Origin of the sequence: Ligilactobacillus aviarius subsp. aviarius DSM 20655 (genome assembly GCF_001436315.1) — a bacterium.
Taxonomy (GTDB): domain Bacteria; phylum Bacillota; class Bacilli; order Lactobacillales; family Lactobacillaceae; genus Ligilactobacillus; species Ligilactobacillus aviarius.
On record NZ_AYZA01000009.1, the window covers coordinates 64,330 to 108,157 of the forward strand.

General features: G+C 40.1%; 46 protein-coding genes and 1 other RNA gene. 41 read left to right on the top strand and 6 right to left on the bottom strand.

Features of this window, described 5'->3' with window-relative positions; genetic code table 11:
- The first annotated feature begins 11 nt into the window (after positions 1-11).
- The gene (locus FC33_RS08565; RefSeq protein ID WP_081037014.1) at positions 12-131 is read left to right on the top strand and encodes an LPXTG cell wall anchor domain-containing protein; all 120 of its coding nucleotides are present in this window, start codon (positions 12-14) and stop codon (positions 129-131) included.
- 89 nt (positions 132-220) lie between these two features.
- Here FC33_RS08565 and FC33_RS01565 read toward each other — a convergent pair whose 3' ends face one another.
- Positions 221-706: a DUF1836 domain-containing protein gene (locus tag FC33_RS01565; protein WP_057826870.1), complete on the bottom strand. Its 486-nt coding sequence runs from the start codon at positions 704-706 to the stop codon at positions 221-223.
- A gap of 168 nt (positions 707-874) precedes the next feature.
- Here FC33_RS01565 and trhA point away from each other — a divergent pair, with 168 nt between their 5' ends.
- The 19 genes from trhA to whiA all read left to right on the top strand — a co-directional run bounded on the left by trhA (position 875) and on the right by whiA (position 21,668).
- Positions 875-1,504 carry a PAQR family membrane homeostasis protein TrhA gene (trhA, locus tag FC33_RS01570; RefSeq protein ID WP_057826871.1) on the top strand — a complete coding sequence of 210 codons (630 nt, stop codon included), beginning with the start codon at positions 875-877 and terminating at the stop codon, positions 1,502-1,504.
- A 95-nt stretch (positions 1,505-1,599) separates the two neighbouring features.
- Positions 1,600-1,935, top strand: a complete 336-nt coding sequence (locus tag FC33_RS01575; RefSeq protein ID WP_057826872.1) for an ArsR/SmtB family transcription factor — start codon at positions 1,600-1,602, stop codon at positions 1,933-1,935.
- An 80-nt stretch (positions 1,936-2,015) separates the two neighbouring features.
- Positions 2,016-2,699 carry a ribonuclease H family protein gene (locus tag FC33_RS01580; protein WP_057826873.1) on the top strand — a complete coding sequence of 228 codons (684 nt, stop codon included), beginning with the start codon at positions 2,016-2,018 and terminating at the stop codon, positions 2,697-2,699.
- A 212-nt stretch (positions 2,700-2,911) separates the two neighbouring features.
- Complete coding sequence (locus FC33_RS01585; RefSeq protein WP_235803876.1) at positions 2,912-4,309, top strand: L,D-transpeptidase family protein; 1,398 nt, start codon at positions 2,912-2,914, stop codon at positions 4,307-4,309.
- A gap of 79 nt (positions 4,310-4,388) precedes the next feature.
- Positions 4,389-4,757, top strand: a transfer-messenger RNA (tmRNA) gene (gene ssrA, locus FC33_RS08140).
- Positions 4,758-4,836: 79 nt separating this feature from the next.
- Positions 4,837-5,553, top strand: a complete 717-nt coding sequence (locus FC33_RS01590; protein WP_057826874.1) for a response regulator transcription factor — start codon at positions 4,837-4,839, stop codon at positions 5,551-5,553.
- Between the two features lies 1 nt (position 5,554).
- Entirely contained in the window at positions 5,555-7,066 is a 1,512-nt protein-coding gene (locus tag FC33_RS01595) for a sensor histidine kinase (protein WP_057826875.1), read from the top strand.
- 115 nt (positions 7,067-7,181) lie between these two features.
- Positions 7,182-8,301 (top strand): peptide chain release factor 2 gene (gene prfB / locus FC33_RS01600; protein WP_235803877.1). Its coding sequence is split into 2 segments (ribosomal slippage): positions 7,182-7,253 and positions 7,255-8,301, totalling 1,119 coding nucleotides; the frame shifts between segments, so codons are not numbered across the junction.
- Between the two features lie 12 nt (positions 8,302-8,313).
- Positions 8,314-9,414 (top strand): PDZ domain-containing protein, encoded by a 1,101-nt coding sequence (locus tag FC33_RS01605; protein WP_057826877.1) that lies wholly within the window; start codon positions 8,314-8,316, stop codon positions 9,412-9,414.
- Positions 9,415-9,429: 15 nt separating this feature from the next.
- Positions 9,430-9,756 (top strand): PspC domain-containing protein, encoded by a 327-nt coding sequence (locus tag FC33_RS01610; protein WP_057826878.1) that lies wholly within the window; start codon positions 9,430-9,432, stop codon positions 9,754-9,756.
- Positions 9,757-9,770: 14 nt separating this feature from the next.
- Positions 9,771-10,115 (top strand): phage holin family protein, encoded by a 345-nt coding sequence (locus FC33_RS01615; RefSeq protein ID WP_057826879.1) that lies wholly within the window; start codon positions 9,771-9,773, stop codon positions 10,113-10,115.
- Positions 10,116-10,186: 71 nt separating this feature from the next.
- Positions 10,187-11,125, top strand: a complete 939-nt coding sequence (gene hprK, locus FC33_RS01620) for an HPr(Ser) kinase/phosphatase (protein WP_057826880.1) — start codon at positions 10,187-10,189, stop codon at positions 11,123-11,125.
- 21 nt (positions 11,126-11,146) lie between these two features.
- Positions 11,147-11,974, top strand: coding sequence for a prolipoprotein diacylglyceryl transferase (gene lgt, locus FC33_RS01625; protein ID WP_373863522.1), 828 nt, complete (start codon positions 11,147-11,149; stop codon positions 11,972-11,974).
- A 74-nt stretch (positions 11,975-12,048) separates the two neighbouring features.
- Complete coding sequence (locus FC33_RS01630; RefSeq protein ID WP_057826881.1) at positions 12,049-13,776, top strand: phospho-sugar mutase; 1,728 nt, start codon at positions 12,049-12,051, stop codon at positions 13,774-13,776.
- A 142-nt stretch (positions 13,777-13,918) separates the two neighbouring features.
- Entirely contained in the window at positions 13,919-15,922 is a 2,004-nt protein-coding gene (uvrB, locus tag FC33_RS01635; protein WP_057826914.1) for an excinuclease ABC subunit UvrB, read from the top strand.
- Between the two features lie 15 nt (positions 15,923-15,937).
- The gene (gene uvrA, locus FC33_RS01640) at positions 15,938-18,766 is read left to right on the top strand and encodes an excinuclease ABC subunit UvrA (RefSeq protein WP_057826882.1); all 2,829 of its coding nucleotides are present in this window, start codon (positions 15,938-15,940) and stop codon (positions 18,764-18,766) included.
- 68 nt (positions 18,767-18,834) lie between these two features.
- Entirely contained in the window at positions 18,835-19,722 is an 888-nt protein-coding gene (gene rapZ / locus FC33_RS01645) for an RNase adapter RapZ (RefSeq protein WP_057826883.1), read from the top strand.
- Positions 19,719-20,711 carry a gluconeogenesis factor YvcK family protein gene (locus tag FC33_RS01650; RefSeq protein WP_057826884.1) on the top strand — a complete coding sequence of 331 codons (993 nt, stop codon included), beginning with the start codon at positions 19,719-19,721 and terminating at the stop codon, positions 20,709-20,711. The genes rapZ and FC33_RS01650 overlap by 4 nt, the downstream gene beginning before the upstream one ends.
- Before the next feature lie 15 nt (positions 20,712-20,726).
- Complete coding sequence (gene whiA, locus FC33_RS01655; protein WP_057826885.1) at positions 20,727-21,668, top strand: DNA-binding protein WhiA; 942 nt, start codon at positions 20,727-20,729, stop codon at positions 21,666-21,668.
- Between the two features lie 81 nt (positions 21,669-21,749).
- Here whiA and FC33_RS01660 read toward each other — a convergent pair whose 3' ends face one another.
- On the bottom strand, positions 21,750-23,978 hold the full coding sequence (locus tag FC33_RS01660) for an LTA synthase family protein (RefSeq protein ID WP_057826886.1): 2,229 nt from the start codon (positions 23,976-23,978) through the stop codon (positions 21,750-21,752).
- A 264-nt stretch (positions 23,979-24,242) separates the two neighbouring features.
- Between FC33_RS01660 and FC33_RS01665 the strand changes: the two genes are divergently transcribed.
- The 3 genes from FC33_RS01665 (at position 24,243) to cbpB (ending at position 27,411) form a co-directional block, all read left to right on the top strand.
- Positions 24,243-25,112 carry a GRP family sugar transporter gene (locus FC33_RS01665; RefSeq protein WP_057826887.1) on the top strand — a complete coding sequence of 290 codons (870 nt, stop codon included), beginning with the start codon at positions 24,243-24,245 and terminating at the stop codon, positions 25,110-25,112.
- A 195-nt stretch (positions 25,113-25,307) separates the two neighbouring features.
- Complete coding sequence (locus FC33_RS01670) at positions 25,308-26,660, top strand: glucose-6-phosphate isomerase (RefSeq protein ID WP_057826888.1); 1,353 nt, start codon at positions 25,308-25,310, stop codon at positions 26,658-26,660.
- 283 nt (positions 26,661-26,943) lie between these two features.
- A complete protein-coding gene (gene cbpB / locus FC33_RS01675) occupies positions 26,944-27,411 on the top strand; it encodes a cyclic-di-AMP-binding protein CbpB (RefSeq protein ID WP_057826889.1) in 468 nt (155 codons plus the stop codon).
- 41 nt (positions 27,412-27,452) lie between these two features.
- On the opposite strand, the gene FC33_RS01680 is transcribed toward cbpB, so the two are convergent.
- Positions 27,453-28,382: a mechanosensitive ion channel family protein gene (locus FC33_RS01680; RefSeq protein ID WP_057826890.1), complete on the bottom strand. Its 930-nt coding sequence runs from the start codon at positions 28,380-28,382 to the stop codon at positions 27,453-27,455.
- Positions 28,383-28,557: 175 nt separating this feature from the next.
- On the opposite strand from FC33_RS01680, the gene FC33_RS01685 reads away from it, so the two are divergent.
- Entirely contained in the window at positions 28,558-28,980 is a 423-nt protein-coding gene (locus FC33_RS01685; protein ID WP_225354655.1) for a DUF948 domain-containing protein, read from the top strand.
- Positions 28,981-29,017: 37 nt separating this feature from the next.
- Complete coding sequence (locus FC33_RS01690; RefSeq protein WP_057826892.1) at positions 29,018-29,506, top strand: hypothetical protein; 489 nt, start codon at positions 29,018-29,020, stop codon at positions 29,504-29,506.
- A gap of 52 nt (positions 29,507-29,558) precedes the next feature.
- Here FC33_RS01690 and FC33_RS01695 read toward each other — a convergent pair whose 3' ends face one another.
- A complete protein-coding gene (locus FC33_RS01695; RefSeq protein WP_057826893.1) occupies positions 29,559-30,662 on the bottom strand; it encodes a M24 family metallopeptidase in 1,104 nt (367 codons plus the stop codon).
- A gap of 282 nt (positions 30,663-30,944) precedes the next feature.
- Between FC33_RS01695 and ccpA the strand changes: the two genes are divergently transcribed.
- The 14 genes from ccpA to FC33_RS01765 all read left to right on the top strand — a co-directional run bounded on the left by ccpA (position 30,945) and on the right by FC33_RS01765 (position 40,764).
- Positions 30,945-31,949: a catabolite control protein A gene (gene ccpA / locus FC33_RS01700; protein ID WP_057826894.1), complete on the top strand. Its 1,005-nt coding sequence runs from the start codon at positions 30,945-30,947 to the stop codon at positions 31,947-31,949.
- An 85-nt stretch (positions 31,950-32,034) separates the two neighbouring features.
- Positions 32,035-32,766 carry a YebC/PmpR family DNA-binding transcriptional regulator gene (locus tag FC33_RS01705; protein ID WP_057826895.1) on the top strand — a complete coding sequence of 244 codons (732 nt, stop codon included), beginning with the start codon at positions 32,035-32,037 and terminating at the stop codon, positions 32,764-32,766.
- Positions 32,767-32,868: 102 nt separating this feature from the next.
- Positions 32,869-33,792, top strand: coding sequence for a ribokinase (rbsK, locus tag FC33_RS01710; RefSeq protein ID WP_057826896.1), 924 nt, complete (start codon positions 32,869-32,871; stop codon positions 33,790-33,792).
- 106 nt (positions 33,793-33,898) lie between these two features.
- Positions 33,899-34,882 carry a competence type IV pilus ATPase ComGA gene (gene comGA / locus FC33_RS01715; RefSeq protein ID WP_057826897.1) on the top strand — a complete coding sequence of 328 codons (984 nt, stop codon included), beginning with the start codon at positions 33,899-33,901 and terminating at the stop codon, positions 34,880-34,882.
- A complete protein-coding gene (gene comGB / locus FC33_RS01720; RefSeq protein ID WP_057826898.1) occupies positions 34,875-35,906 on the top strand; it encodes a competence type IV pilus assembly protein ComGB in 1,032 nt (343 codons plus the stop codon). The genes comGA and comGB overlap by 8 nt, the downstream gene beginning before the upstream one ends.
- Entirely contained in the window at positions 35,906-36,226 is a 321-nt protein-coding gene (locus FC33_RS01725; RefSeq protein ID WP_057826899.1) for a prepilin-type N-terminal cleavage/methylation domain-containing protein, read from the top strand. The genes comGB and FC33_RS01725 overlap by 1 nt, the downstream gene beginning before the upstream one ends.
- Positions 36,216-36,638 carry a hypothetical protein gene (locus tag FC33_RS01730; protein WP_057826900.1) on the top strand — a complete coding sequence of 141 codons (423 nt, stop codon included), beginning with the start codon at positions 36,216-36,218 and terminating at the stop codon, positions 36,636-36,638. The genes FC33_RS01725 and FC33_RS01730 overlap by 11 nt, the downstream gene beginning before the upstream one ends.
- Entirely contained in the window at positions 36,616-36,879 is a 264-nt protein-coding gene (locus FC33_RS01735) for a hypothetical protein (protein ID WP_057826901.1), read from the top strand. Before FC33_RS01730 ends, FC33_RS01735 begins: the two co-directional genes overlap by 23 nt.
- Positions 36,866-37,315 carry a competence type IV pilus minor pilin ComGF gene (locus FC33_RS01740; RefSeq protein ID WP_057826902.1) on the top strand — a complete coding sequence of 150 codons (450 nt, stop codon included), beginning with the start codon at positions 36,866-36,868 and terminating at the stop codon, positions 37,313-37,315. The genes FC33_RS01735 and FC33_RS01740 overlap by 14 nt, the downstream gene beginning before the upstream one ends.
- Positions 37,305-37,592, top strand: a complete 288-nt coding sequence (locus tag FC33_RS01745) for a hypothetical protein (RefSeq protein ID WP_057826903.1) — start codon at positions 37,305-37,307, stop codon at positions 37,590-37,592. Before FC33_RS01740 ends, FC33_RS01745 begins: the two co-directional genes overlap by 11 nt.
- A gap of 69 nt (positions 37,593-37,661) precedes the next feature.
- Positions 37,662-38,666 (top strand): class I SAM-dependent methyltransferase, encoded by a 1,005-nt coding sequence (locus FC33_RS01750; RefSeq protein ID WP_057826904.1) that lies wholly within the window; start codon positions 37,662-37,664, stop codon positions 38,664-38,666.
- A gap of 95 nt (positions 38,667-38,761) precedes the next feature.
- Positions 38,762-39,361 (top strand): YutD family protein, encoded by a 600-nt coding sequence (locus tag FC33_RS01755; protein ID WP_057826905.1) that lies wholly within the window; start codon positions 38,762-38,764, stop codon positions 39,359-39,361.
- Positions 39,351-40,142 (top strand): TIGR01457 family HAD-type hydrolase, encoded by a 792-nt coding sequence (locus tag FC33_RS01760; protein ID WP_057826906.1) that lies wholly within the window; start codon positions 39,351-39,353, stop codon positions 40,140-40,142. The genes FC33_RS01755 and FC33_RS01760 overlap by 11 nt, the downstream gene beginning before the upstream one ends.
- Positions 40,129-40,764 (top strand): TIGR01906 family membrane protein, encoded by a 636-nt coding sequence (locus FC33_RS01765; protein ID WP_186806304.1) that lies wholly within the window; start codon positions 40,129-40,131, stop codon positions 40,762-40,764. The genes FC33_RS01760 and FC33_RS01765 overlap by 14 nt, the downstream gene beginning before the upstream one ends.
- A gap of 22 nt (positions 40,765-40,786) precedes the next feature.
- On the opposite strand, the gene FC33_RS01770 is transcribed toward FC33_RS01765, so the two are convergent.
- Positions 40,787-41,434, bottom strand: a complete 648-nt coding sequence (locus FC33_RS01770; protein WP_057826915.1) for a VTT domain-containing protein — start codon at positions 41,432-41,434, stop codon at positions 40,787-40,789.
- A 76-nt stretch (positions 41,435-41,510) separates the two neighbouring features.
- Positions 41,511-42,518, bottom strand: coding sequence for an NAD(P)/FAD-dependent oxidoreductase (locus FC33_RS01775; RefSeq protein WP_057826916.1), 1,008 nt, complete (start codon positions 42,516-42,518; stop codon positions 41,511-41,513).
- Positions 42,519-42,593: 75 nt separating this feature from the next.
- On the opposite strand from FC33_RS01775, the gene FC33_RS01780 reads away from it, so the two are divergent.
- Complete coding sequence (locus FC33_RS01780; protein WP_057826908.1) at positions 42,594-43,178, top strand: peptidylprolyl isomerase; 585 nt, start codon at positions 42,594-42,596, stop codon at positions 43,176-43,178.
- 2 nt (positions 43,179-43,180) lie between these two features.
- Positions 43,181-43,570: a CvfD/Ygs/GSP13 family RNA-binding post-transcriptional regulator gene (locus FC33_RS01785; RefSeq protein WP_057826909.1), complete on the top strand. Its 390-nt coding sequence runs from the start codon at positions 43,181-43,183 to the stop codon at positions 43,568-43,570.
- The last annotated feature ends 258 nt before the right edge of the window (positions 43,571-43,828 follow it).

Genomic DNA, 43,828 nt, shown 5'->3' on the forward strand with positions numbered 1-43,828 from the left:
ATAAGAATACTTTGCCGCAAACCGGTGAAGATTCAGCAAATCATTCGTTGTTCGGCGGATTGTTGATCGCTCTTTCAGGACTGCTTGGACTCTTCGGAATCGGAAAACGGAAAAAAGATAAAGAAGAATAATGGCAAATGAAAAACGCTCTCCAGCGATGGAGGGCGTTTTTTGTAAAGAATAAAAATTCCGCTAAGCAATCAATGCTTAACGGAATTTTTTAATGCTCATTAATTAAATGCTCACTAATGATTTTACAAATCACGGTTTGAATAATAAGGTTCAAGGCCAACTCAGCCCGGCTTGATTCATCAAAATGCAAGTCAAGGTTAAAGTGGTGCAAATCAAGATCAGCAAACGCAGTGTTGAAAGCTTTGCAAAATGAATTGTAATTTTCCTGGTAATTATCTTGGACGTTGGTAAGCAACCATTCATGAATATCATCAAGTGAGTAGACCTGTTTCATGATGGTGATCAGAATCAGCGAAGCAACGTGTTCTTGTGAATATTTCTTTTTGATCGGCTTCGGCATTAATCCTTTTTTGACGTAGCTGTTCACCATCGACGCGGTAATTGGGCCCGAAATAATCGATTCAAGGTACCGGTTTCCAAGGCTGACGACCTGATCCATATAAAGGGCCAGATCAGGCAGCTCTTTCCATTGCGGCAGTTGCGGCGCGTTTGCAAGTAATTCATCGATCTTCATTGTGTTAAATCCTTCTTTAATTAATCTGATTTAATTATAGCATGCTTTGGAATTTGAATTGAAAATAAAATTAGATTTCCAATTGATTTTAATATTTAAATTCATTATAACTAGAATTTAAATCTAGATGTAGTATAATTAAGATACCAAGGATGAAGGAGCGAGAACATGACACATAAAGAACAGATTATCAATGAAATCTTAAGTGCAGTCACCCACGCAATTGGAATCGGCTTAAGTATTTGGGGATTAGTGTTATTGATTTTAAAAGGCATCAAAACAAATTCGATCCTGGTTGCGGTTACGGTGATTATTTATGGAATAACGTTAATTGGGTTATATTTGTTTTCAACCCTTTTTCATTCGTTGTACTTTACAAAGCTTAGTCGAATTTTCCAATGCTTTGATCATTGCGGGATCAACTTATTGATTGCCGGGACTTACACCCCGTATTGTTTACTGGCGATTCGCGGCTGGCTAGGAATTGGGATGCTGGTTGTGATTTGGGCACTTGCCCTTGGCGGAATGGCTTATCACTTATTTGCCAAGAACCGGCAACAAAAGGTTGAAACTCTTCTGTATGTTTTAATGGGATGGATGTGCTTACTGGGAGCTAAACCGTTGTTAACAAGTTTAGGAATCACCTCATCGTGGTTATTGATTGCTGGCGGGGTGGTTTTTACCCTTGGAGCATTGATCTACAGCATTCGCAATTTACGGTTTGCCCATGTGATCTGGCATTTGCTGGTCATGGGCGGGACGGCGTGCATGTTTTTATCAATTTATCTGTTCATTTAATTTAAATTTATAAAATTGTGGTGTAAACGCTTGCTGTTATCAAATCATAATGGTACTCTATAATTGAAATTGGTTTATGAAAGAAGTGGGGAAGGATGGCAGTTAGCAAGTTAAATCAACAGCAAGAAGCTGCGATTAAATCATTTGAAAAAGACTTTAATGTAATGCATGCATTGGCAGATCGAAATCGGCAAAAAATTATCGTACTCCTTGCTCACCACTTAGATGATGGGTTGACGGTAACTTCAATTACGGAGAGAATGGCAATTACTCAACCCGCTGTTTCGCATCATCTTAAGATTTTGCGGGATGCAGGGATTGTTTCGTTTCATAAAAAAGGACTTCAAAGTGTCTACTATTTGACGCTGAAAGAACCGTTAAAAGGATTAGAACAATCTTTAAACGGGTTACGGACGAAATTCGAAAAGTAATTAAAAGGTAAAAAGTTAAAGACGGATGCGAGACTGAGCGATGAGCGCAGCCTCATTTTTTATTTTAGAAGGGAATTACAATGAAATTTTACGCTGTGCGCAAGGGACGCAAACCAGGAATCTATTCAATTTGGAGTGAATGTGAAGCCCAAGTTAAGGGATTTCCCAAAGCAGAATATAAAAGTTTTCGCCAACGAACTGATGCCGAAAGTTATCTTCAAGGGAATGAAGTTTCAAATTCCAAAAAGAAGTCTTCGTCTTCGGCAGTCCAAAGCGGCTGGAAGGATCCGGATATTCTTTTATTTACCGACGGCGGATCCCGCAACCATGGCAACCATGCGGGCGATCATGTCCATGCTGATGATAAGGCGGCCTGGGCGTTCTTGATTCGGCGGGATGGTCATAATGTGCGCGGAACAGGCGGTGAATACGGCGCAACCAATAACCGGATGGAATTGATGGCTTTAAAAAATGCGTTGAAAGTTCTGGGACAGCGCGGATGGAATCACGAAAAAATTAATGCCACCTTAGATTCACAGTACGTTTTGCAGGCGATTCAAAAGAAGTGGCTGCAGTCGTGGAAACGAAACGGGTGGCGCAAATCATCCGGTGAACCGGTTGCTAATCAAGAATTGTGGCAGGAAATTGACCGTCTTTTACCATATTTCCCGCAAATTAAGTTTATTTGGACTAAAGGCCATGCGGACAATAAGGGAAATGTAATTGTTGACCAAATGTTGAATGCCAAAATGGATCAAATGTAGTTTTAATAGGATAAGAAATTTTCAATAGGTAATAAAAAATATTTTGACCAGTGAAAATTTATTAGCAGGGTAAATCGCGGTTTATTAGGATTTATAAATTTATCAGAAAACGGTCATAAATTTCCCATTTTTAATTCAATGAATTTAGTTAAATTAAGGATTGAAAACTTAATTTTAAAAGCTATAATTAGGTAAGTAAACTAATGGAGGGATTGATAGGTATCAAAGCGAAAAAGAAAGGAGCAATTATTACGATCGTTGTGGTCGCAGTAATTGCCATTGCATTCGGTGGAATGGCAGCTTATCAAGCAAACCATTTTAATAAAGGAGTTGCCATTAATGGAGTTAATGTTGGGGGATTGACTGCAAGTCAAGCAATGTCAAAACTCGAGAACGGGAAACTGGATAATATGGTTAAAGTTGGTAATCGAGTAATTTACCAAGGAAAGCAAACCGTTTCCGGAGTTACCGCTCAAGACGAACCAGAAGTCAAAGCAATTTTGAAGAAACAATTTACTTTGATTCCAACAAGTAAGGCAAAAAACTATAACGTTTCATCAAATCAAAATAATCAATACCGGACAATTGATCTGCGCAATGCGGTGCAACAAAAGTTAACCGCAATGAACGCTAACCGGACACCAGCACGGGATGCCTGCGCCGTTTTGAAGAACGGAACGGTTTCAGTTGAAAAGGCAAAAGACGGAAATCAATACAACGTCAAAGCAATGATGAAGGAATATGATAATCAAGTCAACGATGATCATATTGATTTGAAAGCCATCATCGCTAAGCCAGTAACCGAATCAAGCCAACAAGTTGAAAATGAAAAGACGAAGTTGCAAGATTTGGCGAATGCAACGGTTGATTATAAGGTTGAAAATCAAGATTATAATTTACCAGCTAAACAAATGATCACGTCAGCTAAATATATCAATGGCAAGTATCAAATTAATTCAAAGGCCCTTGCGGATAAGATTGATCAAATCAACAAGAGTCAATCGACCCTTGGCAAGAAGTTCAACTTTAAGACTTCAAATGGCAATACCATTCAAGTTCAAGGCAAGACGTATGGCTGGGCAATTGATACGAAGAGTGCGGTTGCAAGCATCTTAAAGGCTTACGAAAATGGAACGAAGACCGTTGATGCCAAGAATAATATTTATGGGATTGGCTACAATGAAAACGGAACGGGCTATGGCGTAACATCAAACGATGGCATCGGTGATACTTACGCTGAACTTTCAATCGCTGATCAACATGCATGGTTCTACCGTGATGGAAAGTTAGTTGATCAAGTTGACGTTGTAACCGGGAACGTCCAATCACATAATGATACTCCTAAAGGGGTTTACTACATTATGTACAAACAATCACCTTCAACCTTGAAGGGGGTTGGCTATAACGGTCAAGCTTACAGCTGCAAGGTTCAATACTGGGCTCAATTTACAAACGATGGTTGCGGCTTCCACGATGCATGGTGGCGGACAAACTGGGCCAAGGATGCATACTTGACTCAAGGATCAGACGGGTGTGCCAATATTCGTCCAGACCAAGCCGGCCAAGTTTACAATTCACTTTCAGTTAATGAACCGGTAATTGTGTACTAGTAAGGAAAAATAAAGGGATGGCAAGCACAAAATTTGTTTTTTGGTATGATTATGATAGAATACTAATGTAACAGATTTTGGGGATGTTTAGGATTCGACAGGTATAGGTCGAGCTTAAACTGCGCTTAGTAGGTTGCGACTACTATAAAACGCTCAGTTAAATATAACTGCAAAAAATAACAATAATTCATACGCCTTAGCTGCCTAATCGCGGTATAGCGTAAATCTTGATTAGGATCGTCCACGTTCTAATTAAGGTTTTATAAGCAGTGGACTACGTTGTCAGTTCCCGTCTGAAATTGGCAAAAGAGATCGATCAGGCTAGTTGATAACGGTGGCCATGTTACACGGCGGAGTTATTAATGAAATTTAAATAGTGTGACTATGAACGTAGATGTTTAGGTGGCGATATGCTTGGACGCGGGTTCGACTCCCGCCATCTCCATAAGAGGGCTGAAGCTAGGGAATGATCCTTCTTCAGTCTTTTTTGTTAAATTCAGCTCGATAATTAGGTAGGAGAGATATTAATGAAGATTTTAATGATTGAAGATAACAAATCAGTATGTGAAATGATGTCGATGTTTTTTGAAAAGGAAAATTGGGATGCCACGTATGCCTACGATGGTGAAGAAGCCATTGAAAAGTTCAAGGCCGCTCCTAATAGTTGGGATATGATCACGTTGGACTTGAACCTTCCAAAGATGGATGGGATGCAGGTGAACGCTGAAATTCGGAAGATTTCAAAAACCGTTCCGATCATCATTTTGACAGCGCGGGATTCAGAAAGCGACCAGGTTTTAGGGCTTGAAATGGGAGCTGATGATTACGTTGTTAAGCCGTTTTCACCAATCACATTGATTGCCCGGATCAAAGCTCTTCACCGGCGGGCAACGATTGGCGGCGGAACTCCAAACCAAGATAATACCGCTGAAAAATTTGATGTGGTTACTGATCATTTGAAATTGAGTACAACCACGCGGGAAGTCTTTTTGGATGATAAGCCGTTAAATAATTTGACCCCGAAGGAATTTGATCTTTTAAAGACCCTTGCTCAAAAACCGCGGCAAGTCTTTTCACGGGAACAATTATTGCAACTGGTTTGGGACTATGAATACTACGGTGATGAACGGACCGTTGATGCCCACATCAAGAAGATTCGGCAAAAGATCGAAAAGGTTGGCCCCCAAGTGATTCAAACGGTTTGGGGTGTTGGTTACAAGTTTGATGATTCTGAGGTAAAGTAAAATGAAGTTTAAGTTCAAACTTCTTTATCAGCAAATGTTGCTGTTTTTTACAATGATCGTGTGTTTCCTTGCAATTGTTGGGGTTTCCTTGTTTCACCTGACAAAGGAAAATGTTTACCAGGATGCATGGACACGGATGGAGGGCTATGCTCAAAGTATTCGCAACAATGCATTGCAATTAACGACGAATGACCAGGGCGAAACCCAAATCACGTTGAATGCCCAAGAACTGCGGGATAGTGAAATGATCTTGAAGAACAATGATGTGCATTTTACGATTTATACCAGTCCGGATCAAGTTCTTTATCCGCAATACGGGTTTAAGTCAACGATTTCGAAAAATGATTGGAAAGAATTGCAAAGCGGCAAAATTTTAAAACGGCGGGATGACCTTGCAGGGAAGGGACGGTTGTTTAAGGATCACCATGGTGAACACCCGAAAATGATGCCCAAGCAACGGATGACGGATATTTTCATGCCGTGCTTTGATGTTAACGGTCAGCTTGTTGCCGTCATTTCAGTTGCATCTGCCGTTTCAAACATTCACAACGATTTCCGCAAGGTTCAGCAAAATTTAACGTTTGCGTTAATGATCTGTACGATTTTGGGATTCATTATCAGTTACCTGATTGCCCGTTACATTACGAAGCGAATCAAAAAGATACAGGCTGCTACCCGCCAAGTCGCAGAGGGCAATTTTGATGTTCAGATTGAACACGGAAATCAAGATGAGCTTGATGAACTCGCGATTGATTTTAATCAAATGGCCACGTCACTGAAAGCATCGTCGGAAGAAATTCAGCGGCAGGAACAGCGACGCAAGGAATTCTTTGCGAATGCTGCGCATGAAATGCGGACACCGTTAACGACCATTAACGGTTTGCTCGAAGGAATGAAGTACAATGCAATTCCTGAAAACAAGGTCGGCGAAAGTATTGATTTAATGAGTAACGAAACAAAACGGTTGATTCGGCTTGTTAATGATAACTTGGACTATGAACGGATTCGGTCCGGTTCGATGCAGCTTAACTTAACAAAGTTTAGCGCAACCGAAACGTTGAACAAGATCATGCGGCAACTCACGCCGAAAGCCGATGAAGCAAACGACCATTTCGAAATGCAAACGCAGGAAGACATTCCGGTATGTGCTGACTATGACCGGTTTACGCAGATTTTCTATAACATCATTCAAAATGCGATTCAGTTTACAACGGATGGAACGATCACGGTGGCCGTTAAACGGCGTGAAAAGCAAGTTGGAACAGAAATTAAGGTTTCAGATACCGGAATCGGAATGAGTCAGGAACAGTTGGATAATATTTGGGAACGGTATTACAAGGCAGACCAATCACGGGCGCGGACAAAGGGCGAATCCGGATTGGGACTTGCAATCGTTCACCAGTTGATCCAACAGCATAAAGGAAAAATCAAGGTTACAAGTACTGAAGGAGAAGGAACAACGTTTACGCTGTTCTTCCCGGATCAGAAAGTTGCAACTGCAAAGAAGAAATAGGCAAAGAAAGAGATTGCGGCAAATGCTGCGATCCCTTTTCTGTATTTTATGGTAGTTTTCGTTCAAAAGCGATTCATGTATAATGAAAGAGAATTAATATCAAAGGAGAATCAAAATGGAAATTGCGGATTATCGAAATCAAATCGAAGCAATGAACCATCAGATCTCTGAGTTCGGGAGGTCTCTTTGACTTAGAGAGTCTTGAAGGGCAAATTGCTGAAAACGAGTCGAAGATGGCTGAACCTGGATTTTGGGATGATGGCACGGCTGCTCAAAAGTTAATTAATGAAAATAATGAATTAAAAAATAAGTTTGATAACTTTCATCAACTTTCACAATCAATTGACGATTTAGATGTTTTATTTGAATTAGTACAGGAAGATGAAACGGATGCGGAGCTCCGAGCGGAATTGGAGACGCAGCTCAATGATACACAAGCGCAACTTGAAAAGTATCAACTGTCTTTGCTGTTAAATGGAAAGTATGACAAGGATAATGCAATTCTTGAAATTCATCCTGGCGCTGGCGGAACCGAATCCCAAGACTGGGGTTCGATGCTGATGCGGATGTACATGCGGTGGGCAGAACAGCATAACTTTAAGGTTGAAGTTGCGGATTATCAAGTTGGTGAAGAAGCCGGAATTAAAAGTGTAACCTTAATGATCAAGGGCACGAATGCATACGGCTATCTTCGCAGTGAAAAGGGTGTTCACCGGCTGGTACGGATCTCTCCGTTTGATGCGGCTGGCAGACGCCACACATCATTTGCGTCCGTTAACGTGATGCCAGAACTTGACGACAGTGTTGAAGTCGATTTACGGCCAGAAGATATCAAAATGGAAGTTTTCCGGTCAAGCGGTGCCGGCGGCCAGCATATTAATAAAACGTCATCGGCGGTCCGGTTGATTCACATTCCGACCGGGATCGTGGTTTCTAGTCAGGCACAGCGGTCGCAATTTCAAAACCGGGCAACAGCGGAAAGCATGTTAAGGGCTAAACTTTACCAGCGTGAATTGGAAGAAAAGCAGCGGCAAAAAGCTGAGATTCAAGGTGAACAAATGGATATCGGCTGGGGTTCGCAGATTCGGTCTTACGTTTTTCACCCGTATTCAATGGTGAAGGATCACCGGACTGGATATGAAACGGCCAACAACCAGGCGGTAATGGACGGTGACCTTGACGGCTTTATTAATGCTTATCTTCAATGGAAGTTACAACAGGAAAATCCGCAATAAAGAGGGATATGAATGGAATTTTTTAAATTAATTGGAACATTTTTGATTCAACCATTATTGTGGCTGGGAATTTTATGGACGGGTGTTTGTTACACGCTTCGAATTCGCAGTGATCGGCGGAACTTTAAAATTGCATTGAATAAGGATTGCTTTGAAATTCGCCATTTTATTAAGAAGGGAATTTTATGGGGAATCGTTGGTTCGCTGATCAGTTTGCTTATTGGCTGCTATTTACCGATGAAAGCAATTGTCCTATACGAAATTTTGGCGGCAGTGGCTGTTCTTTGCATATCCCGCATTGATCTGAGTGCCGTTCCGCTTTACATTTTAGGAATTTTAGCAGTTCTTCGGCAACCAGCAGTTTTACCGGTAATCTTATTGTTATTGGGATTCAATTACCTTGTTAAAGGCCGATTGACCCATGGCGAAAGTGCGGTCTGGTTTACGCCGCAAATCAAGCAGAATCGGCGGAAACGGCGCTTAGCAGTTTATCGTTGGAGCGAGTTTACGGTTTTGCCGTTAATGATTTATATTCCAGGAACTTTAATGGAAAAACTATTCCATTTTTTGCCGTTGATTCATTTCGGCGAAGTTCATTTTAGTTTGTTTATTTTGCCGTTTTTTGTCGGCAGTGCAGGCCGGATTCGCGGCGAACAAGTTGAAGCCCGAATGCAAACGGTCCAAAAACAAAACCTAATTTTGGCAGCTGGTGCCTTCGTCCTCGCAGTTGGCGCATGGTTATTGCCGCATTTGGAAATTTTATGGATCATGATCATGCTGGCGATGACGGTTGGAATTCACCTTTACCATTATTTACAGGTAAATAAAAACCGGGCGCAATATATTGAAGTGAGCGAAGGAATTCGGGTAATTGCCATTCGTCCGGGAACCCCGGCAGCGAAGATGAGTCTTAATCCTGGTGACGTGATTTTGACGTGCAATAATCAACCAGTTACGAATGAAAATCAATTTTATGAAGCATTACAGCTTGATTCGGCATATTGCCATTTGAAGGTCAAGACAATGAGTGGTGATTTAAAAATCACAGAAGGAGCAATTTATAACGATTCACCGTATGAACTTGGAATCGTTCAGTTTCGGAAGATGAATTAAAGTGGGAGGATTTGAATGAAAAAGAAACTTTACCGTTCAAACGATCATCGGATTTTATTTGGAGTATGCGGTGGTTTTGCGGATTATTTCGGAATTGATCCGAAGTATATTCGAATTGGTTACTTGATTTTTGGTCTGATTTGTTCAATGTTTGCCCGGCTTTCGATTTTGCCAGTCGGCATTTATGTTATTTTAGCTCTGGCAATGCCGCTTAATCCGAACCAATCGGCCACCAGCTTTAGTTCTTTTTTTGGAGATCAAACATCAAATCGTCCTGCACGGCCGAATAATCAAGGACGGAAAGTTATTCGGGACGTGAAGGAAAAAGATATTAAGAAGTAGAAGGGAAATCATTCATGGGATTCTGGAAAAAAGCAATTCTTGATACGTTGATTTTTATTGCGATTGCCGGATTTTTTCCATCAATGTTCCACGTTTCAAGCCTTTGGATGGCATTTGTGGCGGCAGTCGTTGTCGGATTGCTGAACCGCTTTGTTAAACCAATCATCGTGTTACTGTCATTGCCGATCACTGCACTGACATTTGGCTTGTTTTACGTGGTGATCAATGCGTTTATGCTTGAACTTGCTTCATGGGCACTTAAACCGGATTTTGCCTTCAGCAGTTTTGGGGCAACGTTGGTGACGGCAATCATTATCAGTGTGGTCAATATGATCGTTTCCGACCATTTTATTGAATAATTAATCGGCACTGGTTAGATTTAATGGTAAAATGTTAATGATAAAAAGGCTTTCAGAAATGAGGAATGAGGATGCGAAGTGTAACAGTCAAACAGTTAGCTGATGCATGCGGATTGACCGTGTATTCAGGGCAAGAATACCTCGATAAACGGTTAATTAAAACCGATGATATGTCTCGTCCAGGATTGGAATTGACGGGATACTTTGATTACTACCCGGCTGAACGGGTTCAGCTTTTCGGAATGACGGAAATTTCATTTTCACAACGGTTGACTCCTGAAAATCAACTTAAAGTTATGCGGCAGTTATGTACTGATGAAACGCCATGCCTGGTTGTTTCACGGTCATTACCGGTTCCCGAAAGTATGGCAACCGCAGCGGCGGAAAAGAATATCCCGATTTTGGGAACGAAGTCGTCAACTTCGCGGATTGCTTCACGGATCACGTATTATTTGCAAGGTCAACTTGCAGAACGGCAATCGCTTCATGGCGTTTTAGTTGATATTTATGGGTTAGGAGTTCTGATCACCGGGGATTCCGGGGTCGGAAAATCAGAAACTGCCCTTGACTTGATCAAACGCGGTCACCGGTTGATTGCCGATGATCGGGTTGAAGTTTATAAGAAGGATGAATTTACGGTTTACGGTGAACCGCCGAAAATCTTAGCTCACTTACTTGAGATTCGTGGAGTTGGGATCATCGACGTCATGAATTTATATGGTGCAGGGGCTGTTCGGACGCATGCCCATATTTCACTGATCGTTCACCTTGAAAATTGGAGTAAGGATAAACAATTCGATCGTTTAGGCAGCGGCGAAGAAGAACAAGAGTTGCTCGGAATCAAGATTCCAAAGATCACGATTCCAGTTAAAGTTGGACGGAACATGGCCATTATTGTTGAAGCAGCGGCAATGAATTACCGGGCAAAGACAATGGGTTACGATGCAACGAAGACTTTTGATGAAAACTTAAATAACTTGATTAAGGAAAATTCAACTCAGAATAAATAAGAGAGATGGAAAATTTTGAATATTGCAGCAACAGCGATTATTAATCGAATTGCGTTTACAATTGGACCGATCATGGTTCACTGGTATGGAATTATTATCGCAACCGGCGTTTTACTTGCGGTTATTTTATCAGTTCGGGAAGGAAATCGCCGCGGACTTGATGAAGAAAACATTTATGATTATTTGATTATTGGGTTACCGATTTCAATTATTTGTGCCCGAATCTACTACGTTGTTTTTCAATGGCAATACTATTCAGCGAATCCCGAAATGATTTACCGGATTTGGGATGGCGGAATTGCGATTTACGGCGGGTTGATCGGCGCGGCAATTACGTTGATCATCTTTTGCAAGCACCGGGGGATCTCAGCATGGGAGTTCTTAGACATTGTTGCGCCAACCGTAATTATGGCTCAAGGAATTGGCCGGTGGGGCAACTTTGTTAATCAGGAAGCTCACGGAGTTGCAACGTCGCTTGCATTTTTGCAAAATACACTGCACTTACCGCATTTTATTGTTCAGCAAATGTGTATCAACGGGACATATTACCAGCCGACATTTTTGTATGAATCAGTATGGGATATTGCTGGGTTTATTTTACTGATGGTCCTCCGGCATCGAAAACAGTTATTTAAACGCGGCGAAGTTTTTTTGACGTATGTAATGTGGTACTCATTCGGTCGGTTCTTTATTGAAGGAATGCGGACTGATAGTTTAATGCTCGGACCGCTTCGGGTTTCACAGTGGCTATCATTTATTTTCTTCTTCAGTGCATTGGCAATCTGGATCGTGCGGCGGCGGAAGGCTGAGCAACCGTGGTATTTAGACCAAGATGCAATTAAAAGATAAAATTTAATCAAAAATAGTTACGATAAAAACGCTTTTATAGTAAAATTAAAGTGATATTTAGGAAGGTGATATTAATGAGTTGGGAAGAAACCTATCAAACATGGAAAGATAATCCTGAATTAGCAGCTGATTTAAAGGCTGAATTAGATCAATTAGCAGATAATCAAGAAGCATTAGAAGATGCATTTTACGAACCGCTTTCATTCGGAACTGCTGGAATGCGGGGCGTTTTAGGGGTTGGAATCAACCGGATGAACATTTATACTGTTCGCCAAGCAACTGAAGGGCTTGCAACTTTTATGGACACCCTTGATGATGAAACCAAGCAACGCGGGGTTGCAATCAGTTATGATTCACGGCATCATTCACAAGAATTTGCATTTGATGCTGCCCGGGTTTTAGGAGCTCATGGAATTCCAACATTCGTTTTTGAAAGTTTGCGGCCAACTCCAGAACTTTCATTTACAGTTCGTCATTTACATACATATGCGGGAATTATGATCACTGCAAGTCATAATCCAAAGCAATACAACGGATACAAGATTTACGGCGAAGACGGGGCTCAAATGCCACCAAAAGAATCAGATATGATCACTAAGTATATCCGTCAAGTGAAGGACATTTTCGGCGTTAAGGTTGCTGATAAGGATGCATTGATCGAAGACGGTACCCTTAAGATTATTGGTGACGAAGTTGATAAGGCATACTTAGAAGAAGTTAACCAAGTAACGATCAATCATGAATTGGTTGCCGAAGAAGGCAAAACAATGAAGTTGATCTTTACGCCGCTTCACGGTACGGGAGCAATGTTAGGGGAAAAGGCTTTGAAACAAGCGGGTTTTGAAAACTTCACGATGGTTCCGCAGCAAGCTGAACCAGATCCGGAATTTTCAACCGTTAAAAAGCCAAACCCAGAAGATCCGGCTGCCTTTGATTTGGCAATTGAACTCGGTAAAAAAGAAGGGGCTGACTTGTTGATTGGGGTTGACCCGGATGCTGACCGTTTAGGCGCTGCGGTTCGTCAACCAAATGGTGAATACAAGTTATTGACCGGGAACCAAATTGCAGCCATTCTTTTGAATTACATTTTGACGGCCCGGAAAGATGCCGGTACATTGCCATCAAATGCAGTGGCTGTTAAATCAATCGTATCAAGCGAATTTGCAACGAAAGTCGCTGCCAACTTTAACGTTAAGATGATCAACGTTTTAACAGGCTTTAAGTTTATTGCTGAACAAATTAAGAATTTTGAGGCTGACGGTTCACACACATTTATGTTTGGGTTCGAAGAAAGTTACGGCTATTTGATTCGTCCATTCGTTCGCGATAAAGATGCCATCCAATCATTGGTAATGCTTGCCGAAGTTGCTGCCTTCTACAAGAAGCAAGGCATGAACCTTTATGATGGTTTGCAAGAACTCTTCAAGAAGTATGGTTACTTCGCTGAAAAGACAATTTCATTGACCTTTGATGGGGTTGAAGGTGCTAAGGAAATTGAAGACTTGATGACGAAATTCCGTGAAGAATCACCAAAGGAATTTGCCGGTTACAAGGTCGTTGCCTTAGAAGACTTTGAAAAGTCAACGAAGACGAATGCTGACGGGACAGTTGAAGAAATCAAGATTCCAAAATCAAATGTGTTGAAGTACTTGCTTGAAGATGGAACTTGGATCGCTGTTCGGCCTTCAGGAACAGAACCGAAGATTAAGTTCTACATTGGAACGCAAGCCGATTCACAAGACGAAGCATTTGCTAAACGGCAACAATTTGAAGATACAGTGATGGCCTTTGTTAAAGGCTAATCGAATCAATTGAATTAAAAAGCATTTAAGGCTGGTGAATTTCCAGCCTTTTTGCTTGCCGAAATTAAGTTTTTGAAAATGCGAAAATATGTTCGTTATGATAAAATATTGATAACAATCTGATTGAGAAAGGAGAATGGAAATGATCGAACGGCAAGCGGATCGGAAATTTGACTTAGTTGCACCCTATAAGCCAACGGGTGATCAACCGCAAGCAATCCAAGAACTTACGGAAGGATTGAAAAAGGGTGAAAAATCTCAAATCCTGCTTGGGGCAACCGGAACTGGAAAAACGTTTACGATTGCAAATGTAATCAAAAATAATAATAAACCAACCTTAGTTCTTGCCCACAATAAAACATTGGCAGGGCAGCTTTATGGCGAATTGAAGGAATTTTTCCCGCATAACGCGGTTGAATATTTTGTTAGTTATTATGATTTTTATCAACCTGAAGCATATGTGCCTTCCAGTGATACGTACATTGAAAAGGATTCAAGTATCAATGATGAAATCGATAAATTACGACACTCAGCAACAAGTGCTTTGCTGGAACGCAATGATGTGATCGTTGTTGCCTCCGTATCATCGATCTTTGGTTTAGGGAGCCCGTTTGAATATCAAAAGCACACAATTTCATTGCGGGTCGGTCAAGAAATCGAACGCGATAAGTTGTTACAATCGTTAGTTGATATCCAATATGAACGGAATGATGTTGACTTTCAACGGGGTCGGTTCCGCGTGCATGGGGATGTCGTTGAAATTTTTCCTGCTTCGCATGATGAACGGGCACTTCGGGTTGAATTTTTCGGCGATGAAATTGACCGGATTCGGGAAATCGATCCGTTGACTGGTGAGGTTTTCGGTGACCGAAACCACGTTGCAATTTTCCCGGCAACCCATTTCATGACGAATGATGACCAGCTTAAACGCGCAATTGACGGCATTCAGCATGAACTTGACGACCGGTTAAAGGAATTGCATTCTCAAGGAAAATTGCTTGAAGAAGAACGGTTGAAACAACGGACAACGTATGACATTGAGATGTTAAAGGAAATGGGTTATACGTCAGGAATTGAAAATTATTCCCGGCATATGGATGGCCGCAAACCAGGTGAACCGCCGTACACGTTGTTGGATTTCTTCCCGAAAGATTTTCTGATCGTCGTTGATGAATCACACGTTACAATGCCGCAGGTTCGGGGCATGTATCATGCGGATATTTCACGGAAACAAATGCTGATCGATTATGGTTTTCGGCTTCCAAGCGCGCTTGACAACCGACCGCTAAAGCTTGAAGAATTTGAAAAGCATGTTCATCAAATCATTTACATGTCAGCGACCCCGGGACCGTATGAAAAGGAACAAACCGATCATGTCGTTGAACAGATCATTCGGCCAACCGGGTTGCTTGATCCTGAAATTGAAGTTCGCCCAGTGATGGGTCAAATGGATGACCTTGTTGGTGAAATCAATAAGCGGGTTGAACGGCACGAACGTGTTTTTGTAACAACGTTGACGAAAAAGATGGCAGAGGATCTCACGGATTATTTCAAGGAACTTGGAATTAAGGTCAAATACTTGCACTCCGACATTAAAACGCTTGAACGAACGAAGATTATTCGCGATTTGCGGCTCGGTAAGTTTGATGTGCTTGTCGGAATCAATCTTTTGCGGGAAGGAATCGATGTGCCGGAAGTATCCCTGGTTGCGATTTTGGACGCGGATAAAGAAGGATTTTTGCGGAATGAACGGTCATTGATCCAAACGATCGGACGGGCTGCCCGGAACGTTAACGGGCATGTAATTATGTATGCCGATGAAATTACGGATTCAATGCAGGCGGCAATCGATGAAACGAAACGGCGGCGCCATATTCAAGAAGAGTATAACCGGAAGCACCACATTACACCGAAAACAATCAAAAAAGATATTCGGGACCAAATTTCAGTGCTTGATAATTCAGATAAGGAAACTGAAGATTTGGCAAGTGACGAAGTTGAATTTAGCAAGATGACCAAGGCAGAACAAAAAGAAATGATCGACCGGCTGAAGACCCAAATGAAGCAGGCGGCCAAAGACTTGAAATTTGAAGAAGCAGCTTCACTTCGGGACACGATTCTCGAATTAGAAGCTGAAATTGGGTAAGAAGGAGGAATTGACGTGGCAAAGGATCAAATTGAAATTCATGGCGCACGCGCGCATAATTTGAAAAACATTGATGTGACAATTCCCAAAAATAAATTAGTTGTTATTACTGGTTTATCTGGCTCCGGAAAGAGTTCGCTGGCATTTGATACGTTGTATGCTGAAGGGCAGCGACGGTATGTTGAAAGTTTATCATCATACGCGCGGCAATTTTTAGGTCAGATGGAGAAGCCGGATGTCGATTCGATTGATGGACTGTCACCGGCAATTTCAATTAATCAGAAGACAACGTCGAAAAATCCGCGATCAACGGTTGGAACGGTTACTGAGATTACCGACTACCTGCGGCTTTTGTGGGCGCGGGTTGGAACACCGATTTGCCCGAATGACGGTCATCAAATTACCAGTCAATCACCACAACAGATCGTTGACCAAATTTTAGCACTTCCCGAACGGTCAAAAATTCAGATTTTAGCACCAGTCGTCCAGGATAAAAAGGGCCAGCACAAGGAAGTTTTGAAAAAAATTCAACGGGCTGGTTTTGTACGGGTCATTATTGATGGCGAAATGCATGAAATCGGTGATGAAATTGAACTTGATAAAAATAAAAAACATTCGATTTCAGTTGTTGTTGACCGAATCATTGTCAAGGGTGGAATCCGGTCACGGCTTTTTGATTCGGTTGAAGCGGCGTTAAAACTCACAGATGGCTATGTTGCTGTTGATGTGATTGGCGACCAGGTATTACAGTTTTCTGAAAAGTTGGCATGTCCGTATTGCGGCTTTTCAATTAAGGAACTTGAGCCGCGACTATTTTCATTTAATGCGCCGTTTGGGGCTTGTCCAGAATGTGATGGTCTTGGTGAAAAAATTGAAGTTGACCCTGATTTAGTTGTCCCGGACAAAAGCAAAACCCTTGAAGAAGGGGCGATTGCGCCGTGGGCTCCGGATAGTTCAAAGTATTACTACTCACTACTTAGTCAGTTTTGTAAAGCAAAGAAAATCAAGATGGATAAACCGTTTAGCAAGTTAACGGCTAAGCAGAAGGAGACCTTATTGTATGGTGCCGGAACGAAACAGTTCCATTTTCACTTTGAAAATGACTTTGGCAGCAAACGCGATGTCGATATGACGTTTGAAGGGGTCATCCCGAACATTGAACGGCGGTACCGGGATACGAACAGCATGTTTAACCGCAATATTTTGCGTCGCTACATGACCAGTCAGGAATGTAAGGCATGTCACGGCTATCGGCTGAATCCGCAAGCATTGGCGGTTAAAATCGATGGAATGCACATTGGCGAAGTTTCAGATCTGCCGGTTGATCAGGCCCTTGAATTTTTTGATAAGCAAAAGTTCAGTGAACAAAAGGAAATGATTGCCCGGCCAATTTTGAAAGAGTTGCATGATCGCTTAACATTTTTGAAAAATGTAGGGTTAGACTACTTAACCCTTAGTCGTTCAGCCCGAACCCTTTCCGGAGGTGAAGCGCAGCGAATCCGGTTGGCAACGCAAATTGGGTCAAACTTGTCAGGAGTTATCTATGTGCTTGACGAACCATCCATTGGACTGCATCAGCGAGATAATGATCGGTTGATCGCGTCATTAAAATCGATGCGTGATCTCGGCAATACGCTGATCGTTGTTGAACACGATGAAGATACGATGCGGGCGGCTGATTACTTAATTGATATTGGTCCTGGTGCGGGTGCAAATGGCGGTCAGGTAATGGCTGCCGGAACGCCGCAAGAGGTAATGAAGGTCAAAAATTCATTGACCGGCCAATATTTATCAGGAAAGAAATATATTCCCGTTCCTGAAACGCGGCGTGAAGGAAATGGAAAATCAATTAAATTATATGGGGCTGCAGAAAATAATTTAAAGAACATCGATGTTGAATTTCCGTTGGGAAAGTTTATCGCTGTAACTGGCGTTTCTGGCTCAGGAAAATCAACATTAGTCAATCAAATTTTTGAACGGGTTTTGGCACAGAAAATCAATCATAATTCAACTGATAAGCCAGGAAAGTACTCGAAAATTACCGGGGTTGAAAATCTTGATAAGGTAATTAACATTGACCAGTCGCCGATTGGCCGGACGCCACGAAGCAACCCCGCAACCTACACGGGAGTCTTTGACGATATTCGCGGCCTTTTTGCCCAAACAAATCAAGCGAAAATGCGTGGATACAATAAAGGACGCTTTAGTTTTAACGTTAAGGGCGGACGTTGTGAAACGTGCAAGGGCGATGGAATCATTAAGATTGAAATGAACTTTCTTCCCGACGTTTATGTTGACTGTGAGGTATGTCATGGCTCCCGGTTTAATTCAGAAACCCTTGAAGTTGAGTATAAAGGGAAGAATATTGCGGAAGTTTTGAACATGACGGTTGACGAAGCCCTTGAATTTTTTGATGCGATTCCGAAAATCAAACGGAAATTGCAGACGATTTCAGATGTTGGTTTAGGATACGTTCAATTAGGACAGTCAGCAACGACGCTTTCTGGCGGTGAAGCACAACGGATGAAGTTGGCTTCAGAATTGCATAAGAAAGCCACGGGAAAGACGCTTTACATTCTTGATGAACCAACGACCGGGTTGCATTCGGATGACATCAATCGATTGTTGAAAGTATTACAACGTTTGGTTGATAAGGGCAATACGGTATTAGTGATCGAGCATAATTTGGACGTCATTAAGAGTGCCGATTATTTGATCGATCTTGGCCCTGAAGGCGGTGAAGGCGGCGGAACGGTTGTTGCAACGGGAACGCCGGAAGAAGTTGCTACTAACCCGCAAAGCTACACGGGAAAATATTTAAAAGATCTTTTAAAGAAGCGGTAAATTAATGTTAAATGTATTATAATAATTAAATTAAGGATTGTGGTGAATGAACAAGGGAGGAAATCATGATGAGCGAATCAGATGAATTGGTAATTGTTACGGGAATGAGCGGGGCTGGTAAAACAGTTGCAATGCAAAGTTTCGAAGATTTGGGGTATTTTTGCGTTGACAACATGCCCCCTGAATTGCTTCCTAAATTCTGGGAACTGATCAAGGAAACCGGGAAAATCCATAAGGTGGCTCTTGTAATCGATTTGCGGGCTCGGAATTTTTACGATGAGATCAATGAGGTTTTATCAGAATTAAAGCACAATTTAGGAATTGATATTCGGATCTTATTCCTCGATGCTTCCAACGAAGAATTGGTTGCGCGGTATAAGGAAACCCGGCGCTCCCATCCGTTATCACGCGATAGCCGGCCGTTAGACGGCATCCGGCGGGAACGGGAATTGCTCTCAGGAATTAAAGCCCAGGCGCAGTTGGTCGTTGATACAAGCAAGCTTTCGCCGCGGCAGTTGCGGGAAGAAATCTTTCATAGTTTTCAAACGGATGAAGGCCAGTATCCATTCCACATTGATGTGATGTCATTTGGGTTTAAATATGGATTGCCGATTGATGCGGATATTGTAATGGACGTTCGTTTCTTACCAAATCCATATTATGTTCCTGAACTTCGGGACAAAACCGGCCTTGATCAAGAAGTTTATGACTATGTTATGAATTCCGATAAGACAACGGAATTTGTAAACCATTTTGAGGCACTATTGCAAACCGTCATTCCGGGATACATTAAAGAAGGCAAGACCAACGTCGTCATTGCCATTGGCTGTACTGGTGGTCAACACCGTTCAGTTGCTTTAGCCCGCCGTACAGGTGAGTTTCTAAAAAAGGACTATCACGTAACGATCGCTCATCGGGATGTTAATCGCAGAAAGGAGACTGTAAACCGCTCATGAGTAAGGTAAAACCAAAAATTGTAATGATTGGCGGGGGGACCGGTCTACCAGTAATTTTAAAGGGATTGCGTAAAAAAGATGTCGATATTACCGCGGTTGTAACCGTTGCGGACGACGGCGGTTCTTCAGGAGTGATTCGGAACTACATTAACGTGGTTCCACCAGGAGATATTCGCAATGCAATGGTTGCGTTGTCAGATGTTCCTGAATTATACAAAAAGATTTTTCAATATCGGTTTAAAACGGATGATCAATTTTTCTCAGGACATGCGATTGGGAATTTGATTATTGCTGCGTTATCTGAAATGGACAACGATGATATCTTTGAAGCCGTTCAGCAGCTTTCAAAGATGATGCAAGTCGATGGGCATGTTTATCCAGCATCAAATACACCGTTAACCTTGAATGCCAAGTTTAGGGATGGAACCCACTTAGCCGGCGAGTCTGAAATTTCAGCGGCTGGAAAGACAATTGAAAAGGTTTGGGTCACTGCCATTGATGATACCGAACCGCAAGCCGTTCCTGAAGTGATCGATGCAATTTTGAATGCTGATCAAATCGTCTTAGGACCAGGAAGTCTTTTTACAAGTATCTTGCCGAATTTGATGATCAGTAATGTCGGTGAAGCGGTTCTTAAAAGCAGGGCCGAAGTTGTTTACATTTGCAATATCATGACGCAGAAGGGTGAAACCGAACATTTTACGGATGCGCAGCACGTCCGCGTATTACACGATCATTTGCACCATAATTTTATTAATACGGTTTTAGTTAATACGGAACCGGTGCCGCAAAATTACATGGACCGGCAAAAGTATGACGAATATTTGGATCAAGTTAAACATGACTTCAAAGGATTACGTGCTCAGGGATGCCGGGTAATTTCGGATAATTTCCTTGAACTGCGCGATCATGGGGTATTCCACAATGGAACGCAGGTGGTTGAAGAGTTAATGCAACTGATCGGGCGACCAAATTCATGGATTAATTAGAAAGGATGATTTCATTTGTCCTACGCAAGTGATGTAAAAAAGGAACTCACAACACTTGAGATTCATGAAGAGGGGAACGGTAAAGCTGAATTAATGGCCTTGATTCGGATGAACGGATCATTGAGCATTGAAAATCACCATTTTGTGTTAGCTGTTCAAACGGAAAATCCGGCAACGGCCCGGCGAATTTATTCACTGTTGAAACAATTTTATCAAATTGAAAGTGAATTGATCGTTCGGCGAAAAATGAAACTTAAAAAGAACAATTTATACATTGTTAAGCTGCGTAACAATAGTGAACGTGTTTTGAATGATTTGAATATTTTAGATGGATTTCAAATCAAACAAACGGTTCCGGTTAAATTTCTTGATAATGATTTGAAGGTGCGCTCATACTTACGGGGAGCCTTCTTGGCGACCGGATCGGTTAATAACCCGGAGACTGGGCGTTACCATTTAGAAATTTATTCGCTTTATGAAGAGCATAATGATACGATCTGTGAAATGATGAATCGGTATCATTTGAATGCGCGGAAAACTGAGCGGCGCAGCGGGTATATTACTTATTTGAAGGAAGCCGAAAAGATCGCGGACTTTCTTTCATTGATTGGAGCAACCAATTCAATGCTGAAGTTTGAAGATATTCGAATCGTTCGCGATATGCGTAATTCAGTTAACCGAATCGTTAACTGTGAAACCGCAAATTTGAATAAAGTTGCGGATGCAGCCAACCGGCAGATTGAAAATATTAAGTACCTGGATGAACATTTGGGCCTTGATAAGTTGCCTGATAAGCTTCGGGAAGTTGCATATGTTCGGGTGGCTCACCCAGAATTAAGTTTGAAAGAACTCGGAGAACTTGTTCCCGGCGGCCCAATTTCAAAGTCGGGGGTTAATCACCGGCTGCGAAAAATCAATGAAATGGCGGCTAAGCTGCAAAAAGGTGAAAAGGTCTAATAAAAGACCTCAGGATGATTCCTGAGGTCTTTTTTGATATCAAAAAAACGGATTGGAATTTTTCCAATCCGATTTTCTTTTTTAGTTTGATGAATTCGATGTTGAAGATGAAGAAGAATCTAATCCTTGGCCCTGTTCGATCTTCGACATTAATCCAGTATACTCGTGCATTTTACTGAAGTACTTCGAAGCAGATGAGTCGGCACTTTCAACGTTTGGCGTGTTCTTATCTGTTGTTTGAAGTTCAGGAGCATCACTATTGTAATCGTTGATCGTTGTCTTATCATGGTTCAACGTCCACAGACTATCTGATTTGTTTCCAAGCTGAGCTTCACGTGCTAAAACCTTAGCAAAGTCATTATGGTAGTTATAATCTTTTGGATCAACCGGTTTGAATCCTTTTGGAACATAATACCGTAAAAGATTCTTGTTATTCAATGAGTCTGATAAGGTCAACTGTTCATTGACATGTTTTCGATCCTTAGCGATTTGTTTCTTGACGCTTTCAGATGGATGCGTGATCACATCACCGGTACTGTTTTCGTAAATGGTATTTCCGACCACTGTATATTTCGGCGTTACAAAGTTATCATTCCGGAACGCAACTACTTGGTTATGTTGCGGTGAGAACAAGTCTGTTCCGAATTGGATATACTTTTGAGTATTGATTCCGAGAAGGTGAAGCAACGTTGGCAAGAAGTCGATTTCGCCACCGTATTGATACTGAACGCCACCGTTATTGTCACCTGGAATGTGGATCATTAATGGAACCCGTTGCATTTGTGCATTGTCAAAATTATTCCAGGTCGAAGCTGATTTTCCAAGCAATGGGGCGAGTTTCAAGTTCCGGGTATCAGAAATTCCATAGTGGTCACCGTAAAGGACGATCACCGAATTATTGTACAATCCTGATTTATGCAGATAATCAAAGAATTGTTGCAGTGCTTGATCCAAGTAGTGGGCCGTTACGAAGTAATTATTAACTGATGCATCCCCCGTATTTGCCGGTTGAATCGATTGGTTCTTTTGGTCGATTGCAAATGGGAAGTGGTTCGACAGTGTAATGTACTTTACGTAAAACGGCTGTTGCAAGTGTTCAAGATACTTGATCGAATCATGGAAAATTAATTTATCCTTTAATCCATATTCAGTTAAGTTATTTGAATTTGTATTGTAATAGCTTGAATCAAAGAAGTACTGGTAACCCATGTTCTTGTATACGTTATCCCGGTTCCAGAATGAACCGTTGTTTCCATGGAAAACAGCACTTGTATATCCTTCAGTTTGGTTTAAGATTGCTGGAGCTGCTTCAAAGGTATTGCCAGTCCCAATTGCAGAGAAGAGCGAACCTTGAGGCAAGCCAAACGTTCCGGTTTCCAACATGTTTTCAGCGTCAGACGTCTTTCCTTGGCCAACCTGGTTAAAGAAGTTGGCGAAACTATAAAACTGCTTGCTGTTATACAAACTATTTAAGAATGGAGTAACTTCTTGGCCATTCAACTTATAGTTGATTAGGAATTGTTGGAAACTTTCCAAGTGAATGATAATAACGTTTTTTCCCTTGGCAATTCCAAACATCTTTGGATTGGGTTTGGCGTAGTTTTCCTTATTAAACTCAAGGATCTTATTTAAATCTGAACTCGTGGCGCTATTCCGCGCGTGATTATTCTTGGCTGTTTTGATCGCATCGTATACGGTGAATGAATCCAGCCCAAGGAATTTGACCAGATATTCACGGTCAAATGTCCGGGTAAGCAATTGCGGCCGGCTGATTTCACCTAATACAATGTTAAAAAGCAGCATGAAAACTGAAAATGAGGTCATTGCGACGGCTTGCTTTTTCGGAATCGGATTTGGATCAACCTTTAAGAACCGGGTAATAAATCCAATGGCAATCAAAATCAAATCGGCTACAATGATCAGATCCTGCGGCTTCAGGAGGGCAAGCGAACTTGTACTCAATCCTTCAGAAACGGAAGAATAACCGAGGATAACGTTGATCGTCATAAAATCAGTAAATTCACGGTAATAAATAACGTTGAACATCAGCAATGCGGTGTTGGCAATGTCAATTAACGTCATGAATATATACGCGGGAACTCCCCGTTTAACGTAAAGAGCCAATCCAAGCAGAAGCAACGTGGTTGCAATCGGATTGATCAGTAAAACGAAGTATTCATATATTCCCTTGACACCTAAACGGAAATCAATGAGGTAAACTAAAATTGTTTTTAGCCAAAATAGTGAGGCAAGTAACGTAAAATAACCCCATCGAGTGTTTAAAAATTGATGAAACTTTTTAAAACGCACGATTAAAGCGTCCTTTCCTTTGAATTTAAACCAAATATACAAATTTAGATTTAAAAATGGATAAAGAGGAGAGATAGGAAAAATACCTAACTCTCCTCATCATACTTATTACATAATACCCCAGATTGGACTATTTAGTTAAGTGAATTTTGAGATTTAGTGAATATTTAATTCTTGAAAGCCCTTGCGTAAGAATCAAAATTCGTGTATATTGGACAAATACTGACTGGAAGAGATTACATTTAGAAGGAAGGAATTTTTACAATGTTAATTGCCTTAATTCCCGCATTAGCATGGGGGAGTATTGGATTAATTAGTGGAAAGTTGGGAGGAACTGCTAACCAACAAACACTTGGAATGACTTGGGGTGCCTTGTTATTCGCAATTATTATGACACTGTGCAGTTGGGGACACTTTATGGCCAACTGTACATGGAAGCTTTGGATCGTCGGTTTGATTTCGGGATTATTCTGGAGTTTAGGCCAGAACCAACAGTTCCATGCAATGAAATCAATTGGGGTTTCAAAAGCAATTCCAATTTCAACCGGAGCTCAATTAGTAACCAACGCATTAGCGGGCGTAATTTTATTTCATGAATGGACAACTAAACGTCAATTATCAATTGGCTCAATTGCCTTGATCATTCTTGTTATCGGGGCAACTTTGACTGCTTTACGCGATAAGAAGAATGCCGCTGTGAATGCTGAACGGGTCAGTGAAGACTGGAACGGCGGCGCACGGGCATTGATTTTATCAACGCTTGGCTATTTAGGGTACACGGTCGTTGTTCACTGGGCCAACGTTGATACCCGTGCAATGGTATTGCCGCAAGCCATCGGAATGGTTTTAGGAGCTTCAATGTTTGCGCTTGGAAAGAACGCATTTAAAAAGGAAACTTACAAAAATATTCTTACCGGTTTAGTATGGGGAACAGGGAATCTGTTCATGTTTGAAGCCACAACAATGGTTGGGTTGGCAATCAGCTTCTCATTTTCACAAATGGGAATCGTAATTTCAACGTTTGGTTCAATCTTCTTCTTGGGTGAAAAGAAGACGAAGCGTGAATGGTTTTACGTTGTGATTGGATCATTAATGGTTATTTTAGGTGGATTCTTACTGGGAATTCTTAAATAGGAAATGATCGAAAGGCTGCGCCAAATTTGGTTGCAGTCTTTTTTGGAATTAATTAAAGAAGATTTTGAAATCAAATCATTTATTTTTAAGGATTTATAAGCATAAATAATAATTTATCGTGTTTTTACTGTGCCATTCGGTGAAAAATATTGTATAATGTAAGCGTAATAATTTTTAGGAAAAGGAGATATTACGATGGCTCACATTAAATTTGATAGCTCAAACTTAGGCAAGTTCGTTAACGACTATGAACTTGGACAAATGCAAGCAATGGTTAATGCTGCAGATGAAGAATTGCGTCAAGGTACAGGCGCAGGAAACGACTTTTTAGGTTGGTTGAATTTACCTGTTGATTACGACAAGGACGAATTTGAACGAATCAAAAAAGCTGCTAAGAAGATTCAATCAGATTCAGAAGTATTGGTTGTTTTAGGAATTGGTGGTTCATACTTAGGTGCTCGGGCTGCAATTGAATTCTTAAACCACAACTTCTACAACTTAATTGGCGCTGACAAACGTAATGCTCCTCAAATTTTCTTTGCCGGCGACTCACTTTCATCATCATACTTATATGACTTATTAGAAGTTATTGGCGACCGTGACTTCTCAGTTAACGTTATTTCAAAATCTGGAACAACTTTGGAACCAGCCATGGCATTCCGGATCTTCAAACAAAAGTTGGAAGAAAAGTATGGTAAGGAAGGCGCTCGTGAACGAATCTACGCAACAACAGACCGTGCTCGGGGTGCATTGAAGACATTAGCTGACGATGAAGGCTATGAAGAATTCATCATTCCTGATGACATTGGTGGTCGGTTCTCAGTATTAACACCAGTTGGTTTGTTACCAATCGCCGCTTCAGGGGTTGACATTGATCAATTAATGAAGGGTGCTGCAGATGCTCGTGAAGCGTACTCAGATCCAGACTTATCAAAGAACGAAGCTTACCAATATGCTGCTTTACGTAATATCTTATTCCGCAAGGGTTACAACATTGAATTACTTGAAAACTACGAACCATCATTGATGTACTTCACAGAATGGTGGAAGCAATTAATGGGCGAATCAGAAGGTAAAGATGGCAAGGGTATTTACCCATCATCAGCTAACTTTACAACTGACTTGCACTCATTAGGTCAATACATCCAAGAAGGCCGGCGTGCTTTGATGGAAACAGTTATCAACGTTGAAAAGCCAAACCACAACATTGATGTTCCAATGGATGACAAGAACCTTGATGGCTTGAACTACTTGAAGGGTAAGACAATGGACGATGCTAACAAGAAAGCTTGCGAAGGCGTTGTTGTTGCTCACACTGATGGTGGTGTTCCAGAAATGCTCATCAACATTCCTGACCAAACAGAATACACATTAGGCTACTTAATGTACTTCTTCGAAATTGCCGTTGCAATTTCAGGTTACTTGAACGGGGTTAACCCATTCAACCAACCAGGTGTTGAAGAATACAAGCAAAACATGTTTGCTCTCTTAGGCCGTCCAGGTTACGAAGAAAAGACAAAAGAATTAGACGAACGGTTAAATAAATAATCGTTGATTGAAATTAAAAGGAGGTTGTGATATAAGTCGCAACCTCCTTTGCTATATCCGCATAATCGGGTTCCAAAACAAACGAGCTACTTGGAAGTTCGAAAACCTCCGAATCTATGCTGCGCGATTCGTTCGCTTTTCTGCTTCCACCACGCTCGTTTTTAACGTTTTGTCACACCTTCTTTTTTTTAAAAACTATTTCTTATTTTTTCCTCACAAAATTCGTAATTGTTACGAAAAATCATGTAAAATAAAAGAAAGAGGAGTGGAAGGGAGAAACGCGATGATTGCAAATGCAGCTGAAACGCTAATTGAAAATCAACGAGAACATTTTCTGATTTCGGCAGATAAGGTCGCAAATGTTTTTGAAAGTAATCCGTTGAATCATGCCTTTTTAGTTTTAACAAAGGTCCGGTATTCCAAGATTCCGGTTTTAGATAATGAACAGCATTTTAAGGGATTGATTTCACTTGCAATGATTACCGATTCAATGCTGGGATTAAACGGAATCGATCCAACTGGATTAAGCGAGCAAACAGTTGCGGACGTTATGCAACGCGATGTCCCAACGGTTACGAATACAGAAAGTGTTGAAGAGCTGTTGCATCTGCTTGTGGACCAGCCATTTTTGGTGGTTACTGACCAGCAAAATGTTTTTCAGGGAATTATTACTCGCCGGGAGATCATGAAGGCGGTCAATTATATGGTTCATGAACTGGATCATCAGTATCAAATTGAAAAACGTGAATAAAAAATAATGAGGATGCAACTTATGTCACATCCTCATTATTTTTACTCTTTTTGGTCTGCTGATAATTCAATTGGACTTGTTGGAACCTTAATTCCAGCCTTCGTGAGTGCTTCAAGGTAAGCATGCAAGAATTCACGCTGAATAATTGCTTGGGCTCCGTTTTTGGCAATGATGACTACGCGATAAACTAATTCGCCTTTACCAACGTCAACCGGGCCTTGAACAGTCGGCCCGCTGACGATGTCTTGATTATCATCAGGGTTAAGCTTTTGATTGACCTGTTCAATGATCGTTGTCATTTTTTGAATATCAGTTTGCGGTTGAATCCGAATGTTGATAACGGCCCGCATTGGGTTGCGGGACATATTAGCAACCGTTGTGATTTCGCGGTTAGGAATGAAATGCAGTGTTCCATCGCTGCTGATCAGCTGAGTTGTTCGCAACCCGATTGCGTGGACCGTTCCTTCAATTCCGGCAATTTTAACGGAATCCCCGACCACAAATTGTTGTTCAAGCAAAATGAAAAAGCCGTTCACAACGTCCGTAACGAATCCTTTGGCTCCAAGTCCAAGGGCAACACTCGCGATTCCAGCACCGGCAATCAACGTTCCAACCGGAATTCCAAAGAGGGATAATAACGCGTAAATCAAGAAGAACAGCATTGTGTAGTGAAAAATATTATTCACAAGGGTGTAGATCGTTCGAATGCGCCCATCAGCAATGTAGCTGTTTTTCTTTTCCTTTTTCGTGGTGTGGAGGATCAATTTGCGAATCAATTTTTTACCAAGCGAATTGATCACCACAAATGCAAAGCAGATCAAGACTAAGATGATCGCCTTTGAGATCACAAGCGAAATGATTTTATCCCAATTGATTTTTTCGATGAACCGCATCCAAATGCCAGGTTCCTTTGCAATCTTTGAATTCTTTACGGCACTTACGGCAGTTGCAGTTAGAATAAAGTGGTTCACGAAATTTCCTCCTTCAAAAATTAAATAACTGCTTGTATTATATCAAAGAACCGTCCGTTTTTCGGATAAATTTGGTATAATGACATTATTAGGCAATTTAATAATGATTGCGGTTTAACCTATTAAATGCTATTCTAAAACCGTAGTTATTAGGACAGGAGGGATAGGCGTGACAATGACATTTGGACAATTAGCTGGAATAATTGCCGCAATTGCATTCCTTGTCTTAGTTGTGTTTATGTGTCGGGTATTATCACGACTTGTAAAGACGGTTTCACAACTTACAAAATCAATGAGTTCACTTACAAAAGATGCTGATAATATTTCAGATCAAGTCGAACAATTATTAGATAAGACCAATACGTTAATGGCGGATATTAATGAAAAATCACAAAAGGTAGAACCGTTATTTGATACGATTGTTGATTTAAGTGAAAGTGTTTCTGACTTAAATGAAGCAAGTCGCGGGATGGCAAGTAAGATTGCAGCAACCGCTAAGGATACTTCAAAGATGAAACAGGCTTCAACGTTATTTAGTGTTGGCAAGCATGCATTTAACGCAATTAGCAAGGCCAAGTCAAAGAAAGATAAGAAATAATGTTTGATTAATTGGGAAAAGAATGGAGGAGCTTATAATGAAAAAGAGCTTTTTATTAGGTTTAGGTGTTGCCGCAGCTTCAGCTTTTGTGATTTCGAAAAAGTTAACCGAATCACAAAAAGATCGGATTGCAATGAAGATTGACGAAACATTGCTTAATTTACGTGATACAGCTGTAAAGTATGATAAGTATGCCCACGATTACCTTGACGAAAATCGGGATACGATCAATAACTTTAAGCAAAGTATTTCTGATCGTTTCAATCATTTAAAAGATGAATCAGTTGTTTCAGATGCGTTCTCTTCGTTGAAACAAGCAACTTCAGATTTGAAGACTTACATTCAAGGTAGTAAAGAAGATATTGAACAACCAGTTGAAGATCATGATGAAGTAATGCAAGATGATATTTTCATTGATGATCCGAACTTCGGTGAAGAAGACGAATTAAAGACGGTCACATTTTTCCCAGAAGGATGGGAAGAACCCGAAAAGAGTTTAGATGACAATAATGAACCTCAATTATAAAATGAGGATAAGTAAAAAAAGCTGGATTTTAAATCCAGCTTTTTTTATTACTTTAGTTTAATGGAATAACTTTTAATTCCTTTGAAGTATGGGTGAACGGTTCGCAGCCGTTGTCAGTAACGTGGACACAATCTTCGATCCGGACTCCTGCGAAGCCTGGAATATAGATTCCAGGTTCAATTGAGAAGCACATTCCAGGTTGGAGTTCCATCTTGTTGCCTTCCATAATTGATGGAAATTCGTGATCGCTTTGGCCAAGACCGTGACCTAACCGATGAATGAAGTATTCACCATAACCAGCATCGCTAATAACCTTCCGGGCGATATGGTCAAGTTCTTCGGCGGTTACTCCAGGTTTAACAGCATCTTGGGCTTTTAATTGGGCTTCAAGGCAAACCTTGTAAATTTCTTGTTGTTGATCATCGATTTTTCCAAAGGCAACTGTCCGGGAAGCATCTGAAGCAAAGCTTTGATACATTACACCCAGATCAAATAAGCAAAGTTTGTTTGGTTGAAGTTTTTCCTTTTTCGGAGCACCATGGGGATCAGCTGCATTGGCCCCGCTTTGAACAATGGTATCAAAACTCATTTGCATGATGCCTTTTTTCATCAGGGCATATTCGATTTCAGCGACGATGTCTTGTTCGGTTCGACCCATTTGTAAAGCGTTGAACCCAACTTCGAATGCATAGTCGGCCCATTTGCCGGCTTGGTTCAATTTTTCAATTTCTTCAGGGGTTTTGAAAAGTTTTTCGTGTTGAATAAGGGGAGTTAAGTCACCTTCGAATTGAGCATTCGGATACTGTTTTTGAATTTCTTCAAAACGTTCAACGGTCAGGTTTTCCTTTTCAATGGCCCACTTTTCTGGATTAGGATTGATTTTATCAATGTGATTTTTGATCAGCGCATATGGGTCTTCGTGATCAAGGTATCCGTAAACCGGATATTTCCATCCAGCTTCCTTAATAGAGCCGACTTCAAGCGCAGGAGCAAAAATAAATGGTTCATGATCCGGGAAAATGAAGAGGGCGAGGGTCCGTTCGATCGGATCACTTTCAAAACCGGTGAAGTAGGCAATTGTTTTATAGTTGCTGATATACGCAATATCATAGTTATTTTGAGCAAGCCATTGTTGAACAGTATCAATATGTGACATTTAACTCATCCTTTCATCTTAAATTAGTTTAAGTATACCATAGTTTAAGCCTAAAATAAGAATCTGATGAGAAAAAAGAAAGATAGATTTTAATTAAGCTTATTTTCAGAAAATCGAGAAGTTATTAATGAAAATCTCAGGGGAAAAATAATTCCTAAGAGGGGAATCAAATCCACGGTTTAATATTAAATGAAACGCTTGCATTTCTTATGAAAACTTGATAGATTTATATATGGATTATTGAAAATGAAAATATACAATACTAAATGAAAGGACTCAGTTATGGAAAAACAATCAATTACAATTTATGATGTTGCAAAAAAAGCTGGCGTTTCAATGGCAACCGTTTCACGGGTTGTAAACGGAAATCCGAATGTTAAACCGGGAACCCGGAAAAAGGTCATGGAAGTCATTGATGAACTTGATTACCGTCCAAATGCGGTTGCACGGGGACTTGCAAGCAAGAAGACAACAACGGTCGGAGTCATTATCCCAGATGTAACGAATGTCTACTTCTCATCATTAGCGCGTGGAATCGACGACGTTGCAACAATGTACAAGTATAATATTATCCTTGCAAACTCCGATGGAAACGAAGAAAAGGAAATCCAAGTATTTAATACGTTGCTTGCTAAACAGGTTGACGGAATTATTTATATGGGAACCCATTTGACTGAAAAATTACGTGAACAAATCAAGCGTTCAAAGACGCCGGTTGTTCTTGCCGGATCGATCGATCATAAAAATGAATTTGTAAGTGTGCATGTTGATTACGTAAAGGCTGTCAAAGAGGCCGTCAATAACTTACTTGCGCATGGCGATAAACGGGTTGCGTTTGTTTCAGGACCATTGAATTACCCAATCAATGGTGAATACCGGTTAAAGGGATATAAAGAAGCCCTTGATGAAAACGGAATCGAATTTGATCAGGACCTTGTTTTTGAAACAAACGACAGTTATCGGGCCGGTGAAACGTTATGGCCAGCATTGTCTGCTGCCCACGCGGATGCTGCATTTGTTGCTGATGATGAATTGGCAACGGGGGTTTTGAACGGTGCGGTTGATGCCGGTGCTCAAATTCCAGCTGAATTTGAAATGATCACTGGGAATGATTCGAAATTAACCCAAATCGTTCGGCCAAAATTGTCATCAATTACCCAACCACTTTACGATATTGGTGCGGTTGCAATGCGGTGCTTAACGAAGATGATGAATAAGGAAGACGAAGACTTAGACAAGACGATCGAACTTCAATATGGATTCATTAAACGCGGGTCAACTCGCTAATTGATATTGATAAGTGGCAACTTTTTTGGTATCATCTAAGATGACTGTAATTGTCAAATTCTAAAACTGGAAAGAGGTATTCGAAATGTCAGGACATTCAAAATGGCATAATATCCAAGGACGGAAAAACGCCCAGGATGCAAAGCGTGGAAAAATTTTCCAAAAAATCTCACGAGAAATTTACATGGCTGCTAAGGCAGGTGGTCCTGATCCAGACGGAAACCCACAATTACGGCTAGTTATGGATAAAGCTCGTTCTGCTAACATGCCGAAGGATAACATCAAGCGTGCGATTGATAAAGCAACGGGTGCTGGCGGTGCAGACTACGAAGAAATCACATATGAAGGTTATGGCCCAGCAGGGGTTGCTGTTTTGGTACATGCCTTGACTGATAACCGGAATCGGACAGCTTCAGCAGTTCGTGGTGACTTTAACCGTAATGGCGGTAATTTAGGTGAATCCGGTTCAGTTAGTTTCATGTTTAATCGGAAAGGTTACATTGCAATCTCACGTGAAGATTTAGATGTTGACGAAGATACAATGGAATTAGCAGCAATCGAAGCAGGTGCAGATGACGTTCAAACTTCTGATGAAGTCTTTGAAATCTATACTGATCCAAAAGACTTTGACAGTGTTCGGGATGCACTTCAAAAAGATTATGATTTAGATACCGCTGAATTAACAATGGTACCAACAACAACAACGGAAGTTCCAGCTAACAAGGTTGAACAACTTCAACGGTTGATCGACAAGCTTGAAGACGAAGATGATGTTTCAGAAGTCTTCACGACAGCTGAATTCCCTGACGAAGATTAATATGGAAATGAAAAGTCGGAATTGGTCCGGCTTTTTCTTATTAAAGGATAGTTTATTTTTAACTGATAACTTAGAATTAAATGGAAAAGCGAGGAAATAACTTTGAACAAAGTTACTGTTTTAGGAAGTTTAAACGTTGATACGATTCTTCAGATCCCGCGGTTGCCGCAACCCGGTGAAACTTTAGCAATGACTGACCAACGGAGTGCTGGCGGCGGTAAAGGAGCTAATCAAGCCATTTCAGCAGCCCGGTCAGGAGCAGCAACTTCATTTATCGGTAAAATTGGTGATGATGAGAATGGCCGAATGATGCTTAGTTTCCTAAAGGATGCCGGAATTAATACTGAACAGGTTACCGTTTCAAGCAAGGGAACAGGTCAAGCCTTTATTATGCTTCAAGAAAGCGGCGAAAACAGTATTATTATTTATGGCGGTGCTAATCAGGAAATCAAGGATGCAGATATTGAAAATGCCCGTGAAATGATTCAATCGTCTGATTTTATCGTTACTCAATTTGAAACTCCATTTGATCAAGCAACGCATGCGTTCAAGATTGCGAAAGAAGCTGGGGTTGTAACCGTCTTGAACCCCGCTCCTGCACATAAGAATGTTGATCCTGAATTATTGCAAAACGTTGATTTGATCACACCGAATGAAACGGAAGCAGAAATTTTAACGGAGATCAAGGTTGTTGACCAAATCACTGCGCATGAAGCTGCTACCCGGCTTCAAGAGTTAGGTGCCAAAAATGTAATTATCACGTTAGGCGGTAAAGGAGCATACTTTAAGACTGCAACGGAAGAAAAATTGGTAAAGGCCTTTAAGGTTCATGCAATTGATACAACTGCGGCGGGCGATACGTTCCTTGGAGCGTTGGTTTCACGGTTAAATAAAGATTTCAGTAACCTTGAAGAATCGATTATTTACGCAAGCAAGGCTTCTTCAATTGCCGTTCAAAAGGTTGGCGCAATTCCTTCAATTCCAACTGAAGCACAGGTTAAAGCTGCTTTAGAAGCTGAAAAATAAACTAAATAAAACTAATTATCAATCACGAGGAAGTTTTGAACTTCCTCGTTTTTTTATAAAAAAATCTCCTTTTAGCGTATCTATAAGTGAAAGGAGGTTATCGCAAATGGAAAGTCAGCAAATTGTGCTTAAGGTCCTGGATGATGCAATTCAGCGTCATGCGAGTGATATTTATTTTTTACCGCACCGGGATGGATACCTGATTAACTTTAATGTTGATGGGGTGGATGTTCGCTATCAAAAATTAAAAACGACGGTTGCATTGGAATGTATCAATTACCTTAAATTTCAAGCGCATATGAATATCAGCGAGCATCGACGGCCCCAACTCGGAGCTTGGCGGTATTCATCTCAAAGGACAGTGGTTGATTGTCGGTTATCAAGTGTCGGTGATTTTCAGGGAAGTGAAAGTTTGGTTGTTCGGTTAATTTATGCAATCGCACAACTTACCCATCAGCGATACTTTGTTCCTGATCAGTGGCAAGTGATCAAGACGGCATGCCGGCGACGCGGTTTAGTTATTTTTTCGGGGCCAACAGGTTCAGGAAAGACCACTTCAATGTATAAGCTTGCAGAGCAGTTTGGCGATCAGCAGATCTTAAGCATTGAAGATCCAATTGAAATTTTTTACCCCGATATCTTGCAATTGCAGGTAAATGAAAAGGCGGGAATGGCCTATCAAGATTTAGTTAAGGTTGCATTGCGGCATCACCCGAACATTTTAATTATTGGTGAAATCCGCGATCAGGAAACTGCAAAAATTGCAATTCAAGCGGCGTTGAGTGGCCATTTGGTTTTGAGCACCGTCCACGCTGCAAACTGTTATGGTGTTGTATCCCGGTTATGTAATCTTGAAATATCATTAACAGACCTTGAACAAACGTTGCAGTTAATTAATTATCAGCGGTTGATTCCAACGACCAGTCATGAAACGAAAGTATTATTTGATCAGTTAGATTTACGGAAAAATGACCCGTATGAGATTTTAGAGCAACGCGGAATGACTCCGGAATGGAAACAAAATCTTAAGGAAATTTACCAGCGTCAAGAAATTACACATCAGGATTATGAAAGGTACCTTTATGGGTAAAAAAATAAACAACAATCGAAAGTGGAAATTAAAAATCCAAGCAGAATTTTTTGAAGCCCTTGCTGACATGCTTCGAAGCGGTTTTTCACTAAAACAATGTTTAATTAACCTCGCAATCCTGTATCCTACACAGAAAAATGATTTTGAGATGGCATTGGCACAGCTAGAAAGCGGAAAAACGTTTAGTGAGAGTATTCAGCAGTTTTTGAATTCAAAAATTTACTATCAACTGATGCTTGCAGAAAGCCATGGTCAGTTGGAATTAAGCGTTTCGCAGTTGGGAAAATACATGCGCCAACGGGTCGAGCAGCGTGAAAAAATCCGGGCAGCTTTATTTTATCCGTGTATTTTATTTGGACTGTTAATAATGATGATCACGGTTTTATTAACATGGTTGCGCCCGACAATCACGGCATTAAGTGAACAAGGAAAACAATCTTCTGGAATCACTCAGTGGCTTATCAACGGTGGCAAAATTGGCGGAATGATGTTGGGATTGATCATCATTATCTATTTGTTATATGGAATTTACTGGCTGAAAAAGCAGCCGTCAATTGCCCGGCATCAATGGTTAAGTCGGTTGCCGTTAATCGGAAATGTTTACCGCTGCTATGCTTATTACTATTTATCTTTTAATTTGGCATTACTTTTAAAAAGCGGCCTTGGATTTCATGAAGTCTGTAATTTTTTATTACGGTTTGAACCGCAAACGTTACTTTATCAACTTGGTGAGAGGTTAAATCAGCATTTGCTTTCAGGCAGAGAAATCAAAACATTTATTAAGCATTATGCATTTATTCCATCAGAATTAAATATCTTTTTAAATAAAGGTCAAACGAATGCAGAGTTGAGTGAGGACCTATTAATTTATGCCAATACAATGTATCAAAGATTACTGAAGAAGGTCGATCGGTTAATTAATCTGATTCAGCCAATTGCATTTTTAATAATCGCAATTATCATTGTCGGAATTTATCTGTCAATTTTGATTCCAATTTATTCAAATTTAGGAGGGATTTCTTAATGAGCAAGGTTAAGGTTAAGAAAGTAAAAGGATTTACTTTAATCGAAATGGCAATCGTGTTATTTATTATCAGTTTATTGATTTTAATTATTATTCCAAATATTAATCATCAACGTAAAAATGCGGTCAACGTTAATTCAAATGCAATGCGAACTGAACTTCGAACGCAGGCTCAACTATATTTGTCGGAGCATCCAAATACCGAGGCTTCAGCGCTAACGACGAATATGCTGGTAACGGATCACTACTTGACGAACCAGCAAGCAAAGAAATTAGCTGATCAAAAGATTACGGTTCAAGATGTTTTAAATGAAAAGTAGGGGCTTTACGTTACTTGAAACAACCATCGTTCTCGCATTAGCTTTCTTGTTTTTATTATTAAGTTTTTACTTTGCGCCCCGAAGTTCGGCCCAATTCAAAGAAGAACAATTTATGCAGAATTTGACAAGTAAGCTTGATAAGGCGGCGATGCAAGGAAAAGAACATCATCAAATTGTGCGTGCATTTTTTGGAAAGGAAGATGTTCAGATTCTAGTCGGGCGAAAAACGGAGGAACTAGAATATCCGCCAACATTAATTAAATACGGTGCTGAAAGTGTTTATATTTCACCTTCAGGCGTGACCCGCCCGACAACGATTCCGCTTGTTTCAAAGAAAGGACATTATTCATATAACTTAATTTTTGAACTTAGTTTTGGAGGGGTATACCGTGTTACCAAACAAGAGTGGTAAAATTTCAGCCTTTTTGATCAGCGATGCGATTATTGGATTGACCTTGATTTCATTGGCAATTGCAACATTTTACTTTAACCAGTCATGTTTTATGAAAAATGAAGATGAATTGTATTTAAAAAATCTTCAGGTTCAAGAAGCTTTTCAGCAAAGCGTATCGCAAATCAATCAGGGAAAGCCGTTAAACCAGATCAAAGTTCATTCGGATGCGGGAGAGTATCAAATCAATGTTGAAAAATAGAATTAAGGCGTTTTCACTGGTTGAAGTCATCATTGCATTAATCATTTCAAGCTTGGGATTATTGCTGATTAGTGGCAGTGTTTATGGGATTCACCGGCAGTTGAATTCGAATTCTGGAAGTAAGGAGCGTATTCAATGGGAAAAATTAATTTCAACGCTCGAATCAGAACAAATGCGTTTTCAATGGAAAGAAAGTCAAAATAATGGAACGCCGGTATTATACTGTCAAACCCAGCACAATGATTATTTGCTTAAAAAAAATCGTCGAAATTTAATTTTACAGGGAATAAATGGTCAGGGATTTATGCCATTAATGATGAATATTGATGGATTTCGTTACCGTTATTCAGAGCCGTTTTTGGAAATCTGGGTCAAAGTCCATAACCATCAATATCATCGAAAAGTTGTAATGCAGAGGAAAAGTAATGAAAACTAAAGTTAGGGGATCATTGTTTGCAAGCGGAATTTTATTTTTAATTTTCTTTAGTGCGCTGTTTTTGGGACAACTTGAATTTTTCAATAATCACTTGAGTTTTTACCGTTCAGAGATCAATTTAAAGGAAGCTCAAACAATGCGAAACATGGCGCAAACTCATCACCTTCATGATAATCAGGAATTAAAGTTTAACACTGGAAAAGTCCGTTTTCATGAACAGCGGTATGAAATTACGTTGAAAAACGGAAATCGATATTCGTTCGAACCTTTTAAGTAATGCTTGCAATCAGAATTGGAACTCGTTAAACTGTTACACGAATATTGATTAGAACGTGAGGGTTAAAGCGTGGAGTTAAAAGATATTGAACAAGCATACCAAACACTGAGTCAAATTATCGAAATTTTCCAAAAGCAACTTGATCTTTCATATTTTGACGCATTGATTGAGGCGTTAAGCGACCTGCTTGAAAATCAGATTAATGGGAAGGAAGAAATTGACGCTTCAACGGTTGATGAGTTGGAAAAGTTATATCGGCACTTGGACTTGAGTGAATTTTCTTCAGAAGAGATTCGTCAAGTTATCCAATTATTATTATTGGGGTCATATAAAAAAGAACGAGTTCAGCCTAATCATCAAATGACGCCGGATTCAATTGGATATTTGATAACTTTTCTGATTGAAAAAATAACCCCAAAAGAAAAATTAAATTCGATGTTAGATCTGACAGTTGGAACGGGGAATTTGCTTGCTGTAATTTTAAACAATTTAAAGTCTCTCGGGAATCAAAGTTTAAAAGCGTATGGGGTCGATAATGATGATACGTTATTAGCAATTGCAGATGTTTCCCTTGCTCTCCAACGAATCAGCAATGTTGAACTTTTCCATCAGGATGCATTGGATAATTTAATGCTTCCGCAAGTTGATCTGGTAGTTAGTGATCTGCCAGTCGGATATTATCCGCTTGATGATCGTGCAGCACAGTTTGAAACGCATGCTGCGGAAGGTCATTCCTTTGCTCATTATTTATTGATTGAGCGTGGAATCGAAAAGCTCGCCGAAAATGGCTGGGGACTTTTTGTTGTTCCAAGTGGAATTTTTGAAACTAAGGAAGCCCAACCACTCTTGAAGATGATTCAGAAGAATGGTTATTTGCAGGGATTGCTGAATTTACCGCGTGAATTATTTGTATCTGAAAAATCGCGCAAAGCAATTTTAATGGTTCAGAAAAAGGGCGGTCAGGCTCATCAAGCATCTCAAATCTTGTTGGGTGATTTTCCATCATTGAAGGATAAAAAAGAATTTAACGGTTTCCTTGATGAAATCAATGCGTGGGTAAAAGAAAATCAATAATTTTGAAAAAGTTGTGGCAGGTGCCACGGCTTTTTTGTTAGTTATTCATTTTAGTGTATAATTTTAAAAGAAGAGTTTAAGTTGGAGGTGAGATTGTGAACGAAAAAAGGCGTGAAAAAATGGAAGAGCAGCTTGCGAAAAAGGCAAAGGCGATTGAAGAATACGCAAGTACGGTCGTTACACCAAATGATACGGATGTGATCATTGATGGGCGCAAGTATCAATTGGTTGAAAATTATCATGAAGGTTTTCAGGTTGATAAGTTGCGTGAACGTTTCAGTCCAATTTTAACCAAGTTTGATTATATTGTCGGTGATATGGGATATGATCAATTGCGGTTACGCGGATTTTACGATGATAAGCGTAAGGTTCAACCATCTCAAAAGATCAGTCATTTGCAAGATTATTTATATGAATATTGTAATTTTGGCTGTGCGTATTTTATTTTAAAGAATTGTGAGGTTCATGACAGCTTTCCGGCTCCAGCAGCTCACAAAAAAAGACGACGGAAAAACTCACGATCACGTACAAATACAAACCATAAACGTTCAGATAAAAAGTCGAATTATAATAATCGGAAACCTAAGATTCAAACGGTTAAGTCCAAGAATCGCCGTCAGGGGAGCCGTCACTTTGTAATTCGAAAGAAGAAAAATAATACTAATAATAAGCGGAGAGATCAAAATGCCAAATAAATTATACAAAGGATACATGATTGATTTAGACGGAACGATTTATCGGGGAAAAGAACGGATTCCGGCAGCTAAACGGTTTATTGAACGGTTGCAAAAGTTCGAAATTCCATTTTTATTTGTAACAAATAATAGTACCCGAACACCAGAACAGATTGTTGAAAATTTGAGTAAAAACTATGATATCCACGTCAAAAAGGAAAATGTGTACACTTCGGCGCTTGCAACGGCAGATTATATTGCTGATTTAGACGAACACAAACGGCAGGTTTATGCAGTTGGCCAATTAGGATTACAACAAGCCTTATTGGATCGTGGATTCCGGTTTAATGAACAGAATCCTGATTATGTTGTCGTTGGTTTAGATACGGACGTTACGTACCATAAACTTGAACTTGCAACCCTTGCAGTTCGGAATGGGGCAAAATTTATTGGAACAAACCCAGATTCGAATTTACCAAGTGAACGGGGAATGATTCCAAGTGCCGGCTCAATCGTTGCATGTATTGAATATGCTACCCAACAAAAGGCAACGTATGTTGGCAAACCTGAAAATATTATTATGGAAAAAGCGCTTGAAAAAATGAATCTTCCGGAGGATCAGGTTGCGATGGTTGGCGATAATTATCGAACGGATATTATGGCAGGAATCAACTTTGGAATGGATACAATTATCGTTTACACTGGGTTATCAACCAAGGAAGAAGTCGCCCGTGAAAAGGTCCAACCAACCCATCAAATCGATTCGTTAGATGAATGGCAAGTATCTGATGAAGAAAAATAATTTGATTTTACTAAGAGATATGATTGTGATTGGAATTGCAGTTGTATCTCTTTCAATTTTTATGACAGTTAATTTTACGGGATTATATCATTTCTTTGTCGTGCGTGATCACCTCGGACGGCTCGTAGGATTGAGTAATCATGAATTAATGATCAACTACTGTCATTTAATTAGCTATCTTCAATGCGGATGGATCCATCATTGGCAAACAAGTCTCCTTTCCTCATCAAAGGGATTGACTCATTTTGCAAATGTGAAACAGTTGATTGAGTTTAATAATGTCGTTTTGATGATTTTTGGAATTTTAGCGGGAATCGTAATTAGGAACCGCATAAGAAAGCATCAGATGTGGCAGTTGATTTTACCCGTTAAGATGGGACTGACTTTATTAGGGACATTTGTATTTATTTTAGTGATTGCCTTCAATCGGATTTTTATTTTGTTTCATGAAGTTTTATTTCGAAATCGAGATTGGATCTTTAACCCGCAAACCGATCCAATTATTAAAGCTCTTCCAGAAAGCTTTTTTGAAGCGTGTTTTCTTTTAGTATTTTTAATTTGGATTTTAGCGGGGTTAGGTCTAATTTGGTATGGTAAACATGAATTAAAAAAAGCAAGATGAACAAACATCTTGCTTTTTTTTGTTAGGCTTTCTTTTTTGATAATTTTGCTTTGATCGCACTGAAAATTGCTGGTAAAACTGAAACAACAATGATTGCGATCACGATCAATGAGAAGTGTTCCTTTACAAATGGGAAGTTACCGAAGAAGTAGCCGCCACCACAGCAAAGGATGACCCAGCCGATCGCACCTAAGACATTGTACCGAATAAAAGTTGAATATTTCATTCCACTTCCGCCAGCAACAAATGGGGCAAATGTTCGGATAATTGGCATGAAACGGGCAAGTGAAATTGCGATTCCGCCGTGTTTTTCAAAGAAGGCTTCGGTTCGATTGAGGTCGTCTTCCTTAATGAAACGTCCAAAAAATGAATTTTTTGTAAGATGTTTTCCAATTGTTTTTCCAATCGTAAAGTTTAACGAATCACCTGCAATTGGAGCGATTAAGAATAAAATTACGAATGTCCAAATGTGAAGGTGATATTCCGGATTAGCTGCAAGAGCGCTTGCGGCGAATAGCAATGAATCCCCGGGAAGAAATGGGAGAATCACTGCACCAGTTTCAATAAAGATAATTCCGAATAAAATTAAGTATGTCCAGTCGCCAAATTGATTTACGATGGCAACAAGGTGTGAATCAATATGTAAAACAAAATCAATAAATTGTGAAATTAAATGCAAAATATCCCTCCAAAAATTTTAGTGACACTAGAAGTATACCTTTTTAATGGAGGGATGACAATTAAGTTTATTCAACGTTAAAGTTTTTCATTAACTGAGTACTGTGAGTTGGCTGCCGTTTTTCAGGATAAATTGTTTCAAGGGCATGGTTGATTGCGACCGGTGCTTGGCCAAACCCACAAGCAATTAAATCAACGCAACCTTCTTGATATGCATTATCACCAATTGCATAAACGCCCTTGATCGATGTTTGCTGGGTACTGTCGACTTTAATTTGATTATGAGCTGTTTCAAGATTCCACTTTTTTTGAACCGAAGTGTCCGTTTTAAAACCGTAGTTTACAATTAATGCATCGGCAAGAAGCGTTTGATATTCGTCTTTTGTTCGTGAACGTTTAAGTCGAATTTGCGTTTGATTACCTTGATGTTCAAGCCCATCGATCATATACGGAGTTAGGATTTCAACATTTGCGAGTTCTTTGATTTTACTGATTGAACTTTCAAGGGCACGGAACTGATCACGTCGGTGAACAAGTGTAACTTTTTTAGCAACTTTACTTAGTTCAATCGTCCAGTCGGCGGCTGAATCGCCACCTCCGGCAATAACTACGTTTTTGTCTTTAAACATCAAGATGTCAGGCACACTGTAAAAGAGCGAAGTATTTTCAAAGTCAGCGGCATTTTCAACTTTAAGTTTTCGCGGTTCAAATGCGCCGACTCCGGTTGCAAGAATAATTGATCGTGAAAGGGTCGTTCGTTTATTTGTTTGGATATGGAAAATTCCATCGTCATCTTTTTCAAATTTTTCAACGGTTTCGTTAAGGTGAATTTCAGGTTTAAAGAAATCAGTTTGTTCTTTTAAGTTTGAAATTAAGTCAGTTCCAGAAATTTTAAAATATCCGGGAACGTCGTAAATCTGTTTTGCGGGGAATAGAGCAGTTACTTGGCCGCCAACTTCAGAAAGACTTTCAATAACTTGAGTTTTAGCTTGACGCATTAATGCATATGTTGCTGTAAATAACCCAACTGGACCTGCACCAACGATTGTAATGTCATAAATTTCATTTTCCAAAATCCTCACCATCCGTCTTTAATTGTTCTCTAAGTTTGTTATACTACATATTAGAAAAATTTGAAGGAGATGTCCATATTGAATTATCCACAGTTGAACCTTGAAAATGAAAAGGGACCAAAAGCAACGATCAAGACAAACTATGGTGAGATGCAATTTCAACTTTTCCCTGAAATTGCACCGAAAGCAGTTGAAAATTTCGTTGGATTGTCAAAAAAAGGTTATTATGATGGGGTGATCTTTCACCGGGTCATTAAAGATTTTATGATTCAGGGCGGCGATCCAACTGGAACCGGAATGGGTGGTAACAGTATCTGGGAAAAGCCATTTGAAGATGAATTTTCAAATCAAGCCTTTAATTTAAGAGGGGCATTGTCAATGGCCAATGCTGGCCCTGGAACAAATGGAAGTCAATTCTTTATTGTTCAAAATGAAAATCTTGATCCGATGATGATCAAGGAAATGAAGGCTGCAAGTTATCCGGATGAAATTATTGAAAAGTATCGTGAAGGCGGGACTCCATGGTTAGACCACCGGCACACGGTCTTTGGTCATTTAATTTCGGGATGGGATGTTCTTGATAAAATTGCAAATGTAAAAACCCTTCCTGGAGATAAGCCTGAAAAAGATGTAGTTATTGAAGGCATCACAATTGAGGAATAGTTATGGATTATCGAATTGGAATGGTTCTGACAGGAAGAGTGACCGGGATTCAACCCTATGGAGCGTTTGTTTTATTGGATGACAATACTCAAGGATTGATTCACATTTCCGAGTTAAAGCATGGTTTTATTTCAGATGTCAGTGATTATTTAAAAGTTGGTCAGATGGTTAAGGTAATGATTGTTGATATTGATGAGTATACAGGAAAGATATCATTGTCATTACGCTGTTTGGAACAGCCATTTAACTTTAAATATAATCGTGATGAGATCGCTCATCGGTATAAAAAATACTGGAGTAATCGGCATGTTGAAGAAGGATTTAAGCCAATCGCCGAGCGATTAGATGGCTGGGTTGAGGATGCTTTGGAAGATATAAAAAATGGAAAATAAAAAAAGTTCTTGACCTTTAGAATAAATTCAGATAATATAATAAACGTTGTTGAGATTTGATCTTATCGCTTCTTGACAGTGTTTATTTTTTTGATAAACTATTAAAAGTCGGCAGTTGATTTTGTTAAGAAAAAAGTTCTTGACATTTTCTGATTGCATGATAAAATATCAAATGTTGTCTGTTAAAAGACATTGATATGAAGTAGATCTTTGAAAACTGAACAATGTTTCGACACACAAATGTGCAGGACAATTCAT

Excerpts from the sequence above, each read along its gene's own strand:
- uvrB (WP_057826914.1), top strand. The coding sequence starts at position 13,919 with ATGATCGAACGGCAAGCGGATCGGAAATTTGACTTAGTTGCACCCTAT.
- FC33_RS01610 (WP_057826878.1), top strand. The coding sequence starts at position 9,430 with ATGAAAAAGAAACTTTACCGTTCAAACGATCATCGGATTTTATTTGGA.
- FC33_RS01650 (WP_057826884.1), top strand. The coding sequence starts at position 19,719 with ATGAGTAAGGTAAAACCAAAAATTGTAATGATTGGCGGGGGGACCGGT.
- FC33_RS01730 (WP_057826900.1), top strand. The coding sequence starts at position 36,216 with ATGAAAAGTAGGGGCTTTACGTTACTTGAAACAACCATCGTTCTCGCA.
- FC33_RS01670 (WP_057826888.1), top strand. The coding sequence starts at position 25,308 with ATGGCTCACATTAAATTTGATAGCTCAAACTTAGGCAAGTTCGTTAAC.
- trhA (WP_057826871.1), top strand. The coding sequence starts at position 875 with ATGACACATAAAGAACAGATTATCAATGAAATCTTAAGTGCAGTCACC.
- comGB (WP_057826898.1), top strand. The coding sequence starts at position 34,875 with ATGGGTAAAAAAATAAACAACAATCGAAAGTGGAAATTAAAAATCCAA.
- FC33_RS01580 (WP_057826873.1), top strand. The coding sequence starts at position 2,016 with ATGAAATTTTACGCTGTGCGCAAGGGACGCAAACCAGGAATCTATTCA.
- FC33_RS01615 (WP_057826879.1), top strand. The coding sequence starts at position 9,771 with ATGGGATTCTGGAAAAAAGCAATTCTTGATACGTTGATTTTTATTGCG.
- FC33_RS01760 (WP_057826906.1), top strand. The coding sequence starts at position 39,351 with ATGCCAAATAAATTATACAAAGGATACATGATTGATTTAGACGGAACG.
- FC33_RS01590 (WP_057826874.1), top strand. The coding sequence starts at position 4,837 with ATGAAGATTTTAATGATTGAAGATAACAAATCAGTATGTGAAATGATG.
- FC33_RS01725 (WP_057826899.1), top strand. The coding sequence starts at position 35,906 with ATGAGCAAGGTTAAGGTTAAGAAAGTAAAAGGATTTACTTTAATCGAA.
- FC33_RS01685 (WP_225354655.1), top strand. The coding sequence starts at position 28,558 with ATGACATTTGGACAATTAGCTGGAATAATTGCCGCAATTGCATTCCTT.
- ccpA (WP_057826894.1), top strand. The coding sequence starts at position 30,945 with ATGGAAAAACAATCAATTACAATTTATGATGTTGCAAAAAAAGCTGGC.
- rapZ (WP_057826883.1), top strand. The coding sequence starts at position 18,835 with ATGAGCGAATCAGATGAATTGGTAATTGTTACGGGAATGAGCGGGGCT.
- FC33_RS01740 (WP_057826902.1), top strand. The coding sequence starts at position 36,866 with ATGTTGAAAAATAGAATTAAGGCGTTTTCACTGGTTGAAGTCATCATT.
- FC33_RS01690 (WP_057826892.1), top strand. The coding sequence starts at position 29,018 with ATGAAAAAGAGCTTTTTATTAGGTTTAGGTGTTGCCGCAGCTTCAGCT.
- FC33_RS01785 (WP_057826909.1), top strand. The coding sequence starts at position 43,181 with ATGGATTATCGAATTGGAATGGTTCTGACAGGAAGAGTGACCGGGATT.
- FC33_RS01705 (WP_057826895.1), top strand. The coding sequence starts at position 32,035 with ATGTCAGGACATTCAAAATGGCATAATATCCAAGGACGGAAAAACGCC.
- FC33_RS01695 (WP_057826893.1), bottom strand. The coding sequence starts at position 30,662 with ATGTCACATATTGATACTGTTCAACAATGGCTTGCTCAAAATAACTAT.
- FC33_RS01595 (WP_057826875.1), top strand. The coding sequence starts at position 5,555 with ATGAAGTTTAAGTTCAAACTTCTTTATCAGCAAATGTTGCTGTTTTTT.
- FC33_RS01630 (WP_057826881.1), top strand. The coding sequence starts at position 12,049 with ATGAGTTGGGAAGAAACCTATCAAACATGGAAAGATAATCCTGAATTA.
- FC33_RS01605 (WP_057826877.1), top strand. The coding sequence starts at position 8,314 with ATGGAATTTTTTAAATTAATTGGAACATTTTTGATTCAACCATTATTG.
- FC33_RS01565 (WP_057826870.1), bottom strand. The coding sequence starts at position 706 with ATGAAGATCGATGAATTACTTGCAAACGCGCCGCAACTGCCGCAATGG.
- cbpB (WP_057826889.1), top strand. The coding sequence starts at position 26,944 with ATGATTGCAAATGCAGCTGAAACGCTAATTGAAAATCAACGAGAACAT.
- hprK (WP_057826880.1), top strand. The coding sequence starts at position 10,187 with ATGCGAAGTGTAACAGTCAAACAGTTAGCTGATGCATGCGGATTGACC.
- comGA (WP_057826897.1), top strand. The coding sequence starts at position 33,899 with ATGGAAAGTCAGCAAATTGTGCTTAAGGTCCTGGATGATGCAATTCAG.
- FC33_RS01745 (WP_057826903.1), top strand. The coding sequence starts at position 37,305 with ATGAAAACTAAAGTTAGGGGATCATTGTTTGCAAGCGGAATTTTATTT.
- FC33_RS01575 (WP_057826872.1), top strand. The coding sequence starts at position 1,600 with ATGGCAGTTAGCAAGTTAAATCAACAGCAAGAAGCTGCGATTAAATCA.
- FC33_RS01765 (WP_186806304.1), top strand. The coding sequence starts at position 40,129 with ATGAAGAAAAATAATTTGATTTTACTAAGAGATATGATTGTGATTGGA.
- FC33_RS01665 (WP_057826887.1), top strand. The coding sequence starts at position 24,243 with ATGTTAATTGCCTTAATTCCCGCATTAGCATGGGGGAGTATTGGATTA.